The sequence below is a fragment of the Catellatospora sp. KI3 genome, from assembly GCF_029948125.1.
GTDB lineage: Bacteria > Actinomycetota > Actinomycetes > Mycobacteriales > Micromonosporaceae > Catellatospora.
In genome coordinates this window covers 509,186-565,497 of sequence record NZ_JASAMB010000002.1, presented here as the reverse complement: position 1 = coordinate 565,497, position 56,312 = coordinate 509,186, and the positions used below count along the sequence as shown (strand labels likewise).

Genomic DNA, 56,312 nt, shown 5'->3' with positions numbered 1-56,312 from the left:
CGGCGACCGGCGGCGCGCCCCGGTGCGGCAGGCCCGCCCAGGGCAGCTCGTCCGGCGCCACCGGCTGCAGCGGCAGCCGCGCGGTCCGCCCCGCCGACCCGGGCCACGCCTGCCCGGCCGCCCGCGGCTCGACGGCGCCGGGGCCGGGCATGGCCGCCGTCACCTCGGCGGCACGGTCCCGGGCCAGCCCCGGCACGATCGGCGCCGACCGCCTGTCGGCCGGTCCGCCGCCACCACCCCCGCTCGCGCCCCCGCTCCCGACCCGCACGAACTCCACCGTCGACACCCGGCTGGCGGGCAGCGCCCCGTTAAGAAGGGGCCCTTGTTCGTCGGAATGCGATGGGAAGGGGCCCTTCCTTTCGGAGCCGGGCCAGGCGAGGAGGACGAAGCCGAGGGTGAGGACGGCGATGGCGAAGATCAGCAGCCCCCACGAGGCGGTCCCCAGCCAGTCGGCGTGCAGGGCGGCCTCCAGCCGGGCGGTGTGGGGGCCGGCGGTGGCCGTACCGTCGCGCAGGACGATGACCAGCGCGACCCGGCGGCTGCGGTCCTCGCTCGGCCGCCACGACAGCGAGCCCAGCCCCTGCCGCTGCCAGATGCCCTGCGCCTGCGGGTCCCCCGGCTCGCCGCCCTGGGCGTCCACCCGGGCGGTGCGCACCGGCAGCACGCCCCGGCCCAGCTGCACCTGCGCGAGCTCGGTGTAGCGCACCCCGGCGAGGTAGGCCGCGACCTGGCCCGGCTCGGCCACGCCCAGGAACGCGGGGGTACCGCCGGAGCTGGCGCTCAGCCGCAGCGTGGTCTGCCCCACCCGGACGTACGGCGCGTCGCGGCGCAGCAGCGCGTCCAGGTCCGGCACGACCAGCACCCGGTCGGCGCGCTCGATCGGCGCGAGGTCGGCGTGGAAGGCCCCGTCCGGGCTCGGGTGGCGCATCACCCACCAGGCGGCCACCCCGGCGGCCGCGGCCGGGATCGCCACCAGCAGGGCGAGCAGGCCGACCATCCACCGCAGCGAGCGCATCCGCGTGTCCCTCCCGACCGGGCGGCCGCCGACGGACCTCCCGCGGGTAGGCGGGGGCGGCGCCGTTCCACCGGGGACAACGCGGGCCGGGCACCCGCAGATGCGGGGCCCGGCCCTGGTCACTCAGAAGGTCACACCGCAGGTGGTGTGGTCACACCACCTGCGGTGTGGGTCCGCTACCGGTCATGCCGTGCCGGCGGGCTTGCGGGTACGGGCCAGCGCCAGACCGGCCACGATGAGCGCGAGCACGCCCGCGACCAGCCCGGCGACGCCGGTCCAGCCGCTGCCGCCGTCGGCCTTGTCCTCCTGGGCCAGCGGGACGGTGGCCGCCGTGGTCGGCGCGGCCTCGCCCGGGGCCGCGGCAGTCAGCTTCAGCACCGGGGCCGGGCTCTCCGCCTCGGTGCCGTCGTTGGCCGGCTCGTCGATCCACCGCACCACGGTGCCGTCGGAGTACGTCTGCAGCGTCTTGAAGACCATCTGGTCGACCTTCGGCAGCGGGCCCAGCGAGATCGGGAACTCCTGGAACTGGCCCGGCTTGATCCCGGCGCCGGCCGAGGCGGTCCAGGTCACCACGGAGACGACCTCGCTGACGGGGCTGCCGTGCACCTCGATGGGCTGGTCCAGCTTGCGCTTGGTCACGGTGGCGGTCCAGCCGGGCACCGGTGAGGTCATCACCGAGGCGACCGGGGCGTCGTCGGGCAGGTGCACCTCCAGCTTGGTGGTGCTGTCGGTGTCCGACTCGGTCGGCACCCGGAACGCCAGCCGGGCGTAGCCGCCCTGCACCGCCGTGCCCGGGTTGACCGTCACGTGGGCCGAGGCGGGCACCGCGACGGCCACCAGGCCGAGCACGGCCGCGGCCACCACGCCGAGGCGACGCATCGTCTTCATGTCTGGACCTTTCCTACGGCTCGCGGCGCGAGCGCTACGAGATCGGCACCGTGGCGGTGACCGAGGCTTGATCGATTTCGGAGGTACGGAGCGTGAACTTCAGCTGCCAGTCGCCCTTGGTCGGCAGGGACACCTGCCCGCTGGCGTGGTTGTCGGTCAGCTTCAGCAGGGTGAACGAGATCGGCTCGATGCCCGCCGCGGGCAGCGCCGCCGACGCCTTCCACTCGACGACCGGCAGCGGGTCGCCCGCCGGGGTGTAGGCGTACAGGTGGACCAGGTTGTCGCCGAGCTTGCCCGGGTCGATCTCGACCTGGAGCCGGTACAGCGAGGTGGTGAGGGTGGTCGAGTAGAGCTGCTGCTGGGCGACGCCCTGGGTGGTCTCGGCGGCGGTGCGGGCCGGGGTGGTCTGGGTCAGCGCCCCGGTCAGCGCCAGGACCACCGCCGCGATCGACAGCTCCACCGCGACCACCTTGCGCAGCGGCTTCGGGTTGTCGGCGGCGCCGTTGAGCACGTGGCGGCGGGCCAGCCAGGCGGCGGCCAGGGCGAGCGCGACCAGGCCGACCTTGACCAGCAGCACCCGGCCGTACGTGGTCTGCACCAGCGCCGCCGGTGTGCCGACCTGGATCAGCCCGGACACGACGCCCGCCAGCAGCACCGTGGACATGGCCAGCGCCGCCCACCGGGACCAGATCGGCAGGATCGCGCCGAGCTCGCGGGCGTCGGCCTGGCGCAGCAGGTACGCCACGAGCATGAGCAGGCCGCCGAACCAGACCGCGGCCCCGGCCAGGTGCAGCGCGTCGACGGCGACCGAGACCGGCGGCACCGGCGAGGCGGCCGGGTGCCCGGCCAGCGGCCAGGTCAGCGCGCCGATCCCGGCGACGATCAGCAGCAGCACCCGGTCGACCGGGCCGTCGCGCCCGGCCAGCAGCGGGCGCACCAGGATCGCGGCGACCGCCAGGCACGCCAGCCGGACCAGCAGCGCGATGCCGTACTGGCTGCCGAGCACGTCGCCGAGGTCGCTCGCGGTGGCCCCGAACAGGGAGGCTCCGGTGGTGTAGGGCGCCTGCAGGTAGAGCCCGGCCAGGGTGGACAGGGCGACCAGGCCGAACCCGGCCCAGACCAGCTTGCGCGGGCCGCGCCGGTCCAGGCGGCCGGGCCACAGCAGCGCCAGCACCAGTGCCGGGCCGACGATCAGGATCAGGCCGACGTACCCGACGACCTTGGCGACGGCGATCAGCGTCTGGATGGTCTGGTCGACCTCGTCGGCCACCTCGGCGGTCGGGGTGGCCGAGGGGGCGCCGACGGAGAACGTGAAGCCGCCGGGCACCGGGTGGCTGTCGGCCGAGATCACCCGGTAGCTGACCAGGTACGTCCCGGGCAGGGCCTTGTCGCGCATGCCGATGCGCAGCACGTTGCCGTTGACGGTGGGGGTGCCCTGGTCGGCCCGCTTGCCGTCCGGGCCGATGATGCGGATCTTGTCGGTGACCGGGGTGATCGGCTCGCTGAAGGTGAGCTGCACCTCCGCCGGTCCCTGCGGCACGACCGAACCGGCCGGGGGGTTGGTGCGCAGCAGTGCGGCGTGGGCGTACGCCGGGCTGGCGGGCAGCACCAGCAGCAGCGCGAACGCCGCCAGCGCCAGCAGCGCGCGCACGGGGCGCGCGAGAAATCGAGGGGACGTCACATCGGTCACCCGGCGACCGTAGCCGGGCGGTGCCCCGAACGGGAGATGTCGGGCGTACGGCTCAGTGCCCACAGCAGCCCCGCCTGCGCCAGCGCCGCCAGGTGGCCGATCTCGTGCGCGATCGCGGTCATGCCGTCGGCCACGTCGAAGGCGCTGGTCAGGATCAGGCAGACCGCCAGCACGAAGGCGACCGGCAGGAACGCCCGCGCCCGCTCGGGGCGCCAGGCGGCCAGCGCGAACCCGACCGCCAGCGCGATGTCGAACGAGGCCGCCTCCCGGCCGGTGTGCAGCTCGCCCACCCCGGCCAGCAGCGCGGGCAGCGCCAGCAGCAGCTGCACCCCGGCGGTGGCGGCCAGCGCGACGCGCAGGATCTGGCGGCGGCCGTGCGCCTGCTCGCGGCGGGTCCGCTGCGCGGCGTGCTGCTCGGCGGCGACCGCGGCCAGGATCGGGGCGGTGAGGTCGGGCACGTCGACGGCCTGCAGCCGTACCGTGCGGGTCAGCTGCTCCGCGGCGCGCAGCCAGGTGCGGCAGCCGGCGCAGCCGGCCAGGTGCCCGTCCAGGGACGCCGCCGACGTCGCCGCCCAGCCTTCTTCCTCACCGTCCAGCCGGGCCGAGAGCCCTTCGCGTACCTCGTCGCAGATGTTCATGGGCGGGTAGTCGCCGCTCGGGGCCGTCCGGTTCCCGGCGGCGTGAAGGAATCAGCGTGGCGTGGGACACGCACTGCGTGACCGTTCCGTGACAGCCGGATCGGCCGTTAGGCTTGCTCCCCGTGTCCCCCCAGCCATCCGATGCCGCCGCCCCGGTCGCCGATCCGGCCACCGCGTGGGCGCTCGCGGCGCGCGGCGGGGACCCGCTGGCGCAGGCCGCGCTGGTGCGGGCCACCCAGGCCGAGGTGTGGCGGTTCGTGGCGGCCCTGGTCGATCCGGGCAGCGCGGACGATCTGACCCAGGAGACCTACCTGCGGGCGTTCCGGGCGCTGCCCGGCTTCGAGGGCAGGTCCACGGTGCGCACGTGGCTGCTGGGAATCGCCCGCCGCGCCTGCGCCGACCATGTGCGTACGGTGGTAAGGCAGCGCCGGCTGGACACCCGTCTGGCGGGCGAGGCGGCGACGGGCGGGCCGCACCCCGACCCGGCCGGCCAGATCAGCGCGGCGCAGCTGCTGGAGCGGCTGTCACCGGAGCGCCGGGAGGCGTTCGTGCTGACCCAGCTGCTGGGGCTGCCGTACGAGCAGGCGGCGGCGGTGCTGGAGGTGCCGGTCGGCACGATCCGGTCCCGGGTCGCGCGCGCCCGCGCCGACTTGGTGGCCGACGTCGTTACCGCACTAGCCGCCTAATGGCGCGAGGAGGAGACATGAGCAGTTGGCACCGGGCGCAGCCCTGGGTGAGCCTGGTGGTACGGCTCGCCCTCGCGGGCGTCTTCCTCACCGCCGGGCTGCTCAAGGTCGGGGACCTGGCGGCGTCGGGGCGTGCGGTCAACGCGTACCAGATCCTGCCGTACGACGCTGCGATGATCTTCGGGGCGGCGCAGCCGTTCGTGGAGATCGCCCTCGGCCTGCTCCTGCTCGTCGGCCTGGCCACCCGCCTGGCCGGCTGGATCAGCGCCGTGATGATGGTCGCGTTCATCGCGGGCATCTCCTCGGCCTGGGCCCGCGGTCTCAACATCGACTGCGGCTGCTTCAGCAAGGGCGGCGTGCTGCCGCCCGGAGTCACCCCCAACTACGTTCCGGAGCTGCTCCGGGATGCGGCCTTCCTGGCGATGGCCGTCTTTTTGATCATCTACCCGCTCAGCCGTTTCTCCCTCGACGCACGGCTGGATCAACTGTCCACCACGGACGAAGCGTTTGAGGAGTATGACGATGACAACGGGGAAGACGAGCCTGCCGCTCCCGCGGCACGCCAGAGGCGGCCGTGACGTCCCGGCGGTGACGGCATGAGCAGCCGGAAGGACCAGAACGCGGCGGCGCGGCTGGTACGCGAGCAGATCGCGGCCGAGAAGCGCCGCAAGCGCACCCTGTACATCTCCATCGCCGCCGTATCGGCGCTGGTCATCGCCGGTCTGATCGGCTGGGGCGTCTACGCGTCCAGCAAGAGCGGCGAGTTCACCGCCCCGCGCAACACCAACAGCGCGGGCAGCGGCGTGGTCACCGGCTCCGGCCCGGTCACCGTCGACGAGTACGTCGACTTCCTGTGCCCGCACTGCAAGGCCTTCCACGACGACTACGCGGCCCAGATCAAGCAGCTCGCCGACACCGGCAAGATCACCCTGGTCACCCACCCGGTGGCGTACCTCGACGGCGCCTCCACCAACCAGTACTCCACCCGCTCGTCGGCCGCCGCCGGCTGCGCCGCCGACGAGGGCAGGTTCACCGAGTACGCCGACGCGCTGTTCGCCGCGCAGCCCGCCGAGGGCACCGCCGGACCCAGCGACGACGACCTGATCGCGCTCGGCAAGACCGTCGGACTCGGCGACCCGTTCGCCCAGTGCGTCAAGGACAAGAAGTTCGTGAACTGGACCGACCACGTCACCACCGAGGCAGGCAAAGCCGGCGTCAGCGGTACGCCTACCGTGCTGGTGAACGGCAAACCGGTCCAGGCCACCGGCCCGGCCATCGCGGCGGCAGTCGCCGCGGCGTCCGGGACGGGACCCACCCCCACCGCAAGTTAGAGCAGGTCAGATGACACCCCTCCTGGTACGACGCGCGGGCGCGGTCCTCGGGACCGCGCTCGCCGCGCTCCTGGCCACCGCCACCCCCGCCTTCGCGCACGGCGCCGACGCGCCCGACGCCACCAACTTCCGCACCACCATCACGGTCAGCCCGGACCTGCCGGGCCTCGAGGTGATCAGCATCGAGGCGGGGGCGCGGCTGCAGCTGACCAACCACAGCGGCGAGCCGGTCGAGGTGCTGGGCTACCAGAACGAGCCCTACCTGGAGGTACGCCCCGACGGGGTGTACGAGAACATCCACTCCCCCGCCACGTACCTCAACATCACCATCGCGCACGTGGACCCGCCCGCGACCGCCGACCCGACGCTGCCGCCGGAGTGGCGCAAGGTCAGCGACGATCCGGTGTACCGCTGGCACGACCAGCGCGTCATCTGGACCGAGCCGGTCGACCCGCCCGAGGTGCTGGCCGCGCCCGGCCAGCCGCGCCGGATCAAGGAGTGGACGGTGCCGATGCGCACCGAGGTCACCCCGCTGAGGCTGTCCGGCACCCTCGACTACGTACCGCCGCCCGCGCCGGTGACCTGGTGGATCGTGGCCGCCGCCGGGGCCGCGCTCGTGGCGCTGCTCGGCTTCATCCCGCGCCGCCCGCGCTGGGTCACCGTCACGCTGGCGCTGGCCGCGATCACCGCGGGCGCCCTCGCCCTGGCGTACGCGGTCGGCCGCGAGATCGACGCCGGGAACACCACCGTGCTGTCCATCCTCGGCGAGCTGTTCACGGTGCAGCTGTGGCCCGCCGTCAGCGCGATCGCCGCGATCGCCGCCGGGGTCTACTCGCTGACCCGCAAGGCCGCGGGCGACTTCGCGCTGGCCCTGGGCGGTGCGGCAACGGGCCTGTTCGCCGGTATGGTCAACGCCGCGGTCTTCCACCGCTCCGTCGCCCCGCAGCCGCCCCTGTCCGGCAAGCCCTCCGACGACCTGGCCCGCATCGCCATCACGGTCGTCATCTCACTGGGCGTCGGGGTCGCCGCCGCCGGCATGCTCCGCCTCCGCGGCCTCACCCCCACCCCGCCCACCCCGACACCCGCCCCCACCACTGCCGAACGAGCACCCACTCCCGCCACCACCGACCCCCTTAAATAGACACTGGCCTATTACGTCGACTGACGATTGATCGTCTTGCACGTAATAGGCCAACGTCTATGAAAAGCCGGGCGCCACGCCCCGCCGCCAGCCGGGCGCCACGCCCCGCCGCCAGCCGGGCGCCGCACCCCGCCGCCAGCCGGGCGCCGGGCAGGGCCGCAGCACGCCGCGCCTTTCGTCCGCAGGCAGTGATCTCCTCGCGAAGATCACTGCCTGCGGTCACAACCGGCCCCTCAGCCCCACAGTTCGACCGCAGCCAGCGATCTAGCCCTGAAGATCGCGACCCGCGGTCCGAACACGGGCCGCAGCCGCCAGCCCCGAACCCTGACTGAGCGGACATCCGCAGGGACCGGGCTGGGTGGAGGGGTCAGGGGGCCGTCGGGATGGCGAAGCCGTAGGGGAGTTCGAGGCGGTGCTTGGTGAGCAGGGCGTCGTCGGCGAGCAGGTCGCGGGTGGGGGCGTCGGCGACGATGCGGCCGCTGTCGAGGATCACCGACCGTTCGCACAGCTGGAGCGCGTACGGCAGGTCGTGGGTGACCATCAGCACCGTCACGTCCAGCCCGAGGATGATCTCGGCCAGTTCCCGGCGCGCCTGCGGATCGAGGTTCGACGACGGTTCGTCGAGCACCAGCAGGTCGGGGCGCATCGCCAGCACCGTGGCGACGGCGACGCGGCGGCGCTGCCCCAGCGACAGGTGGTGCGGGGCGCGCGACTTCATGTCGGCCATGCCCACGGCGGCCAGGGCCTCGTCCACCCGTGCGGCCAGCTCGGCCCCGCGCAGGCCGAGGTTGGCCGGGCCGAACGCCACGTCCTCGCCGACCGTGGGCAGGAACAGCTGGTCGTCGGGGTCCTGGAAGACGATGCCGACCCGGCGCCGGATCTCGGCGAGCCCGGCCCGGTCGCGCGGGTCGACGGTACGGTCCCCGACCCGCACCGCGCCCTGCGCCCCGATCGCGCCCGTGCCGGGCAGGATGCCGTTGAGGTGCAGGACCAGGGTGGTCTTGCCGGCGCCGTTCGGGCCGAGCAGGGCGACCCGCTCGCCGGGTTCGACGCGCAGGTCGACGCCGTGCAGGGCCTGGTGGCCGTCGGGGTAGGCGTACTGGACGCCGTCGAGGTGCAGTGCGGCGGTGGTCATACCCCGAACCTTCCGAGCAGGAGCACCGCGGCGGCCGCCGCGGGCACGATCGCGCCGGCCACCCACTGGCCCGCGGTGGCGGCGCTGCCCTCGTGCAGGGCGGCGGGCAGCCGCCCGGTGTAGCCGCGCGAGCGCATGGCCAGGTAGACCCGCTCGCCGCGCTCGAACGCGCGCAGGAACAGCGTGCCGAGGCCGGAGGCGAAGCCGCGCAGCTGCCACAGGAAGCGGGGGTCGTCCAGGCGCGAGATGCGGGCCAGCCGCATCCGCCGCGCCTCGTCGGCGAGCACGTCGAGGTAGCGCAGCATGAACAGCGCGATCTGCGTGATCGCCTGGGGCGTGCGCAGCCGGTCGAGCCCGATCAGGATGTCGCGGGCGGGCGTGGTGCCCGCCAGCAGCAGCGCGATGAGCACGCCGAGCGTGCCTTTGACCAGGATGTTCCAGCCGCCCCACAGTCCTTCGACGGCCACGCTCAGCCCGAGCACGTCGGTGCGCGGGCCGGAGGCGAAGAACGGCAGCAGCAGCGCGGTGGCCACGAACGGCAGCTCGATGAGGCTGCGCTTGGTCAGCCAGCCGGCCGGGATCCGGGCCAGCACGGCGAGGGCCAGGATCAGCACCGCGTACGCCGCGAACGCGCCCAGCAGCTCGCGGGGCGTCGCGACGACCACGACGGTGAACAGCACCGCCGCGGCGATCTTCACCTCGGGGGCGAGGTGGTGCACGGCCGAGTGGCTGTGCACGTACATCGGGTGGGTGTGTCCGGCGCCCATCGGCTCAGTTCCCCGCGCCGACCCGCTCGGCCGGCGCCTGCGCCCCGGCCGCCGCCCGACGGCGCCGGACCAGCCAGAACACGCCCAGTCCGATGGCGAACGTGAGCACCACGCCGATCAGGCCCGCCAGGCCGGTGGAGCCGTCGAGTCCCTTGACGCCGTAGTCGGCCAGGACGGAGCCGCCGAGCTCGTGGTCGGCGGCCCGCTGCGCGATGCAGCTGCCACCGGTGATCTCCCCGGCCGCGTCGACGGTGCAGCCTTCGCGGGTGGTCGCGTCGAGGCCGTCCGGCGAGCCGGAAGCCAGGTAGCTGACGCCGCCGGCCAGGACCGCGGCCACGCCGAGGCCCGCGAGCACGAACTTGCGGGTCGAGCCGCCGCCCACGGCCGGGTCGAGGCGCCGGCCGCGCAGGGCGTACACCAGGTCGGGTCGGACCTTGGCGACGGTGGTGACGGTGACCGCCGCGATCAGGCCCTCGCCGATGCCGATGAGCACGTGCACCCCGGCCATGGTGAGCGAGATCTGGCCGTAGCCGATGGTCAGCGGCACGTCGCCGCCGAGGAGGTACTGCAGCACGAAGCCCTGCGAGGCCAGCGTGACGCTGAGGATCGAGGCGAGGAACACGGCCAGGCCAAGCCCCGCGGCGGTACGCGGCAGCAGCTTCATCAGGGCGATCAGCACGCCGAAGCCGACGGCGGTGCCCAGCAGCGCCATGTTGGCGATGTTGAGGCCCAGGGCGCTGATGCCGCCGTCGGCGAAGACCAGCGCCTGCACGATGAGCACCACGGACACGCACAGGGCGCCGACCCACGGGCCGACCAGTGCCGCGGCCAGGGCGCCGCCGAGCAGGTGGCCGCTGACGCCGGGCAGCACCGGGAAGTTCAGCATCTGCACCGCGAAGATGAACGCCGCGACCAGCCCCGCCATCGGGGCGAGGCGGTCGCTGAGGTCGTGGCGCGCCTTGCCCAGGCAGAACGCGAGAAGTGCGACGGCCACCACGCCGTACGCCAGGGACACAGGGCCGTCGATGATGCCGTTGCTGATGTGCATGGCGTGATTCACCGGGCCAGCCTATGCCTTGTTGCAAACTAGTTGCAATAAGAATGGCACTACCGAAGGTGCTTCGGAACACGAGCCGCGATGGATGGGTCAACGGCCGGGCGGAACTCGGCAGCGGGCTAGGGTGGCGAGGTGACGGAGAACGCTCGGCTCGCGCCCGGGGACACCGCCCCCGACTTCACCCTGCCCACCGCCGACGGCGGCACGCTCGCCCTGTCCAGCCTGCGCGGCAAGAAGGTCATCCTGTACGCGTACCCCGCGGCGATGACCCCCGGCTGCACCACCCAGGCCTGCGACTTCCGCGACTCGGTCGCCTCGCTGACCGCGCAGGGCTACGCGGTCGTCGGCATCTCCCCCGACGCCCCCGCCAAGCTCGCCAAGTTCACCGAGCGCGACGCGCTGACGTTCCCGCTGGTCGGCGACGAGGACAAGGCCGTGCTCAAGGCGTATGGCGCGTACGGCGAGAAGAAGAACTACGGCAAGACCGTGCAGGGCGTGATCCGCTCCACCTTCGTGATCGACGAGCAGGGGCAGATCGAGCACGCCTTCTACAACGTGAAGGCCACCGGGCACGTCGCCAAGCTGCGCCGGGACCTCAAGCTGAGCTGATCGCCGCGTGTCGCGGCCGACGCGCCGGACCTGGGTCAGCGCCGGGTCCGGCGATGGGCGACAATGTTCGCACTGGGGCCGTAGCCCAATTGGCAGAGGCACGCGGTTTAGGTCCGCGCCAGTGCGGGTTCGAGTCCCGCCGGCCCTACCATCGAAGACCTTCAATGGAAAGTACTTCCCGTGCTGCGACACGGCATCTTTGCGTACGCTGAGTGGGGCCCTAGTCGCTTACAGTCGCCCGATGGGAAGCGATAAGGCACACTATCTACTTAATAATGATCCGATCGCGAAAGACCTGCTCAACGCCGCGATCCCGGTACGGATGGCCTACATCGGCCCCGACGGCGACCCTCGCGTCATCCCCATCAGCTTCATCTTCAACGGCGACACGTTCGAGATCTTCACCCTGCCCGCCTCACCCAAGGTCGCGGCGCTGCGGGCCAACCCGAAGGTGGCGCTCACCGTCGACACCGAGAGCCAGCCGCCCCGGCTGCTGATGGTGCGCGGCACCGCCACGCTGACCCTGGTCGACGGCATCCCGGACGACTACCTCGACACCGGGCGCCGGCTGCTGCGCGACAGCGTGCAGTACGCCAACTGGGAGGCGCACGTCACGAGTCTATGGGACCAGCTGGTCCGGATCTCCATCACGCCGACCTGGGCCAAGGTGTTCGACTTCGGCCACCAGGCACCCGCCGCCGTGCTCGACGTACGCAAGGAGAAGGGCTACGTCCACTGAGCGGCGCCGGCCGCGCCCGCCTCAGCGCCGCTCGCCCAGCCGGGCGGCGGCGACCTTCTTCGGGACCGTCATCCGCCACGCCTCGGTGACCAGCTCGTAGAGCTCCTGCTCGTCGAGGGCGGCCAGCCGCGCCTGCACCCAGTGGAACCGCAGGTCCGACTCGCGGGGCAGCAGGAACTTCGCCGGCTCGGCGGCGACCAGGTCGGCCCGCTCCTCCTTCGGGAAGCCGAACCCCATGATCGTCTCGTCGGGCGAGACCGAGGCGTAGACGATGCCCCGGACGCGGAACTTCACGTAGTCGCGGACCAGCGCCTCCTCGGTGCGCGGCAGCGTCCGCGTGATCTCCCGTACGTCCTCCAGCGTCACCATGCCCCGAACGCTAGCCCCGCCCTCCGACACCCTCACGCGATCGGCGTGAAGAAGGGCCCCTTCTACATCGCATTGCGATAAGAAGGGGCCCTTCCTTACCTCACCTCACACGCGAGGAGTGGGAGTGCTGGTCAGCACGGGTTCACGGGGTCGAGGGTGAAGTTCACGGTGCGGACGATGCCCGCCTCGATCTTCAACCTGAAGGCCTCCGGAATCCAGCCGTCCTTGGCGACGATGACCTCGTAGTTGCCCTTCGGCACCCAGTACGCGAAGGAGCCGTCGGCCCCGGCGCGCAGGGTCCAGCCGGTGTCCGGGAGGTCGAGCAGGTTCACCCGGACGATCGCGGGCACGCCCACCGGGCCGCCCGAGCAGGGCTGGCCGAGCACGGTGCCCTGGATCTTGCCCCAGCTCGGCGGCGGCGAGACGTTCATCTCGACGTCCACCCCGGACACCGGGTACGGCGTGTCCGAGCGCAGCGCCAGCTGCGCGGTGTAGGTGCCGGGCTGCTGCACGCCCGCCGCGGCCGTCGCGGTCAGGGTGACCGTGATGGTGCGCGACTTGCCCGCGGCCAGGGTGAACGACGCCGGGGTCTCGGTCAGCCAGCTGATCTCGGTGGCCTCGTCGCACTGCCCTAGGTCGCCGAGGAACTCCGACTTCTTCGACCCGACGAACGAGGTCGGCGAACCGCCGATCTTGTACGCGCCGCAGGCGGCCCCGGCCCGGTACACCGCGTTGGCGGCGTTGGGCAGGGTGAGCCAGGCGTTGGCGGCCGGGTCGTAGGCGATGGTCTTGTTCGTCACCGTGGTGGAGCCGTCGGTGACGCCACCGGCCAGCACCAGCAGGCCCCCGCCGGCGGTGCCGGCCGAGCCCCACAGGTCGAACGGCATGTCGGCGATCGGCGACCAGCTGCTGCCGTCGTAGGCGAAGCCGTTGTCGAAGTCGGCCGCGCCGCTACCGCCGGCGCAGTAGACCTTGCCGGAGACGCCGCCGCAGGACATCCAGGCGACACCCTGCGGGTAGGGCGCACCGAGGGTGAACACGTTGGTCGACGGGTCGAAGATCACCGTGTCGGTGGACTCGGTGCAGCTGCTGTCGGTGCAGCCGCCCACCGTGATGATCTTTCCGTTGGCGACCGCGATGCCCGCCGCCGAGCGCGGCTTCGGGTTGATCACGCCGGACAGGGTGCTCCAGGTGCCGGCGATCGGGTCGAACACGTCGACACTGGAGATCGGCGTACCGCTGCCGTTCCAGCCGCCCAGCACGTAGAGCTTGCCGGCGACGGCCGCGACCTGCGGCTTGGCCCGGCCGGTGGGCAGGTTCGGCAGAGCCGACCAGGCACCGGTCACCGGGTCGTACCGGAAGGCCTTGTTCTCGTTGCCGGTGCCGCTACCGCCGCCGACCGAGTAGACCTTGCCCTCCAGCGAGGCCGCCGCGTTGTCGAAGACGTCCACCGGGTAGTCGGCGATCGGAGCCCAGGCTCCGGCCGCCGCCGGGGCCGTGTCCGCCGGTCGGGTGCCGGCCACGCCGGTCATCCCGCGCGGTGCCTTGCCGCCGGGCAGCTTCGACTCCACCAGCGGGGCACCGGCCCGGCCGAGGATCTCGAAGTCGCCGCCGCGCTCCAGCACGTCCACCGTCGCGGTGGCGGAGCCGGTGTTGGTGACGGTCAGCGTGGTCTTGCGGGTGCTGCCGTACGGCTGGAACGACTGCACGTCGGTCGGGGAGATCGTCAACCGGCCGGACTTCAGCGCGAAGTCGGTCCGCTTGACCCCGTCGGCGACCACGGTCACGCTCTTGCTGAGCGTGGCGTACGGCGCCTTCGCCGCGGCGAACGGGTGCGCCCCGGTCACCGTCGAGAACAGCCAGTAGAAGCCGTCGCCCAGCGCCGGGTCGTCCGGCGTGGCCGCCGAGACGGCCTTGTCACCGGGGACGTCGGTGCTGGTCACGGTCACGCCGTTGAGCCCGGCGCCGGTGTTGGCGTCGGTGGTGATCCCGGCGACCAGGCCGCCGGGGACCGGCGAGCAGGTCCGGTTGACGACCTCGACGTTGTCGACCTGCCACCACCAGGCCCAGGTGCCCTTGTAGTGGAACCGGATCTGGGCGGTGGCCGAGCCCGCGAGCGAGGTCAGCGCGATCTGCTCGACCCGGGGGCCGCGCAGGTTGGCGGTGGTCTGGTGCCAGACGTTCGTCCACGTGGTGCCGTCGGTGCTGACGTCCACGTCGGCGATGCTGTTGGAGAACGCGCGGTAGTCGCTGTTGAACCGCAGGTACGGCGCGGCCGAGCCGGACAGGTCGAGCACCGGCGTGATCAGGTCGGCGTCCTGCGTCTTGCCCGTACCGAGCTTGTCGCTGTCCAGGATGGCGAAGCCGCCGGTGCCGCCGGTCAGGTTGCCGCGCGCACCGAGGTCGGTGAACGCCCAGTCGCCGCCCGTGGTGCGGGTGGCGGTGGTCCAGCCGGCCGGCAGGCTGCCGGTGCCGAAGTCCTCCGACAGCAGCGGGGTGCTGAACGCCGAGGCGTAGCCCGCCACGGTGCAGCCGGGGTCGACGGTGACCGCCACGTTCACGGTCTTGGCGGCCGCGGCCAGGACCACCGAGGTGGTCGCGGTGCGGTAGCCGGGGTACAGCGGGGCGGTGCTGAACTGGTAGGTGGCGTTGCCGGGCAGGTCGACGCTGTAGCGGCCGGTGAACGGGTCGGTGAAGACCGCGCCGGGCGCGCCCGCGACGTCGATGCGGGCGTACAGCGGGTAGCCGTGGCCGGAGCCGTCGGTCACCTTGCCGCTGACGGTCACCATCGGCGCCGGGGTCAGCGCGAAGTTCTGCGTGACGGTGGCGTCCTCGGCGACGGTGACGGTCTGCGTGACGGCGTGGTAGCCGTACTTGCTCGCGGTCACCTCGTTCGCCCCCGCCGGGACGGACAGCTCGAAGGAGCCGTTCGCGGCGGTGGTGACGGTGCGGCCGGTCACCGAGACGGTGGCGCCGGCCAGCGCGGTGCCGGTCGCGGCGTCGGTCACGGTGCCGGTGACGGTGCCGTGCGGGCCGCGCGGTGCGGCCGTGACCGCCGCGTACGCGTCGAGCCGGCCCTCGCCGAAGTTGTTGTTGTCGTCGACGGTGCCACCGCAGCCGAGCGAGTCGACGTCGACGGCCGTGTCGTCGAGCAGCGCCTTCGTGGCGTCGATGTCGCCCTTGAGCGCCGGGGCCGCCGACCACAGCAGCGCGACGGTGCCCGCCACGTGCGGCGAGGCCATCGAGGTGCCGCTGAAGGAGTCGTACCCGCCGCCGGGGACGCTGGAGCGCACGTTCACGCCCGGGGCGGCGATGTTCGGCTTGATGCCGGCATCCACCGCCGAGGCGCCGCGGCTGCTGAAGCCCGCGATGACGTTGCTGCTGTTGTAGGCACCGGCCGAGTACGACTGCGGGTAGTCGCCGGGCGAGCCCGCCGTGCCGCAGTTCGGGCCCTCGTTGCCGTTGGAGAACATCGGGAAGATGCCCGCGGCGATCCAGGCGTCGACGGAGTCCTCGTACCACAGGTCGCCGCCGCCACCGCCCCACGAGTTGTTGACGATGTCCGGGTGCAGGTCCGGGCGCGGGTTGTTGCCGGCCCGGTCGGTCGGGGCGAGCACCCACTGCGCGGCGGCCAGCAGCGACGCGTCGGAGCAGTTGACGACCTCGCAGCCCTTGGCCGCGATCCACTTCGCCCCGGGCGCCACGCCGATCACGTTGCCGGCGCCGTCGTCGCCGACCATGGTGCCCATGGTGTGGGTGCCGTGGTCGTTGTTGTCGCAGGGCGTCCCTCCGGTGCACAGCCCGGTCGGGTCGAACCAGTTGTAGTCGTGGGCGAACGTGCCGCCGGTGTTGCCGCGGTACTTGCCGACCAGCGCCGGGTGGTCGTACTGCACGCCGCTGTCGATGTTGGCCACGACGACGCCCTCACCGCGTACGCCGTACTCCGACCACACCTGCGGCGCCTTGATGTTGTCCAGGCCCCACTCGACCGCGTTGACGGTCGCCTGGTCGGTGCCGTGGATCGGCTGGACCAGCGGGTACGTCTTGGACGGGGCGATGCTGGCCACGGTCGGCTCGGCCGCCAGCGCGTCGAGGACCGACTGGTCGCCCTGCACCAGCAGCGCGTTGGCGATCCAGAACGACTTGTAGCTCACCTTGCGGTCGTCCAGCAGCGTCCGCACATCGCGCTGGCTGCTGGCCGCCGTCGCGGTCAGCGCGCTGTAGACGCGGGTGGCGCGCTCGGTCGAGCTCGCCGCGGTCGCCGCCGGGCTCAGGTCGGCCTTCTCGCGCAGGTACACCAGGAATCCGGTGGTCCCTCCGCCGGCCACCGCGGCGCGCACCGCCGCGCTGACCTCTGCCCTGCTCGCGGGCGCGGCCTGCGCCGACACCGCGGGCGTGCCGGCCGCGGCCAGCAGCAGTACCGAAACGGCGGCCAGGCGTTGCGGCCACCGCGACCGGCTGTTACGCCGGCTGGCTTGTGACATCTCTCGTCCTCCCCTGGATGAGCGGCCCGCGACGGGGATGTCCCGCGCAGGCCATTGCATGCCATGCTTCGGTCAGCCAATGGCGGCGATCAATGGCCATGGGCGGGCAAGTCCCTGTCAGTACTCCGTCGATTCGGGCAGAATGCCGTCGGCGTCACGAATCTGACCGACAAATAGTTGACTTGATCTATGTAAGCGGGTTGTCTGTAGGCGTTTGAGCAACCTATGCGTTTGAGCAACCACTGGGGAGGTTGCGGTGATCGCTGCCGATGTGCCGCTGGTTGTCTGCGTATCGTCCGATCTGGCGGTACGCGAACGCCTGGTGCGCCGCCTGGACTCGTGCGGTGCCGTGCTCATCTGCGCCGACCTGGACGAGCTGCGCGGCATCCTGTTCCCCGAACCGGCCGCCGCCGAGCAGGCGTCGCCGGTGGCGGCGGTCACCGCCGTGCACGCCGAGCGGGTGCAGCTGGGCGGCCTGGTCATCGAGGCGGGCGGGCACCGGGTGAGCTGGCACGGCGCGCCGCTGTCGCTGACCAGGCTGGAGCGGCGCCTGCTGGGCTGCCTGGCCGGGCCGCCGCCGACGGTGTGGACGTACCAGCGGCTGTTCCAGGCGGTGTGGGGCGGCGCCTACCTGGGCGACACGTCGATCCTGCACTCAGCCGTGAAGCGGCTGCGCGTCAAGCTGGCCGTGGCCGACGGCGAGCTGGCCCTGGAGACCGTGCGCGGCGTCGGTTACCGGCTGGTCGCCACCGACGCCACGCGCGCGCGCTGAGCCACCGCGCGACCTGCGCGCTTTAGCCTGTTGCGGACACGTGAACGGCGCCCCCTCCGCCCACTCGATCGTGGCCTCAAGTATTGACATATGTGACGGTGACCCGAAGGCTTTCTTTCGAAGTCCTTCGACACCCAGGGGGAGCACAGATGACAAGATCACGGATCGTGGCCGCTGGCCTCGGCGTGGTCGGCGCGATCGCGCTGATCCTGCCGGGCAGCGCGCAGGCGGTCGGCTCGGCGGCACCGCCGACCACCGCCAAGGCCGCCGACCAGGCCAACCCGCTCGAGGTCTACGTCGGCGAGATAGCGGCCAACCAGATCGGCCGCTTCAGCGCGCTGGGCCTGGACCGCGAGGACGTGGCGGTCAAGCCAGCGTCCGGCGACAGGATCGCCGTCGAGGTCGTGCTCACCCGGCGCGACGCGGCCCGGCTCGCGAGCCAGGGCGTGAAGCTGGCGGTCAAGACGATCGACGGCAGGCCCGCCTCGCAGTCGCTGCGCCGCCTGGCCGGCCCGGCCGTGTTCCGGCCCTACAGCGGCCCGGGGGGACTGCGCGAGGAGCTGGTGCAGACCGCCGCCGCCCACCCGGACCTGGCCAAGCTGGAGACGATCGGCTACACCGTGCAGGGCAAGCCGATCACCGCCGTCAAGGTGACCCGCCACGCCCGCTCGGTCCGCGACGGCAGCCGCCCGTCGGTGGTCTACATGGGCGGGCAGCACGCCCGCGAGTGGATCACCCCCGAGATGACGCGCCGCCTGCTGCACCACTTCCTCGACGGGTACGGCACCGACCCCGAGCTGACCAGCCTGGTCAACACCCGCGAGCTGTGGTTCATCCCGGTGGCCAACCCGGACGGCTACGACTTCACCTTCACCGACGGCAACCGGCTGTGGCGCAAGAACCTGCGCGACAACAACGGCGACGGCGTGATCGGCGCCGGTGACGGCGTCGACCCGAACCGCAACTACGGCACCAAGTGGGGCTACGACAACGAGGGCTCCTCCGACGACCCGGCCAGCGAGACCTTCCGCGGCGCCGGACCCAACTCCGAGCCGGAGTCCAAGGCGCTGAACGCGCTGTTCAAGCGGGTGAAGTTCGACTTCTTCGTCAACTACCACTCCGCCGCCGAGCTGCTGCTGTACGGCGCCGGCTGGCAGGTCAGCACGCCCACGCCCGACGACGTCATCTACGAGGCGCTGGCCGGCGACGACGCGCACTCGGCCATCCCCGGCTACGACCCGGACATCTCCGCCGAGCTGTACACCACCAACGGCGACACCGACATGCACATGGCGGTCGAGTACGGCACGCTCGGCTTCACGCCCGAGATGAGCACCTGCGAGACGGCGTCCAACCTCGACCCGGACGACCCGTGGCACGCCGAGGACTGCGCCAGCGTCTTCAACTTCCCGGACGACGAGAAGCTGGTCCAGGACGAGTTCCTGAAGAACATCCCGTTCGCGCTGTCACTGGCCACGTCGGCCGCCGACCCGGCCAACCCGGTCTCCGCCGTCGGGCGCACCACCCCCGACTTCGTCGTCGACGCCTTCGACGTGTCGTACGGCCGCACCCAGCCGGTGGCCGCGACCGTCCGGCGCACCCTCAAGGACGTCAAGCTGCACTGGCGCGTCAACGGCGGCTACACGAAGACCGCCGGGGTCAAGGAGTGGCAGGGCGGCGAGCGCTACGGCGACACCAACGACGACTACTACGGCGAATTCCGCGGCAAGGTCACCGGCACCAGGGCGGGCGACCAGGTCGAGGTGTGGTTCACCGGCCGCGGCAAGAGCGGGCCGACCGCCAGCGAGCACTTCACCTACAAGGTGCACGACGACATCGGCGGCAAGGTGCTCATCCTGGCCGCCGAGGACGTCACCGGCGCCAGCCCGGCCCAGACCGGCACCGCCGCCAAGTACGCCGGCTCCTACGCCGAGGCGCTGACCGCCGCGGGCTACACCAGCGACGTGTACGACTTCGACGCCATGGGCCGGCAGGCGCCGCACCCGCTGGGCGTGCTGTCGCACTACGACGCGATCGTCTGGGAGACCGGCGACGACATCATCCTGCGCCAGCTCGGCCAGCCCGGCGGCACCACCGCCAAGGCCTCGCTCGACATCGAGCTGGCCGTGCGCGACTACCTCAACGAGGGCGGCAAGCTGCTGCTCTCCGGCCAGTACGCCGAGTACGCCCAGTCCGCCGACGGCTCCTACTTCTACAACCCGAACGTGCCCACCGAGCCCGAGTGCACCGTCCGCGAGTACCCGTGCCTGCCGGTCCTCAACGACTTCCTGCAGTACTGGCTCGGCGCGTACAGCTACATCGACGGCGGCGGCACCGCACCCGACGACAACCCGTACCCGCTGGGCGGCAGCACGGGCGCGTTCAGCGGCTTCACCGGCACCCTCAACGGGGCCGGATCGGCCGGCAACCAGGCGCACACCGCCTCGTTCCTGAGCACGTCCAGCTTCCTGCCCCCGGCCTCGTTCCCGCAGTTCCGCAGCTCCGCCCCGGCCGACTGGCTGCGCCCCGGCGCCGCCCCGTACGACCCGCACACCGGCGGCTGGTACCTCTACAGCGGCCGGGCCGACTCCAGCTACAAGCGGCTGACCCGTACCGTCGACCTCACCGGCAAGACCAGCGGTGAGCTGCGGTTCTGGTCCTCGTTCGACACCGAGCCGGAGTGGGACTACCTGTTCGTCGAGGCGCACGAGGTCGGCACGGACAGCTGGACCACGCTGCCCGACACCACCGGGCACAGCACCCAGGGCACCGGCGAGAGCTGCGCCGCGGGCTGGGTCGACGGCGTGCACCCGTTCCTGGCCCACTACCAGGGCTGGGACTGCTCGGCGACGGGCACCACCGGCTCCTGGAACGCGCTGACCGGCGCCTCCGGCGGCTGGACGGAACTGGCGTTCGACCTCACCCCGTACGCGGGCAAGCAGGTCGAGCTGTCCATCTCGTACGCCTCCGACTGGGGCACCCAGGGGCTGGGCGTCTTCCTCGACGACGTGACGGTCAAGGCCGACGGCGCGGCCGTCGCCGACACCTCGTTCGAGAGCGACCTGGGCGGCTGGGCGATCGCGGGCCCGCCCGCGGGGTCGCCCGGCAACAGCGGCGACTTCACCCGCAGCCAGCTGGCCTTCGAGGAGGGCAGCATCGTGACGACCCGCGACACGGTCCTCACCGGCTTCGGCATCGAGGGCCTGTCCCCCACCGACCGCAACGACCTGGTCAAACGCTCCCTCCGCCACCTCCTGGGCCACTGACCGCACCGCACCGAACGAGGGGCTCCGCCGGTTCCGGCGGGGCCCCTCGCCCGTGGTGATCGCTGTCCGCGGTCAAAAGCTCGGCTGTAAACGCAGTTTTCGACCGCAGCCGCTGATCACCTGACGGCGATCACGAACCGGCGGCAGTGGCCAGCCGGGCCGCGCCGGTCAGCGCCAGGCGGCGCCGATGCCGTCGCCCGGGTACCAGTGGTGGGAGGGCTGCTCGCGGAAGGCGAGGAAGCGGCGGCCGGTCTTCTCGGCGACCTGGGACAGCACCCGCGTCACGGTCACGTTGTCGGTGAGCAGCAGGGCTCGCTCGGACAGCTTCGACTCGACCGCGGTGAACTCGCGCAGCTCGTGCGCGGCGCTGTGGTCGCTGTCGTGCAGGAACAGGTCCACCGGCCGGTCCAGCGCGTTGATCGAGGCGATCGAGTCGCCGATGACCAGGTCGACCACCGACGCCCACGGCTGCGCCCGGGCCAGGTAGCCGGCCTCGGGGTTGATGTCCAGCGAGGTGACCCGCCCGGGGTGCCCCTCGGCGGCGTTGCGCAGCAGCGCCGAGGCGATCACGCAGGTGCCCAGGCCCTTGTCGACCCCGGTCTCGACCACGTGCGCGGGCCGGACCGCCCGGATCAGGGCGTACCAGCCCAGGCGCCGGGCGTAGCGGACCTTCTTGTCGGCCAGGCCGCGGCGGGCGGCGTTCGCGGTGGTGGTCTCGATGTGGGTGCGCAGGTCCGTGTCGGCCTCGATCTCGGCCATCCACGCGCGCACCTGCCCGACGGGCGCGTCGCCGACGACGCTGACGAACCAGGCCAGGTGTTCGCGGTTGAGCGCGGTCAGGTCGTAGGTGTAGTTGTGGTGTTCGCGGGACTTCACCAGCCAGCGGGCGGACTCGCGGAGGACCCCGGCGTCGTGCTTGGCGACCCGGGCGAGCCGTTTGGGCAGCGCGGCCAGCGGTGCGAGCGGGGTGCGCGACACGGCGCGCCTGATTCTCGTCTTGCGGTCGGGCATGGCGCACCTTCCACGAACATGAATCCTCTGCCGCTTTCTACCACCTCGGCGCGCCCCTTACCAGATGTCCGGGCGGACCCGGTCGACCGGTGCGGGGTAGCTTCTGAATGAAAACTTGCATACAGTGGCTGAGTGAATGTTGGGGTTACTTCCGGGGCGGCGGCCGGGGTGCGGGAGCTCGTGCAGGGGGCGCGGCTGACCCCGACCCAGCGGCGCATCGCCCGCGAGCTGGTGCACCACGCGGACACGGCCGCGTACCTGTCAGCGGCCGAGGTGGCCGAGATGGCGCAGGTCAGCCAGCCGTCGGTGACCCGGTTCGCGATGGCGCTCGGGTTCGACGGCTATCCCGCGCTGCGGCGGCGGCTGCGCGAGCTGAGCGCGGGCGCCCCGGTGGTCGAGGACGAGGCCAACGACCTGCAGCGGGCCGTACGCGATGAGATCTCGAACTTGACCCGCCTGGCCGACACCCTGGCCGACCCGGCCGCCGTGCACGCCGCGGCGGGACTGCTGGCGGCCAGCCGCCCGCTGCCGGTGCTCGGCCTGCGCGCCGCCGCGCCGCTGGCGGGCTACTTCGGCTACTTCGCCGCCAAGATCCACCCCGAGGTGCGGGTCTTCGACAGCGGCGGCAGCCTGCTCATCGAGCGGCTGGAGCAGGCCGCCGACTCCGGCGCGCGCGCCGTCCTGGCGTACGCGCTGCCGCGCTACCCCCGCGAGCTGCGCGACGCGCTCGCCGAGGCCCGGTCCCTGGGCCTCGCGCTGGTCGTGGTGACCGACTCGCCGGTCAGCCCGGCCGCCGACTTCGCCGACGTCGCGCTCACCGCCGCGGTCGGCTCGCAACTCGTGTTCGACCTGCACACCGCACCGATGGTGCTGACCATGGTGCTGCTGCAGGCGATGAGCGACATCGATCCGGCCGCCACCCAGCGCCGGCTCGAACACTTCGAGAGCTCGGCCACCCGCCGTGCCGTCTTCATGGAGTAGGCAGATGGACCAGATCATTCGCGCCGCCCGCGGCACCACCCTGTCCGCCCGGGGCTGGCAGCAGGAAGCCGCCATCCGGATGCTGAGCAACAACCTCGACCCGGAGGTGGCCGAGCGCCCCCAGGACCTGGTGGTGTACGGCGGCACCGGCAAGGCCGCCCGCGACTGGCCCAGCTTCCACGCGCTGATCCGCACCCTGACCACGCTGAAGGACGACGAGACCATGCTGGTCCAGTCGGGCCGCCCGGTCGGCGTGTTCCGCACCCACGAGTGGGCGCCCCGGGTGCTGCTGGCCAACTCCAACCTGGTCGGCGACTGGGCCACCTGGCCGGAGTTCCGCCGCCTGGAGGCCCTCGGCCTGACCATGTACGGCCAGATGACCGCCGGCTCGTGGATCTACATCGGCACCCAGGGCATCCTGCAGGGCACCTACGAGACGTTCGCGGCCGTGGCCGAGAAGAAGTTCGGCGGCACGCTGACGGGGACGCTCACGCTGACCGGCGGCTGCGGGGGTATGGGCGGAGCCCAGCCCCTGGCCGTCACCATGAACGACGGCGTCTGCCTGATCGTCGACGTCGACAAGACCCGCCTGGACCGCCGGGTGCAGCAGCGCTACCTCGACGTGGTGGCCGACTCGCTCGACCACGGCATCGAACTGGCCCTGGCCGCCAAGGCGCAGCGCCGCCCGCTGTCGGTGGGCGTGGTCGGCAACGCGGCGACGATCTTCCCGGAGTTGCTGCTGCGCGGCGTCGCCATCGACATCGTCACCGACCAGACCAGCGCGCACGACCCGCTGTCGTACCTGCCGGAGGGCGTCGAGGTCGAGCAGTGGCAGAGCTTCGCCGACGACAAGCCGGAGGAGTTCACCGCGCGGGCCCGCGCCAGCATGGCCAAGCACGTCGAGGCCATGGTCGGGTTCATGGACGCCGGTGCCGAGGTGTTCGACTACGGCAACTCGATCCGCGGCGAGGCCATGCTCGGCGGGTACGAGCGGGCGTTCGCCTTCCCGGGGTTCGTGCCCGCGTACATCCGGCCGCTGTTCTGCGAGGGCAAGGGGCCCTTCCGCTGGGCGGCGCTCTCCGGCGACCCGGCCGACATCGCGGCCACCGACAAGGCCGTGCTCGACCTGTTCCCGGAGAACGAGTCGCTGGCCCGGTGGATCAAGATGGCCGGGGAGCGGGTCGCGTTCCAGGGCCTGCCCGCCCGGATCTGCTGGCTCGGCTACGGCGAGCGGGACAAGGCGGGTGTCCGGTTCAACGAGATGGTCGCCGACGGCACGCTGAAGGCCCCGATCGTCATCGGCCGCGACCACCTCGACTGCGGCAGCGTCGCCTCGCCGTACCGGGAGACCGAGTCGATGCTCGACGGCTCCGACGCCATCGCCGACTGGCCGCTGCTCAACGCGATGGTCAACACCGCCTCCGGCGCCTCGTGGGTGTCGATCCACCACGGCGGCGGCGTCGGCATCGGCCGCTCCATCCACGCCGGCCAGGTCACCGTCGCCGACGGCACGGCGCTGGCCGGGCAGAAGATCGAGCGGGTGCTCACCAACGACCCGGGCATGGGCGTCATCCGCCACGTCGACGCGGGCTACGACCAGGCCGTCGACGTCGCCGCCGAGCGCGGGGTACGCGTGCCGATGCGTGAGTCATGAGCACGTTCGCGCAGCTGTGGGCGCAGCTGGCGCCGGTGGGGCGCGACCCCGGCACCGGCGGCTACCTGCGGTACGCGTACACGCCGGCCGAGGCGCGGCTGCGGGCCTGGTTCCTGGACCAGGCCGCCGCCCGCGACCTGGCGGTCGAGGAGGACGGCAACGGCAACCTGTTCGCCTGGTGGGGCGACCCGGCCGCCGGTGACGCCGTACTGACCGGCTCGCACCTGGACTCGGTGCCGCACGGCGGCGCGTACGACGGCCCGCTGGGCGTGGTCAGCGCCCTGCTGGCCGTCGACGAGCTGCGCGTACGCGGCGTCACCCCGGCCCGCCCGATCGGCGTCGCCGTCTTCGCCGAGGAGGAGGGCTCCCGGTTCGGGCTGGCCTGCCTCGGCTCGCGGCTGCTCACCGGCGCGATCGCCCCGGCCGCGGCCGCCGCGCTGACCGACCGCGACGGCGTCACCCTGGCCCAGGCCATGGGCGCCGTCCCGACCGGCGCCCGGCCGGACCTCGTCGCGCGCCTGGGCTGCTATGTCGAGCTGCACGTCGAGCAGGGCCGGGCCCTGGTCGACCTGGACCGGGCCGTGGGCGTGGCCAGCGCGATCTGGCCGCACGGCCGGTGGCGGCTGGACTTCCACGGCCAGGCCAACCACGCCGGCACCACGCTGATGGCCGACCGGCGCGACCCGATGCTGACCTTCGCCGCGACGGTGCTGGCCGCCAACGCCGAGGCGCGGCGGCTGGGCGCGCACGCGACCATCGGCCGGGTGCAGGTCGCCCCCAACGCCACCAACGCGATCCCGTCGCTGGTCAGCGCGTGGCTGGACGCCCGCGCGGACGCCCCGGACACGATGGAGGCGGTGGTCGCGGCCGTGTACGACGCGGCACGCGCGCGGGCCCGTGAGGACGGTACGAAGGTGGAGCTGACCGCCGAGTCGGTGTCACCGGAGACGGAGTTCCACGTGGGGCTGCGCGACCGGCTGGCGAAGGTGCTCGACGACGCGCCGGTGCTGCCGACCGGCGCCGGGCACGACGCGGGGGTGCTGAGCACGGTGCTGCCGACGGCGATGCTGTTCGTGCGCAACCCGACCGGGGTGTCGCACTCCCCCGCCGAGCACGCCGTCGACGCCGACTGCGAGTCCGGCGTTCGGGCGCTGGCCGACGTGCTGCAGGAGCTGGCGTGCTGATCCGCTGCGAGTACGCCTGGCTGCCCGACGGGGTGGCCGCCGACGTCCTGCTCGACATCCGCGACGGCCGCTTCGCCCGCGTGGCCCCCGGCGGCGGTTCCGCCGTCCCGCCTAGCATCGACGCTGGCCTATCCAGAGGACGGCTGGACGAAAACGGTCCTCTGGATAGGCCAGCGTCAATTGAAGAGCGGGGCGGCGAGGCCGCCGAGTGGCGCCCGGGCATCACCATCCCCGGCTTCGCCGACGCGCACTCGCACGCGTTCCACCGCGCGCTGCGCGGCCGCACCCACGCCGACCGCGGCGACTTCTGGACCTGGCGCACCCAGATGTACACCGTCGCCCGCGCCCTCGACCCCGACTCCTACTACCGCCTGGCCAGAGCCGTATACGGCGAGATGGCCCTTTCCGGCATCACCACCGTCGGCGAGTTCCACTACCTCCACCACGGCACCGGCGGCACCCCGTACGCCGACCCGAACGCGATGGGCCACGCCCTCATCGCCGCCGCCCAGGACGCGGGCCTGCGCATCACCCTCCTGGACACCCTCTATCTCACCGCCTCGGTCGACGGAAAACCCCTCGAAGGCCCGCAGCTGCGCTTCGGCGACGGCGACGCCCTGCGCTGGGCCGAACGCGTGGACGCGATCGGCGACCAGCCGCACCTGCTCGTCGGCGCCGCGATCCACTCCGTGCGCGCCGTGCCGACCGCGCAGCTGCCGACGATCGCCGCATGGGCGGGCGGCCGCCCGCTACACGCGCACGTGTCGGAGCAGGTCGCCGAGAACGAGGCCTGCCTGGCCGAGCACGGCCGTACGCCGACGCAGGTGCTGGCCGACTTCGGGGCGGTGCACGAGACGTTCTCAGCGGTGCACGCCACGCACCTCACGCACGCCGACATCGCGCTGCTGTCGGGGTCGTACGCCTGCTTCTGCCCGACCACCGAGCGCGACCTGGGCGACGGCATCGGCCCGGCCCGGACCCTGGCCGACGCGGGCGCCCGGCTGACCTTGGGCAGCGACAGCCACGCGGTCATAGACTTCTTCGAGGAAGCGCGGGCGCTGGAGCTGAACGAACGCCTGGCCACGCGGCGGCGCGGGCACTTCACCCCGGCCGAACTGCGCGCGGCGGCCACCGGCCACACCAGTCTGGGCTGGCCCGACGCGGGCTCGATCGCGGTCGGCATGCGCGCCGACCTGGTCACCGTCTCGTTGGACAGCGTGCGCACCGCCGGGATCGAGCCCGAGGGCGTGCTGTTCGCGGCGGGCGCCGCCGACGTCACCCACGTGGTCGCGGGTGGCCGCGAGATCGTCCGCGACGGGCGGCACCGCGAGATCGACGTGCCGCGCGAACTGCGGGAGGCGATCACGTGCCTGTTCTGAGCAGCCCTGTTCCGGGCAGCGCGGGCCATCTCTGGGAGGCGAACCCGTGAGCGTCCTGATCACCAACATCGGCGAGCTGGTCACCAACGATCCGGCGCTGGGCGAGGGCCCGCTGGGCATCGTGCGCGACGCGGCGATCGTGGTCGGCGACCGGGTCGAGTGGGTCGGCCCGGCGAAGTCGGCACCCGCCGCCGACGAGCGGCTCGATGCCGCTGGCGCGGCAGCGCTGCCTGGGTTCGTGGACAGCCACAGCCACCTGGTGTTCGCCGGGGACCGGGCGGCGGAGTTCGCGGCGCGGATGAGCGGTGAGCCGTACACCGGCGGGGGTATCCGCACGACCGTGGCCGCCACCCGGGCCGCCACCGACGACCAGCTGCGCGCCAACGTCGCCCGCCTGGTCGGCGAGGGGCTGCGGCAGGGCACCACCACCATCGAGATCAAGAGTGGGTACGGCCTGAGCACCGCCGACGAGGCCCGCAGCCTGCGCATCGCCGCCGAGTTCAGCGACGAGGTCACCTACCTCGGGGCGCACGTGAAGCCCGCCGACGGCCCCGAGGACTACGTGTCCCTGGTCAACGGCGAGATGCTGACCGCCTGCGCGCCGTACGCGCGGTGGGTGGACGTGTTCTGCGAGCGGGGCGCCTTCGACGTCGAGGAGTCGCGCTCGGTGCTGAAGGCGGGCATCGCCGCCGGGCTGCGCCCGCGCATCCACGCCAACCAGCTCACCATGGGCGGCGGCGTGCGGCTCGCGGTCGAGCTGGACTGCGCCTCGGCCGACCACTGCACCCACCTGTCCGACGCGGACGTGGACGCGCTGGCGAACTCCGACACGGTGGCGACGCTGCTGCCCGGGGCCGAGTTCTCCACCCGCGCGCCGTATCCGGACGCCCGCCGCCTGCTCGACGCCGGGGCGACCGTCGCGCTGGCCACCGACTGCAACCCGGGCTCGTCGTACACCTCCTCGATGCCGTTCTGCGTCGCGGTGGCCGTACGCGAGATGGGCATGTCCCCCGGCGAAGCCGTCTGGGCCGCCACCGCCGGCGGCGCCCGCGCCCTGCGCCGCCCGGACCTGGGCCGGCTGTCGGTCGGCGCCGCCGCCGACCTCCAGCTCCTGGACGCCCCCTCGCACCTGCACCTCGCCTACCGACCCGCCGTCCCCCTCACCCGCCTGGTGGTACGCCGGGGCGCCTTCCACTGGCCCTGGGGCACCCACCGGTCCTCGCCCACCGTCTCATCGCACCTGGAACAGCCGCACAAGGGAGTGCTGTCATGACCGTCATCGTCGAGCCGAACGGGATCGCGCCCGCCGACATCGCCGCCGTCGCCCGCCAGGACGCGCGCGTGGAACTGAGCCCAGCCGCCGTCGAGGCGATGCAGGTCAGCCGTGCCATCGTCGACGACATCGAACGCGACGGCCGCCCCGTGTACGGCGTCTCCACCGGCTTCGGCGCCCTGGCCAACACGTTCATCGCCCCGGCCCGCCGCGCCGAGCTGCAGCACGCCCTGATCCGCTCGCACGCCTCGGGCGTCGGCGCTCCGATGCCGCGCGAGGTGGTCCGGGCGATGATGCTGCTGCGGGTGCGGTCGCTGGCGCTGGGCCACTCCGGCGTACGCCCGCTCGTCGCCCAGGCCCTGGTCGACCTGCTCAACCATGACATCACCCCGTGGGTGCCCGAGCACGGCTCGCTCGGCGCCTCCGGCGACCTGGCGCCGCTGGCCCACTGCGCCCTGGTGCTGATGGGCGAGGGCTGGGTGCTGGGCAAGGACGGCGCCCGCCTCGACGGCGCCGACGCGCTGCACGCGGCCGGGCTGACCCCGATCACACTCAGCTCCAAGGAGGGCCTGGCGCTGATCAACGGCACCGACGGCATGCTCGGCATGCTCCAGCTGGCCTGCGACGACTTCGCGCACCTGTGCACCATGGCCGACGTCACCGCCGCGCTGTCGATCGAGGCGATGCTCGGCACCGACAAGCCGTTCCACCACTCGATCCACGACATCCGGCCGCACCCCGGCCAGAGCGTCAGCGCCGCCAACATCTACAAGCTGCTGCAGGGTTCGGCCATCATGGACAGCCACCGCGACGACCTCGAGCACGCGGTGCAGGACGCGTACTCGATGCGCTGCGCTCCGCAGGTCGCCGGAGCGGCCCGCGACACCCTGGAGTTCGCCCGTACGATCGCCGCCCGCGAGCTGGTCAGCCTGGCCGACAACCCGGTCGTGCTGCCCGACGGGCGGGTCGAGTCGACCGGCAACTTCCACGGCGCCCCGCTCGGCTTCGCCGCCGACTTCCTGGCCATCGCCGCCGCCGAGATCGGCTCCATCAGCGAGCGCCGGGTCGACCGGCTGCTCGACGTGACCCGCTCCCGCCAGCTCCCGCCGTTCCTGAGCCCCGACGCCGGGGTGAACTCGGGGCTGATGATCGCCCAGTACACCGCCGCCGGCATCGTCGCCGAGAACCGGCGGCTGGCCTCGCCCGCCAGCGTGGACACCATCCCGACCAGCGGCATGCAGGAGGACCACGTCTCGATGGGCTGGGCCGCCGCCAAGAAGCTGCGCACGGTCCTGGACAACCTGACCAGCCTGCTGGCCGTGGAGCTGCTCGCCGCCGTACGCGGCCTCCAGCTCCGCGCCCCGCTGGCCCCGTCCCCGGCCGGCCGCCTCGCGATCGCCGCCCTCACCCCGGCCGCCGGCACCCCCGGCCCCGACATCTTCCTGGCCCCCGTCCTGGAGCAGGTCCGCGCGGTCATCGCCGACCGCACCCTCCGCGCGGCCATCGAGGCGGACCTCGGCCCCCTCGCCTGACCCTCGGGGGTCAGAGGGATTCGGGGCGGGCGCCTATGCCGACCAGGCGGGCGGTGAGGGCCTGGAGGAACGGGAGGCGCTGGAGGAGGCGGACGGGGGCGGGGGCGTTGACCGGGCCGCTGGCGCGCAGGGCGGTGCCGATGACCCGGGACTGGGCGACGCGCTGGATCCGCTGGGTGACGACCGTCGGGAAGCGGCGACGGCGGCGTACCAGGTCGAGGTCGGCGGTGGTGAGGGTGCCCGCCCTCAGCTTCGGGCCGAGCAGGCGGGCGGTGGCCACGGCGTCCTGCACCGCCAGGTTGACGCCGACCCCGCCGACGGGGCTCATGGCGTGGGCGGCGTCGCCGATGCACAGGACGCCGGGCGCGTGCCAGCGGTCGAGGCGGTTGACCCGTACCGTCAGCAGCTTCACCCGGTCCCAGTCGGCCAGTTCGGCGACCCGGTCGGCGAACTGCGGCACCAGCGTCGTGACCCGTGCCCGCAGCCGGTCCAGCCCCTCGGCGCGCACCTGGTCGTAGCCGCCCTTGGGGATGACGCACGCGCACTGGAAGTAGTCGTGCCGGTCGATGGTGAGCAGCAGCGACCCCGCGCCGACCCGGAGGTCGAGCCCGGTGTGGTCGGCCTCGGTGCGCGGCAGCCGGAACCACAGCACGTCCATCGGCGCGCCGAACTCGCGCGGCACCAGCCCGAGCCGGTCGCGGACCACCGAGAACCGCCCGTCGCAGGCGACGGTCAGCCCGGCCCGGATCTCGACCGGCCCGTCCGGACCGGACGCGGCGACGCCGACGACGGTCCCGGCCGCGTCGCGCAGCACGTCGACGGCCTCGGTCGAGCGCAGCAGGGTGAAGCCCGGCAGGGTGGCCGCCTCGGCGGCGAGCAGGTCGAGGAAGTCCCACTGCGGCAGGAACATGAGGTAGTTGTGCGGCTCGGGCAGCCGGGTGAAGTCGGCCATCGGGAAGGTGCCGTCGTCGAAGGTGGCGGTCAGGGTGCGCTCGTGGCGTCCGGGCAGCGCCTGGATGCGCTCCTCCAGGCCGAGCTGGGCGAGCAGGTCGAGGGTGGACGGGTGGATGGTGTCGCCGCGGAAGTCGCGCAGGAAGTCGGCGTGCTTCTCCAGCAGTACGACGCCGACGCCCTGCCGGGCGAGCAGCAGCGACAGCATGAGCCCGGCGGGGCCCCCGCCGACGACGCAGACCTGGGTGTCCATCAGACCCTCACTCCCTATCACAACTGTAGTTGCTTTAAGCTGAGTCTGAACCGGCACATCCACAAAAGCAACTGAAGATGCGATAAGGAGGCAGGTGATGGCCGTCACGCGCCCCGGAGGCCGCAGCGCCCGCGTACGCGCCGAGGTCATGGCCGCCACCCTGCGCGCCCTGGCCGAGGACGGCTACGGCGGCCTCACCGTCGACCGCATCGCCGACCTGGCCGGCGTCAACAAGACCACCATCTACCGCCGCTGGACCGACCTCGACGGCCTGCTCACCGAGCTGCTGGCCGACCTGGCCGCGCGCGCGGTGCCCATCCCCGACACCGGCGACCTCGACCTCGACCTGCACCGCCTGGCAGGCCTGATCGGCGGCGTGCTCACCGACCCCTCGATAGCCGCCCTGGTCACCGGCCTGGTCGCCGCCGCCACCCGCAGCCCCGAGGCGGCCGCGACCCTGCGCGGGTTCATCCTCGGCCGCGCCGGCGCCGGTTCGGTGGTCTTCACCCGCGCGGCGGCACGCGGCGACATCCCCGCCGACACCGACCCGATCCACGCCATCGAAGCGCTGGTCGGGCCGTACTACCTGCGCCTGCTGCTCACCGGCGAGCCCCTGGACGCGGCGCTGGCGGCCCGCACCGCGACCGCCGTGGCGACCGCCGCCCGCGCGGGTGCGTTCCGGCCCGCCCCGTCGCACTGACAGGGCGGGCTGGAGGTCAGAGCCGGGTCAGAGCGTCTTGGCGATCACCGCGGCCAGGGCGCGGAACGCCTTGCCCCGGTGGCTGATCGCGTCCTTCTCGGCCGCCGACAGCTCCGCGTTGGTACGCGTCTGCCCCTCGGCCACGAAGATCGGGTCGTACCCGAACCCGCCCTCGCCGCGCGCCGCGCGCAGCACGCGCCCGCCCATCTTGCCGCTGACCAGGTGCTCTCGCCCGTTGGCCGGGCCGGCGCCGCCGGGCAGCACCAGGGCCGCCGCGCAGACGAAGGCCGCGCCGCGGTGCTCGTCCGGCACGTCGCCGATCTGCGCCAGGACCAGCTCCAGGTTGGCCCGATCGTCGCCGTGCCGGCCGGACCAGCGGGCGCTGAAGACGCCCGGCATGCCGTTGAGCGCGTCCACGGCCAGGCCCGAGTCGTCGGCGACGGTCGGCAGCCCGGTGTGCTTGGCCCCCTCGCGCGCCTTGAGCAGCGCGTTCTCCGCGAAGGTCAGCCCGGTCTCGGGAACCTCGGCGTACTCGGGGACGTCGTCGAGGCCGACCAGCTCCACCTTGAGCAGTTCGGGCGAGGACGCCAGGATGCGGCGCAGCTCGTCGAGCTTCTTGACGTTGCGCGTGGCGAGCAGGACCTTCACTTGCGGAACACCTCCAGCAGCCCGGCCGCGTCCAGGGTGGGCAGTCCCAGCACCTGGCGCTGCATCGTGGTCAGCTCCTCGCAGCCCTTGACGCCGAGGTCGAGCAGCGCGTTCAGCTGCGCACGGTCGAACACCCCGTCCTCGCCGGTGCCCTGCACCTCGACGAAGTCACCGGTGCCGGTGCACACCACGTTCATGTCCACCTCCGCTGACACGTCCTCTTCGTAGCACAGATCCAGCCGCGGCTCGCCCGCGACGATGCCGACGCTCACCGCGGCGACCGACCGGTGCAGCGTGGTCTCGACGGTCTGCTTGCGGGTCAGCATGTTCTTGGCGGCCAGCCAGCTCACCGCGTCGTGCAGGGCCACGTACGACCCGGTGATGGCGGCGGTGCGGGTGCCGCCGTCGGCCTGCAGCACGTCGCAGTCGATGACGATGGAGTTCTCGCCCAGCGCCTTGAGGTTGATGCAGGCGCGCAGGGCGCGTCCGATCAGGCGGGAGATCTCGTGGGTACGGCCGCCGATCTTGCCTTTCACACTCTCCCGGTCGGACCGGGTGGTGGTGGCGCGCGGGAGCATCGAGTACTCGGCGGTGACCCAGCCCTGGCCGGTGCCCTTGCGCCAGCGCGGCACGCCCTCGGTCACGCTCGCGGTGCACAGCACCCTGGTGTTGCCGAACTCCACCAGCACAGAGCCTTCGGGATGCATGCTCCAGCCGCGGGTCAGCTTGACCGGTCGGAGATGGTCGGCGGCGCGGCCGTCAGGTCGGGTCATGCGCCCACCCTATGGCGCCGTCTCTTTTCGCCCGCGAGCGGGTCAAACGTCGTAGCGGGCCCCAGGTCGGACGATCTCCACCGGACCGGCGAAGGTGGCCATGGCGTTGTTCAGCGTCTCGGCCTCCGAACCCCAGGCCGTGACCAGGTGGGTCAGCAGCAGCCGCCGCGCCCCGGCCTTGGTGGCGATCTCGCCCGCCTCGGCCCCGGTCAGGTGCAGGTCCGGCGGGTTGTCCACGCCGTCGAGGTAGCTGGCCTCGCACAGGAACAGGTCCGCCCCGCCGGCCAGCCGCAGCAGCGCGTCGCAGGGCGCGGTGTCGCCGGAGTACGCCAGCGACCTGCCCTCGTGCTCCAGGCGCACGCCGTACGTCTCCACCGGGTGGTTCACCCGGTCGACGCTGACCTGGAACGGGCCGATGGGGAAGCTGCCCGGCTGCAGCGCGTAGAACGTGTACACGTCGTCGAGCGGCCCCTCGTCGAGGCTGTACGCCGTGGCGATGCGCTCGGGCGCCCCGGCCGGGGCGTAGACCGGGATCGGCGGGTACGGCCCGTCGGGGGCGTAGCGGCGGACCACCACGTACGAGCAGGCGTCGAGCATGTGGTCGCAGTGCAGATGGCTGAGCAGGATCGCGTCCACCGACTTGATCCCGGCGTAGCGCTGCAGCGCCGACAGCGAGCCGGTGCCGAAGTCCATCAGCAGCCGGAACCCGTCCGCCTCCACCAGGTACGCCGAGCAGGCCGCCTCCGGCCCGGGGAAGCTGCCCGCGCAGCCCAGCACCGTCAGTCTCATGCGTGTGCTCCCGCCTGCTCGAGCGCGGAGCCGAGGAAGCGGCGCGCGAGCCGGTCGAAGATCTCCTGATCGCCCGTTGTCAGCAGCTCGTGGGCGGGTGGCGGCGCGTCGTCCGGCCGCACCATGTCGCCCTCGACGAGCACGCGGTAGACGTCCCGCGCCGTCTCGTCCGCGCTCGACACCAGAGTCACCTGATCCCCCATCACGAGACTGATCACGCCGGTCAGCAGCGGATAGTGCGTGCAGCCGAGCACGAGCGTGTCGACCTGGGCCTGCTGTAGCGGCTCCAGGTAGGCACTGGCCAGGCCGAGCAGCGCCCGGCCCGAGGTGACGCCCCGCTCGATCAGCGGGACGAACTGCGGGCACGCCGTCGCGGTCACCTCAAGGTGCGGTGCCGCCGCGAACGAGTCCTGGTAGGCCCCTGAGTTGATGGTAGTGGCCGTACCGATCACACCGACCCGCCCGTTGCGCGTCGCCGCCACGGCGCGCCGGACCGCGGGTCGGATCACCTCGACCACCGGCACCGAGTAGCGCTCGCGCGCGTCGTGCAGGCAGGCGGCCGAGGCGGTGTTGCAGGCGATGACCAGCATCTTCGCCCCCCGCTCGACCAGCTGGTCGAGGCAGGCCAGCGCGTACGACCGCACGTCGGCGATCGGCTTGGGCCCGTAGGGCATGTGCGCGGTGTCGGCCAGGTAGACCACGCGCTCATGTGGCAGCTGGTCGAGGATGGCGCGGGCAACCGTCAGCCCGCCGACCCCCGAGTCGAAGATGCCGATCGGCGCGTCCGTCACGCTGCGCAGCCTACTTGGCCAAACCCCCCTCAGGGGAACAGTCCCTTCCTAGATGTCGCCAACGTGACACCGTTGCGAGCGTGCCGTTACGGACGGTCGTCGGAAACCGTTGCACTCAGTGCAGGGCCCGGTGGACGGGCAGGTCAGGCAGAGAATAGCGAGCACAGTGCGTACTGAGTCAGACTCCGAGCGCGACGGCGAGGGCACTCTCACCACCGTCGACCCCGCTGACGCGTCGAGCGACGCGGCGACCACGGCCGGTAACGATCACAGCGCCATGCCCGCGGCCCGGACCGCGCCCGACGAGGCCGCGCGTACGCCGGGGCGTCTGCGCTCGGCCGTGTCCGCCCGGTTCCGGCTGCCCGCCGAGGACGACCCCGCCCCGCGCGCCAAGCGCCTGGTCGGCCTGTCCCTGTGGGCGGCGGTCCTGGCCTTCCTGGGCCTGATCCCCGGCGGCCGCCTCGGCGTCACCCTGGCCCTGGGCATGCCCGCCCCCGGCTGGTACGCCCCCGTGACGCTGGCGCTGGGCGTGCTCGGCATCCTCGCGATGGTGGGCGGCTTCGCCGCCATCCACCGCGACCGCCTCCCGACCTACCTCTTCACCGCCGCCACGGTCCTGCTCCTGGCCAACATCACCCTCGCCTACTCCGCCCTGTAGGCGCGCACCACGCCGAAAGCCCCCCGACCGGCCGGTCGGGGGGCTTTCGGCGGTGCCGGGTCAGGCCCAGAGCTGGCCCTCGAGGGCGGTCTCGGCGTCGGTGAGGGTGCCGGTGTAGGCGCCGGTGGAGAGGTACTTCCAGCCGGCGTCGGCGACCAGGAAGGCCACGTCGGCGGCGCGGCCGGCCTTGGCGGCCTCGTGGGCGACGGCGAGGGCGGCGTGGGCGACCGCGCCGGTGGAGAAGCCGACGAACAGGCCCTCGACCTCGACCAGCTGCCGGGTGCGCAGGACCGCGTCGCGGGTGCCGACGGAGAAGCGGCGGGTCAGCACCGAGGCGTCGTACAGCTCCGGGACGTAGCCCTCGTCGATGTTGCGCAGGCCGTAGACCAGCTCGCCGTAGCGGGGCTCGGCGGCGATGATCGAGATGTCGGGCAGCTTCTCGCGCAGGTAGCGGCCGGTGCCCATGAGGGTGCCGGTGGTGCCCAGCCCGGCCACGAAGTGTGTGATCGTGGGCAGGTCGCGCAGCAGCTCGGGGCCGGTCGTCTCGTAGTGGGCGCGGGCGTTGGCCTCGTTGCCGTACTGGAACAGCATGATCCAGTCGGGGTGCTCGGCCGCGATCTGCTTGGCCGTGGCGACGGCCTGGTTCGAGCCGCCCGCCGCAGGGGAGAAGATGATCTCCGCGCCGTACATGCGCAGCAGCTGCACCCGCTCGGTGGAGACGTTCTCCGGCATCACGCACACCAGCCGGTAGCCGCGCAGCTTGGCCACCATCGCCAGCGAGATGCCGGTGTTGCCGCTGGTCGGCTCCAGGATCGTGTCACCGGGCCGCAGCCGCCCGGCCGCCTCGGCGGCGCGCACCATGTACATCGCCGCGCGGTCCTTGACGCTGCCGGTCGGGTTGCGGTCCTCCAGCTTGGCCCACAGCCGCACCGGCGGCGCGCCGTCGGGCACGACCGGGCTGAGCCGGGGCAGACCGATCAAGGGGGTATCGCCGCAGACGTCGAGCAGCGAGTCGAAACGTGCCATGTCAGCTCCCTATCACGAAGATCGGCCGCACAGGCGCGAACGGCGGCCGGGCACCCCGGAAGGTGCCTGACCGCCGTTGGCGCGCAGTGGGTCGGGCGGGCTCAGCGGCCCAGGACGGCGGCCGCGGCGGCCAGGCCGAAGGCGCCGCCGGCGACGGCGGGCAGGATCGTGACGGTGTCGCCGTCACTGACCTTGGCGTCGAGCGAGCCGAGGAAGCGGACGTCCTCGTCGTTGACGTAGATGTTGACGAAGCGGTGCAGCCCGCCCTCGGGCGTGATCAGCCGGCCGCGCAGGCCCGGGTAGCTGCCGTCGAGGTCGCTGAGCAGGGCCGCGAGGGTCTCGCCGGCACCGGAGACGGCCTTGGCGCCACCGGTGTACGAGCGCAGGATGGTCGGGATACGGACGTCGATCGCCATGATGGGTCACTCCTGAAGAAGAAAACGGGTCGGACGGGGAACGGTCAGGGTCGGGTCAGTTCTGGGGCTGACACTCGTACTCGACCGCCGTCGGGCTCTGCCCGAACATGTACGACTGCACGGCGTGCGGGTCGCCGCTCTTCTCCGTGGACCGCATGGACTGCATGCTCTCATCAACGAGCCGGACCGGTTCTTCGGTCACCTGCCCGTCCACGATGCGGAACGAGCGGATCTCCGCAGTCTGCGGGTCGCGCGTCGACACCAGCAGGTAGTGCGCGTCGGGCTCCCCCGCGTATGACACGTCGGTGCGCGACGGGAACGGCTCGGTGGCCGTGTGCGAGTGGTAGATGACCACCGGCTCCTCGTCGCGGTCGTCCATCTCCCGCCAGACGCGCAGCTGCTCGCCGGCGTCGAAGCGGTAGAACGTGGTCGAGCGCTCGGCGTTCTCCATGGGGATGTGCCGCACCGCGGTGTCCGACCCGATGGGTCCGGCGACCACCCCGCACGCCTCGTCCGGGTGGTCCCGGCGGGCATGGGCGACGATCGCCTCGATGATCTCCCGTTGGATGGTCAGCACGCCGACAAGCCTACCGACCGGCTCGGCGGCGCGACAGGTCGAGTGATCCGTGCCGCAGCGGGAACAATCAGCCGATGATGGCGTCGAGCAGGCTCTCCTGCAGGTAGCCGAGGTACGAGTAGACGCTGAGCTGGAACACCCGCGCCGACGACGCGTCCACGGCGAGCGCCTCCTCCAGCTCGTACTCGACGATGGTGTCGTCGGTGAGCTCTAGCCGGATGCCCAGCGCCAGCCGCGCGTCGTTGATGGCCCGCAGCCAGCACTCGGCCGCCTCGGGGTCCAGCCGGACCTCGCCGCGGCCGTCCTCGGGCAGCGCCGCGAGCACCGCGGCGGCCTGGTCGATCTTGGCGGTCTTGAGGTCGCCCTCGGTGAACCGGCGGAACTCGGCCGAGTCGCGGGGCTGGTCCGGGTACACGTCCGGGAAGAGCCGCTCGACCACCGGGTCGTCGCGCTCGAACCCCTCGGTGAGCAGTCCGACGACCTCCTCGGCGACCTTGCGCAGGACCCTGACCTCGTCCTCGCGGAAATCCGCCACGCACTCACCGCCGACGCGGCGGAACATCGTCATCCGGGCCTACTGCTTGTCGACGGTGGCCCACAGGCCGTACGAGTGCAGGCGGGTGGCGTCGTGCTCCATGCGCTCGCGGGCGCCGTGCGAGACGATCGCCTTGCCCTTCTGGTGCACGTCCAGCATCAGCAGCTCGGCCTTGTCCCGGCTGTAACCGAAGAGCTGCTGGAACACCCAGGTCACGTAGCTCATCAGGTTCACCGGGTCGTTGTGCACGATCGTCACCCAGGGACGGGCGAACTCCGATGCTTCGTCTACGTCCGGTTGATCTACCGGAGTGGTCTGCGGGGCGGCGGTCACGTTCCCCATCCTACGAGTTGATTCCGGCAACACACAGGCTCGCGCACCGCGGGGATGAGGCCGCCTCCTACCAGATACTGACTTATCCGGTATGACCTCGGCAGACGCGCCGAGCTCCGATGATCTCGGTGTGTCCCGCGTCGCGTCCGGTCCCCACGGCGCCGGGGGCGCGGCGGCCTTAGGGTGGCGCCATGGGTGATTTCGCCGGTGCGGGTGCGCCCGCCCTGCTGACCGACCACTACGAGCTGACCATGATCAGCGCGGCGCTGCGCGACGGCACCGCGCACCGGCGCAGCGTGTTCGAGGTGTTCGCGCGCCGGCTGCCGCTGGGCCGCCGCTACGGCGTGGTGGCCGGGACGGGACGGCTGCTGGAGCAGCTCGCGGCGTTCCGCTTCCACCCTGCGGAGGTCGACTTCCTGCGCCGTACCGGCGTGGTCGACGAGCAGACCGCGGCCTGGCTGGCCGACTACCGCTTCTCCGGCGACCTCGACGGGTACGCCGAGGGCGAGCTGTTCTTCCCCAACTCGCCGATCCTGACCGTGACCGGCACCTTCGCCGAGTGCGTGGTGCTGGAGACGCTGATCCTGTCGGTGTTCAACCATGACTGCGCGGTGGCCGCCGCCGCGGCCCGCATGGTCACCGCGGCCCGGGGCCGCCCGCTGATCGAGATGGGCGGGCGCCGGGCGCACGAGGAGGCCGCCGTCGCCTCGGCGCGCGCGGCGTACCTGGCGGGCTTCAGCTCCACCTCGAACCTGGCCGCCGGGCTGCGCTACGGCATCCCCACCCGCGGCACCGCCGCGCACGCGTTCACGCTGCTGCACGACGACGAGAAGGCGGCGTTCGCCTCGCAGGTCGCGGCGCTGGGCGAGGGCACCACCCTGCTGGTCGACACGTACGACATCAGCCAGGGCATCCGCAACGCCATCGCGGTGGCCGGCCCCGGGCTGAACGCGGTGCGCATCGACTCCGGCGACCTGTCGGTGCTGGCCGCCCACTCGCGCGCGCTGCTGGACGAGCTGGGCGCGCCCGACACGAAGATCGTGGTCAGCGGCGACCTGGACGAGTACGCCATCGCCGCCCTGGCCGCCGAGCCGGTCGACGTGTACGGCGCGGGCACCGCCGTGGTTACCGGCTCCGGCGCCCCGACCGCGGGCCTGGTCTACAAGCTGGTCGAGGTCGAGGGCCGCCCGGTGGTCAAGCGCTCGGAGAACAAGGCGACGGTCGGCGGCCGCAAGACGGCGTACCGGCGGCACAAGCCCACCGGCACCGCGATCGAGGAGATCGTGCTGTCGCAGGGCGAGCCCGACCCGCAGCCGGGCGACCGGCTGCTGCAGCGCCCGCTGGTGCGCGGCGGCGAGCTGGTGGCCGACCTGCCCACGCTGGAGGAGAGCCGCGCCCACCTGCGCGACTGTCTGATCACGATCCCGTGGGAGGGGCTGAAGCTCTCGGCCGGCGACCCGGCCATCCCGGTGACGGTCGCCCCGACCGCGTGACGGAGATCCCAGCGGGCACGCCTACGGCGTGACGGGGAGATCTTGCACCGCTTGCGGCGGTGGCGCAGCATGGGTGCTGACCGAGGACGTCAACGGGAGGCGGGCGAGCCATGACCCGGGCACTGATCATCGTCGACGTGCAGAACGACTTCTGCGAGGGCGGATCGCTGGCGGTGGCGGGCGGTGCGGCCGTGGCCGCGAACCTGTCCGCGAAGCTGTCGGCCGACGCCGCGGGCGGGCACCGCTGGCAGCACGTGGTGGCCACGCAGGACCACCACACCGACCCGGGCGGCCACTTCGGCGACCCGCCGGACTACTCGTCGAGCTGGCCGGTGCACTGCGTCGCCGACACCTTCGGGGCGCAGTTCCACCCCGACCTCGACACGGGGCGGGTGGAGGCGGTGTTCCGCAAGGGCGAGTACGCCGCGGCCTACTCCGGGTTCGAGGGGCACACCGCCGGGGTCGGGCTGGCGGCCTGGCTGCGGGACCGCGAGGTGACCGAAGTGGACATCGTGGGCATCGCGACCGACCACTGTGTACGGGCCACCGCGCTGGACGCCGTCCGGGAGGGCTTCGACACCACCGTGGTGCTCGGGTTCACCGCCGGGGTCGCTCCGGAGACGACGGAGCGGGCGGTCGCAGAGCTGCGAGCTGCGGGTGTGCACCTGGTGGAGACCATTTAGGTCCGGTTTCAGGTAAGCACTATTCCATTTTAAGGAAACTTAACTTATTGTTTGGCGCCATCGGGGGGACCGGCGTCAATCAATGAGGAGAGCCATGTTCAAGCTACGGGCCCGGCTGTTGGCCGGCGCGGTAGTCATGGTCGCCACCGCCACAGTCGGTGTCGTCACCATGGCCAACGCGGCCGGCACGGTCACCGCCGCGTACACCCAGACCAGCAACTGGGGCAGCGGAGCCGAGGGCAAGTACGTCATCACCAACGGCACGAGCAGCTCGACCACGTGGACGCTGACGTTCACGCTCCCGGCGGGCACCACGGTCAGCTCCTCCTGGGACGCCAGCCTGACCGGCACCGGCCAGACGCGGACCGCGACGGGCACCTGGAACGCCACCATCGCCCCCGGCGGCACCGCCTCCTTCGGCTTCAACACCGCCGGCTCCGGCACGCCGACCGCCTGCACCATCAACGGCGCGAACTGCACCACCGGCAGCCAGCCGTCGGCCTCGCCGAGCACCCCGACCTCGCCCTCGGCCTCGCCGTCGGTGTCGCCCTCGCCGAGCAAGTCGCCGAGCACCTCGCCGTCGGCCTCGCCGAGCCCGTCGACCAGCCCGACCAACCCGAACCCGGGCAAGAAGGTCGTCGGCTACTTCACGAACTGGGCGCAGTACGCGCGCAACTACCACGTGAAGAACATCGTGACCAGCGGCTCGGCCGCCAAGCTGACCCACATCCTGTACGCCTTCGGCAACATCTCCGGCGGCCAGTGCGTGCTCAGCGACACCTACAACGACTACGACCGCGCCTACGACGCCGCCGGCAGTGTCGACGGTGTCGCCGACACCTGGGACGCGGGCGCCCTGCGCGGCAACTTCGGCCAGCTGCGCAAGCTCAAGAAGCTGTACCCGAACATCAAGGTCATCTTCTCGATCGGCGGCTGGACCTACTCGAAGAACTTCCCGGCCGCCGCGGCCAACCCGACCGCGTTCGCCAACTCCTGCTACAACATGATCGAGGACCCGCGCTGGGCTGACGTCTTCGACGGCATCGACATCGACTGGGAGTACCCGAACGCCTGCGGCGAGACCTGCGACACCAGCGGCTTCGCCTCGTTCAAGAACCTGATGTCCGCGCTGCGCACCCGCTTCGGCGCGAACTACCTGATCACCGCCGCCATCACCGCCGACGGCAGCAACGGCGGCAAGATCGACGCCGCCGACTACGCCGGTGCGGCGCAGTACGTCGACTGGTACATGCCGATGTCGTACGACTTCTTCGGCGCCTTCAACGCGCAGGGCCCGACCGCCCCGCACTCCCCGCTCAACTGCTACGCCGGCATCCCGCAGGCGGGCTTCTGCACCGAGGCCGCGATCGCCAAGCTCAAGGGCAAGGGCATCCCGGCCGGCAAGCTGCTCATCGGCATCGGCTTCTACGGCCGCGGCTGGACCGGCGTCACCCAGGCCGCCCCCGGCGGCACGGCCACCGGCGCCGCCCCCGGCACCTTCGAGCCCGGCATCGACGACTACCACACCCTGAAGAACACCTGCCCGGCCAACGGCACCGTCGGCGGCACCGCGTACTGCTTCAGCGGCGGCAAGTGGTGGAGCTACGACACCCCCAGCACGATCGCGGGCAAGATGACCTGGGCCAAGAACCAGAGCCTGGGCGGCGCGTTCTTCTGGGAGCTGTTCGGCGACACCAGCAACGGCGAGCTGATCACTGCCATCAAGAACGGCCTTGCCTGATCCAGCAGGGCCACCTGAGCGGGGCCCCGGCCCGGACCGCGACGTCCGGACCGGGGCCCCGCCCCTTTACGGCAGTATGGGGTCATGCCCGAGGGCGACACCGTCTACAACACCGCGCAGGTGCTGCGCGAAGGGCTGGTCGGGCGCACCCTGACCGGCTCCCAGTTCCGGGTGCCCCAGCTGGCCACCGTCGACCTGACCGGCGCCGAGGTCGCCGAGTCCGTCAGCCGCGGCAAGCACCTGCTGCTGCGCCTGCGCACCGCGGGCGGCCGCGACCTCAGCCTGCACTCGCACCTGCGGATGGAGGGCGCCTGGCGGGTGTACTCTCCCGGCCAGCGCTGGAACGCCCGCCCCGGGCACACCATCCGGGTGGTGCTGCGCACCGCCGACCGCACCGCCGTCGGCTTCCACCTGCACGATCTCGCCCTGGTGCCCACCGCCCAGGAGGACCGCCTGGTCGGCCACCTCGGCCCCGACCTGCTCGGCCCCGACTGGGACCCCGCCGAGGCGGTACGCCGCCTGACCCGCGACCCGGCCGTACCCGTCGCCGCGGCCCTGCTGGACCAGCGCAACCTCGCCGGCATCGGCAACCTCTACAAGTGCGAGGTGCTGTTCCTGCGCGGCGTGTGGCCGTGGACTCCGGTCGGCGACGTACCCGACCTGCCCGGCCTGGTCGGCCTCGCCCAGCGCCTGCTCGCCCACAACGTCGGCCGCTGGACCCAGACCACCACCGGCTCCCTGCGCCGCGGCGAGACCAGCTACGTGTACGGCCGCCGCGCCCACCCCTGCCGCAACTGCGCCGCCCCCATCAGCAAGGACACCGAAGGCGACCGCATCACCTACTGGTGCCCCCACTGCCAGCCCGCCCCCACCCCCGCCCCCGCCCCGAGCTAAGGAAGGGCCCCTTCTTATCGCTTTCCGAGGTAGAAGGGCCCCCTCTTAACGCACAGCCCTCACCCCCTCAACCCGCGCGCCGGGGTTGGTGGTGCAGTTTCGGGGAAAGTGCACGAATCTTGGGGCAGATTCCGACAGTTTCCCCGAAACTGCAGCCGCGCCCCGCCTCCGCGGCGCGGCGCGGTCGCGGCGGAGGCGGCGCGGACTACCCGGCGAGGCTCGGTGCGGGCTCGGCCGGGGTGTCGGGCGTCAGCGGTCCGGCGGGAGCCGCGGCCGGGGCGGCCTCGGTGGCCGAGCGCCAGAAGGGCAGCGCTCCGGCCAGCAGTAGCAGCGCGACCACTCCGGCCGCGGCGAAGGCCCAGCCCGGACCGGCCGAGTCGATGATGGTCCCGGCGAACGGTGCGCCCGCGGCGACGCCGATGGTCAGCGCGGTGCCGTGCAGCCCCATCGCCTCACCCCGCGACCCGGCGGGAACCCAGGAGCTGAGCGTGTCGATCGTGGCCGACAGCGCCGGCGCGACCAGTACGCCCGACGGGATCAGGATCAGGCAGAGCCCCCACCACGGCGCCCCGGCCGCCAGCCCGACCGGCACGGTGAGCGCGGCCAGGCCGCCCGCGAGCAGAGCCGGGGACACGTTGCGGTGCAGCGCGCCGTACACGAAGCCGCCGATCAGCGAGTAGAGGCACCAGATCGCGATCACGACGCCGGCCCAGTTCGGCTGGCCGGACTCCTTCAGCACGGCGATCAGCGACAGGTCGGAGGCGGTGAGCACGAAGGTCAGCGACGCCGTCAGCGCGAAGAGCGCGATCACGCGCGGCCGCAGCCACTGGCGGCGCGGCACCGCGGCCTCGGGCTCGCCGTCCTCGGCCGGGGCCTGGGTCGGCGCGTTGAGCACGATGAGCGCGAGCCCGGCCAGCACCACGCCGAGCCCGACCGCGATCATGACCGGGCGGCTGCCGAACTGGCTGACCGCGGCCACGGCCGCCGCCGGGGCGACCATGTACGACAGCTCAACCGCCATCGAGTCCAGCGCGAACCCGGGGCGGCGCTGTTCGGCGGGGACCATCGCGGCCAGGCTCTGCCGCACGATGGTGAACACCGGCAGGCCGAGCACGCCCGCGACCGCCGCGGCACCGAGCAGGAAGCCGTAGCCGAGCTTCGGGGCGGCGAGCCAGAACACAGCCTGGGCGGCGGTGGTGGTGATCAGGACGGGGCGCAGGCCGTACCGGTCGATCATGCGGCCGGTGATCGGGGAGCCGATCGCGGAGCCGAGGGTGGAGGCCGTGCCGACCAGGCCAGCCTGGGCGAACCCGAGGCCGAGGGTGTTGACGACGTGCAGCGTAAGCACGATGCCGGTGGCGATGACCGGGATCCGAGCTACCAGCCCGACCAGCAGCAACGCGCGTACGCCGGGCAGGCCGAGAATCTTGCGGTAAGGCTCGATGGTCATTGCGGTTGTTACCTCCAGCCGACCATGGTGCCCGACACCCCCGACTATCCAGCAAGGTCTTTACCGACTGGCCCGGAGTAATTCCCGTCACCTTGATCGCGGTCTGCGGTCACGAAGTCGCCTCAGAACACAGGGTCCGACCGCAAACGCCGATCTTGGCGGCCGAGCGGCGGCTCGGCCGAGCGGCCGGGACGCCGGGATGCCGGGACGCCGGGATGCCGGGACGCCGGGACGCCGGGACGGCCGAGGCCCCGGCCCGCCGGGTTGCGGCGGGCCGGGGCCTCGGGTGAAGCGGTGGTGGGTCAGACCTCGTGGTCGCCGCCGTGGCGGCCGTGCGAGTAGCTCGGCGCCTCGATGACCGGGGCCTTGGTGCCGGTGCTGACCGCCAGGTGCGGGAACTTCGCGTCGAACGCGGGCCGCTCGGAGCGGATGCGCGGCATGCTGTCGAAGTTGCGCAGCGGCGGCGGGCAGCTGGTGGCCCACTCGAGCGAGTTGCCGTGGCCCCACGGGTCGTCCACGGTCACGATCGGGCCGGTCCGGTAGGACTTCCACACGTTGTAGATGAACGGCAGCGTGGAGGCGCCCAGGATGAACGCGCCGACGGTCGAGATCATGTTCAGCGTGGTGAAGTCGTCCGAGGGCAGGTAGTCGGCGTACCGGCGGGGCATGCCCTCGGCGCCGAGCCAGTGCTGCACCAGGAAGGTGGCGTTGAAGCCGATGAAGGTCAGCCAGAAGTGGACCTTGCCCAGCTTCTCGTCCATCATGCGGCCGAACATCTTCGGGAACCAGAAGTAGATGCCCGAGTACACGGCGAACACGATGGTGCCGAAGAGCACGTAGTGGAAGTGCGCCACGACGAAGTACGAGTCCGACACCTGGAAGTCGATCGGCGGGCTGGCCAGCAGCACGCCCGACAGGCCGCCGAAGAGGAAGGTGATCAGGAAGCCGATGGCGAACAGCATCGGCGTCTCGAAGGTGATCTGGCCGCGCCACATGGTGCCGATCCAGTTGAAGAACTTCATACCGGTGGGCACTGCGATGAGGAAGCTCAGGAACGAGAAGAACGGCAGCAGCACCTGGCCGGTGGCGAACATGTGGTGCGCCCACACGCTCATCGACAGGGCGGCGATGCCGAGGGTCGCGGCGACCAGACCGGTGTAGCCGAAGATCGGCTTGCGGCTGAAGACCGGGATGACCTCGGAGATGATGCCGAAGAACGGCAGCGCGACGATGTACACCTCAGGGTGGCCGAAGAACCAGAAGAGGTGCTGCCACAGCATCGGGCCGCCGGTGGCGGGGTCGAAGACGTGGGCGCCGAGGCGGCGGTCGGCCAGCAGGGCCAGCAGCGCGGCGGCCAGCAGCGGGAAGACCATGATCACCAGGAGGCTGGTGACGAGGATGTTCCACGTCATGATCGACATACGGAACATGGTCATGCCGGGCGCGCGCAGGGTCAGGATCGTGGTGATCATGTTGACCGCGCCGAGGATGGTGCCCAGACCCGACAGCACCAGGCCCGCGATCCACATGTCCGCGCCGATGCCGGGCGAGTTGATCGCGTCGTTGAGCGGCGCGTACGCGAACCAGCCGAAGTCCGCGGCACCGCCCGGCGTGATGAACCCGGCGGTGGCCAGGCTCGCGCCGAACAGGTAGAGCCAGTACGCGAAGGAGTTCAGGCGCGGGAAGGACACGTCCGGCGCGCCGATCTGGATCGGCACCACGTAGTTCGCGAAGGCGAACACGATCGGGGTGGCGAAGAACAGCAGCATGATCGTGCCGTGCATGGTGAACAGCTGGTTGTACTGCTCCGGGCTCAGGAACTGCATCCCCGGCTGCGCCAGCTCGGCGCGCATCAGCAGCGCCAGCAACCCGCCGATCAGGAAGAACACGAAGGCGGTGACCATGTACATGATCCCGATCTGCTTCGCGTCCGTGGTGCGCAGCAGTCGCGCGATCGCCGAACCCTTGATCTGCTTTCGCACGGGGTAGGGCCGCGTCGCGATCGGCTGCGGTGCGACGGTGGTCACGTGTGGCCTCCTGTGGCTGGCCCGGCCGCCACGACGCCTGCGCGCCGCCGCCCGGATTGATCAGTTGAGGCGTACCTCGGAGGCAGAATAATCCTTCGCAGGTGGCCAGGGAGCGCGGGGTGTACCAAGCCGCGCCGAACGGTGTAGTTTGGCGGCCCGGTCACGCGGGCCGGGCCGCCGTTCACATTCGGTGCGGCGCTGGTCAGCGGGTTCCCGCGGCGGCGCTCAGATTGAGCGAGATGGCACCCGCCGCCACCGCGGCCAGCACGAGCAGCACCACACCCCACGCGATGAGCCGGTCGGCCGCGCTGACCCGGTGCAGCCAGCGGGTGAACCGGCTGCCCGCGGCCACGGCGGTGCCGCCCAGCGGGTCGGTGGTGACCGCGGCCGTGCCCGGGTCGGGGGTGAGCGTCTTCACGACGGTGACCGTCGCACCGCCCAGGATCAGCAGCGTCCCGAGCACGGCCAGCAGACCGGCGATCCAGTCTTTCATCGAGAGTCCTCCCCAGAGGATGGAATCGCACCGGCCGGGGTGCCGGTGTGACCGCCACAGGCTAAGCGCCGACCGGCGGCTACGCACCACGGGAAACGTGAGATGGTCGTAGGTATGGCGAAGAAGCCTCCCCGCGACGATGTCGGTGACCAGGACCTGACCGTGCGCGCGCCCAAGGACAGCGCGGCCGGTCTGCCCGGGGTGATGCACGGCCTGCGGGCCGCCGGGGCGCAGATGGGCGTACGCCGCTCCGCGCTCACCCTGCTCAAGATGAACCAGGCCGACGGCTTCGACTGCCCCGGCTGCGCCTGGCCCGAGCCGCTGCCCGCGCACCGGACCCACTTCGAGTTCTGCGAGAACGGCGCCAAGGCGGTGGCCGAGGAGGCCACGCTGCGCCGGGTGACCCCGGCCTTCTTCGCCGAGCACGCCGTGGCCGACCTGGCCGCGCGCAGCGACTACTGGCTGGGCCAGCAGGGGCGGATCACCGAGCCGATGGTGAAGCAGCCGGGCGCGACGCATTTCACACCGATCGGCTGGGACGAGGCGTTCGCGCTGGCCGCAGGGCACCTGCGCGCGATCGAGCCGGACCGGGCCCTGTTCTACACCTCCGGCCGCACCTCGAACGAGGCCGCCTTCCTGTACCAGCTGCTGGCGCGGGCGTACGGCACCAACAACCTGCCGGACTGCTCCAACATGTGCCACGAGTCGTCCGGGGTGGCGCTGAACAGCACCATCGGCATGGGCAAGGGCTCGGTGACGCTGGAGGACATCCACCGGGCCAAGCTGATCGCGGTGGTGGGCCAGAACCCGGGCACCAACCACCCCCGCATGCTCAGCGCGCTGGAGACCGCCAAGCGCAACGGCGCGAAGATCATCTCGGTGAACCCGCTGCCCGAGGCCGGGCTGATGCGCTTCAAGAACCCGCAGCAGGTCGGCGGCCTGGTCGGCGGCGGCACCTCGCTGTCCGACCTGCACCTGCCCATCCGGGTCGGCGGCGACCTCGCCCTGTTCCAGGCGATCGGTTCGCTGCTGCTGTCGTGGGGCAGGGTCGACGAGAGCTTCGTCTCCTCGTACACGGTGGATTTCGAGGCCTATGCCGAGTCCGTGCGCGAGCTGGACTGGGACCTGGTCGCGACCGCGACCGGCCTGACCCGCGACCAGATCGAGGCCGCGGCCCGGCTGTTCGCCGGCTCGCCCGCCACCATCGTCTGCTGGGCGATGGGCCTCACCCAGGGCCGCGACTCGGTCGCGACCATTCGCGAGGTCGTCAACGTGCAGCTGCTGCGCGGCATGATCGGCCTGCCCGGCGCGGGCCTGTGCCCGGTGCGCGGCCACTCCAACGTCCAGGGCGACCGCACCATGGGCATCTGGCACGAGCCGCCGTCGTGGCTGGCCCGACTGGGCGACTCGCTCTCCCTGGCCATGCCGTCCCGGCGGGGGTACGACACCGTCGAGGCGATCCGCGCCATGCGCGACGGCGAAGCCACCGTGTTCATGGCCCTGGGCGGCAACTTCGCCGCCGCCTCGCCCGACACCGAGGTCACCGAGGCCGCGCTGCGCTCCTGCGCGCTCACCGTGCACGTGTCCACCAAGCTCAACCGCTCACACGTGGTCACCGCCGACCCGCAGACCGTGCTGATCCTGCCCTGCCTGGGCCGCACCGAACGCGACACCCAGCTCGCGGGCGACCAGTTCGTCACCGTCGAGGACTCGATGTCGAGCGTGCACGCCTCCCGCGGCCGCCTCGACCCCGCCGCGCCGTCGCTGCGCTCCGAGGTCGCGATCGTGTCCGGCCTGGCCCGGCACCTGCTGCCCGACTCCACCATCCCGTGGGAGACGTACGCCCAGGACTACCGCTCCGTACGCGCCCTGATCGCCGACACGATCCCCGGCTTCGACGACTTCGAGGCCAAGGTCCGCGAGCCCGGCGGATTCACCCTGCCGCACCCGCCCCGCGACAGCCGCCGCTTCCCCACCCCCGACGGCAGGGCCCGGTTCACCGCCAACACCCTCGCGGTGCTGACGATCCCGCCCGGCCGCCTGCTGCTGCAGACCCTGCGCAGCCACGACCAGTACAACACCACCATCTACGGCCTGGACGACCGCTACCGCGGCGTCAGGGCGGGCCGCCGCGTCGTCTTCGTCAACCCCGACGACCTGAGCGAACTCGGCCTCGCCGACGGCACCATGGTGGACCTCATCTCCGAGTGGGCCGACGGCGAGCGCGTCGCCGAGTCGTTCCGCGTGATCGCCTACCCGACCGCCCGGGGCTGCGCCGCGACCTACTTCCCCGAGGCGAACGTGCTCGTCCCGCTGGACTCCACCGCCGCCGAGTCGAACACGCCCACCTCCAAGCAGGTCGTCGTACGGCTGCGGCCGCGCTGATGGGCCGGGCCAGCGACCGCCGCACCGTCACCCGGATCGACCTCTCCGGCACCTCCGTACGCCGCCAGGACGCCCTGGCCGCCGAGGAGCCGCTGGAGATCCGGGTCGGCCACCGCGGCCGCCCCCGCCGCCCGCTCGCCGTCACCATGCGCACCCCCGGCGACGAACTCGACCTGGCCCTGGGCTTCCTGTTCACCGAAGGCGTCATCACGTCGCCCAGCGACGTGCTCACCGCCCAACTCTGCGCCGGCCCCGAGGTAAGGAAGGGACCCTTCTTATCGCTTTCCGTAGGTGAAGGGCCCCTTCTTAACGCCACGGAGGAGTTGGCGGAGGAGGAGGCGGGCGGCGGGTACAACGTGGTGGACGTGGTGCTGGGCGATCAGGTGGCGGCGCCGGACGCGGGGGTGGAGCGGAACTTCTACACCACCAGCTCGTGCGGGGTGTGCGGGAAGGCCAGCATCGACGCGATCCGGGTCCGCTCGCGGCACGACGTGGCCGCCGATCCGCTGCGCGTCGCGGCGACGCTGCTCGGCGAGCTGCCCGACCGGCTGCGCAGGGCGCAGCGGACGTTCGAGCGCACCGGCGGGCTGCACGCGGCCGGGCTGTTCACGGCCGCCGGCGAGCTGGTCAGCGTGCGCGAGGACGTCGGGCGGCACAACGCCGTGGACAAGGTGATCGGCGCCGCGTTGCAGGCCGGGCGGCTGCCGCTGGCCGGGCACGTGCTGCTGGTCTCCGGTCGGGCCAGCTTCGAGCTGACCCAGAAGGCGTGGCTGGCCGGGATACCGGTGCTGGCGGCGGTGTCGGCGCCGAGCACACTCGCCGTCGACCTGGCCGAGGAGGCCGGGATGACGCTGGTCGGCTTCCTGCGCGGCCAGACCATGAACGTGTACACCCGCCCCGACCGCATCACGCCCTGACGCGCCGCCGCGCCCCGCCCACGCGGGCCGCGGGGGCTGCGCGCTCGGGCCGCGCGGGGCGCGCGGGGCAGCGCGCTCGGCGCGCGGAGTCAGGCGGGGGCGTAGGAGCCGTCGGGGGCGACCGACCAGTGGTGGTCGGGGGCCTCGGTGACCAGGGCGGACGTGGCCGCGCGGCGGCACAGGCGGGTGGCCAGTTCCAGTTCGCTCGCGCCGGTCAGCGCGGCCAGCGCGGGCCCGGCCGTCAGCACGCACCCGGCGCCCTGGCCGCCTACGCCCCCGCCAGGGGTGAGCCGCACCGTGGCCTGCGGTTGCGCGGCCGCGTCGCCGACCGACACATCCGTCACGCCGTACTCCTCGGCGAGGGCCGCGACCAGGCGGTGCGGTGCGGCGTCGGCGGCGAACGACACCTCGTACGACATCTGCCCGTCGCGCGCCGCCCGCCGCACCCGGTCCGCCGCTCCGGACAGGTAGATGCGCAGCGACTCGGGCTGCAGGTTCAGCGCCGCCAGCGCGGGCAGCGTGAACGGCACCCGCACCACGTCGTACGTGCCCTTGGCCGGGTCGGCGAACTCGGGGCCGTACCGGTTGGCGGGGTCCATCGAGACCAGCCGGCAGGCGTAGAGGTGGTGCCGGATCAGGCGGCCGTCCAGGCTGCGGCTGTCCCGGATCGTCAGCGGCACCGGCGGCGCCACCACCGCGCACAGCTCCTCGTCCAGCTCGCGCAGCAGGGCCGCCAGCAGCGAGGCGTCGTGCCTGTCGCGGCCCCCGCCGGGCGTCACCCAGTACGGCTGGTCCAGGCCCGGACGGGTGCGGCGGATCAGGATCAGCTCCGCTCCGTCGAGCAGGAGCGCGCTGACCCGATCCCGATCCGGTACCACCACCATGGCATACAGCCTGACCGGTCCCCGAGCGGCTTGTCGACCCGCCCTCGACATGGTTGAGTCTGCGCCAGTACAGATAGCGCCCCGGTAACCGTCACCGTCACTGGAGTGATCACCATGACCGCCGCGACCGACCCCACGAACGAGGAAGCGCATCTCGAGACGGTCGACATGCTGCTGCACCTGTCGCGGCGCTCGCAGGCCATGGTCGACCGGCTCATCGGCTGCCTGGACCGGATGGGCCAGCAGGAGCAGGATCCGGAGCGCCTGAAGAACTTCTTCGAGCTGGACTTCCTCGCCCTGCGCATGCGCCGCAACGACGAGAGCCTGCTGGTGCTGGCCGGGGGCGAGTCGGCGCGCATCCGGCGCGAGCCGGTGTCGCTGGAGGACGTGCTGCAGGGCGCCTGCTCGGAGGTCGAGGACTTCCGCCGGATCGAGTTCGGCGTGGTCGAGCCAGGCCTGGTGGTGGCCGCCCCGGTCGTCAACGACCTGGTGCACCTGCTGGCGGAGCTGTACGACAACGCGGCCGCGTTCTCCGCCCCGGACACGAAGGTGCTGGTTGAGGTGCGGCGGGTGACCGACCGGGCGGTGATCCTGATCGAGGATCGCGGCATCGGCATCCCCCCGGCGCGGCTGCGCGAGCTGAACCAGCGGCTGGCCCAGCCGTCGGCCCAGGTCGGCGCGGTCACCGTCCGGCAGATGGGCATCGGCGTGGTGGGGCGGCTGGCGCAGCGGCACGACATCCGGGTCGAGCTGGAGCCGGCCGGCGAGCGCGGCATCGCCGCCTCGGTGGTGCTGCCGGCACACGCCCTGGTGGGCTGAGACCGGGGCGGGCGTAAAACCCGTTCACGGCATCCGGGAGAATGGCGGAAACACCTCTTTCCCGGAAAGGACGTGCTGGTCGTGGCTGTAAGCCCCGAGGCCGACTGGGTCTCCCGCTTCGCGGATGAAGTGATCGCCGAGGCGGAGCGTCGCGCGCCGGGCAAACCGATCGTCTGCGCGTCCGGCCTGAGTCCGTCGGGCCCGATCCACCTGGGCAACCTGCGCGAGGTGATGACCCCGCACCTGGTCGCCGACGAGATCCGCCGCCGCGGGTACGAGTGCGAGCACGTGCTCTCCTGGGACGACTACGACCGGTTCCGCAAGGTGCCGCTCAGCGTCCCCGGCGTCGACGAGTCCTGGGCCGAGCACATCGGCAAGCCGCTGACCTCGGTGCCCGCCCCGGCCGGCAGCACGTACGCGAACTGGGCCGAGCACTTCAAGGCGCCGATGATCGAGTCGCTGGCGCAGCTGGGCGTGGAGTACCGCCCGATCAGCCAGACGGAGCAGTACACCTCCGGCAAGTACCGCGAGCAGATCTTGCTGGCCATGCGCGAGCGTGCCCGGATCGACGCGGTGCTGGACCGCTACCGCACCAAGAACCGCGCCGGGGGCGCCCAGCAGGGCAGGCTCGACGAGGAGGAGGCGGCCGCCGCCGCGGAGGCCGCCGAGGGTTCGGGCGCCGCCGGTGAGGACGACGGCAACACGGCGGCGGGGTACTTCCCGTACAAGCCGTACTGCTCGGTGTGCGACCGCGACCTGACCACGGTGGTCGCCTACGACGACGAGACCACCGAGCTCGACTACACCTGCGTGTGCGGGCACACCGAGCAGATCCGGCTGTCCACGCACAACCGGGGCAAGCTGGTGTGGAAGGTCGACTGGCCGATGCGCTGGGCGTACGAGGGCGTGGTCTTCGAGCCCTCGGGCGTGGACCACTCCTCCCCCGGCTCGTCGTTCCAGGTCGGCGGGCAGCTCGTGGGCGAGGTCTTCGGCGGCGAGCAGCCGATCGGCCCGATGTACGCCTTCGTCGGCATCTCCGGCATGGCCAAGATGAGCAGCTCGCGGGGCGGCGTGCCGACCCCGGCCGACGCGCTGGACATCATGGAGCCGCCGCTGCTGCGCTGGCTGTACGCGCGCCGCCGCCCCAACCAGTCGTTCAAGATCGCCTTCGACCAGGAGATCCAGCGCCTGTACGACGAGTGGGACACCCTCGGCCGCAAGGTCGGCGACGACACCGCCACCCCGGCCGACGCCGCCGCGTACACCCGTGCCGTCGGCACCGCCGCCGGCCTGCTGCCGGTCACGCCGCACCCGCTGCCCTACCGCACCCTGGCCTCGATCGTCGACGTCACCACCGGCGACGAGGCGCAGACCCTGCGCATCCTGCGCGACCTCGACCCGGCCGACCCGGTCGCCTCCCTCGCGGAGACCCGGCCGCGCCTGGACAAGGCGCAGCGCTGGATCACCACGCACGTGCCCGCCGACCAGCGCACCCGGGTGCTGTCCGGGCCGGACCGGGAGCGCCTGGCCGCGCTCGGCGAGACCGAGCGGGAGTCGCTGCGGCTGCTGCTGGCCGGGCTGGACGAGCACTGGTCGCTGGAGGGGCTGACCACCCTGGTGTACGGCGTGCCGAAGGTGCAGCTGGGGCTGGCGCCGGACGTCAAGCCGACGCCGGAGCTGAAGGTGGCGCAGCGGGAGTTCTTCGCCCTGCTTTACCACCTGCTGGTGGGCCGCGACACCGGCCCGCGCCTGCCCACGCTGCTGCTGGCGGTGGGCCCGGACCGCGTCCGCGACCTGCTGACGGTGTGACCCGGCGCAGCCGTTGACGGCGCCCCCCGCCTCGCTTGATATTGACGCTGGCCTATCCAGAGGACGATTCTCGGAAATCCGTCTTCTGGATAGGCCAGCGTCAATACTAGGGGGCGCGCCAGGCGCCCGACTCCCGCTCCGCACACCGGCCGGCGGGTTCATCGCAGCCGGTCAGGGTTCGAGCAGGTGGTCGCGCAGGGAGCGCACCGTCGCCTCGTCCACGCCCAGCCGCTGCTCCGCGTACCCGCGCACCGACCCGTACTCCCTGGTCAGCTCGGCCAGGAACAGCCGCATGACCCCCTCCGGCGCCCGGCCGTACCCCGGCCAGACCGGCGGCCGCCCCATCCGGGCCGTGATGTCGGCCACCAGGTGCTCGGTGGCCAGTTCCGTCAGCGCGAAGTCCGCCACGATCACCTCCTCCGGCACGTCGAGCAGCGCCAGCACCAGCGCGGCGATGATCCCGGTCCGGTCCTTGCCGGAGGCGCAGTGGAACACCACGGGCGACCCGTCGCCCGCCGCGATCAGCTCCAGCGCGGCCCGCATCTCGGCCACCCCGTCCTCGGCCACCTCCGCGTACTTCGCGGCCAGGAACGGCACCGGGTCGACCTCCGGGCCCAGCTCCGCCTGCCGGTACGGCCGGTGCTCGATGCTGAGGTTGTGCCAGGTGAAGCTCTCGTGCCCGCGTACCCGGCCGTTGCGTTCGATCTCCCACGGGTAGCGCAGGTCGATCACGGTACGGATGCCGAGGGCCAGGAAGGCGGCCCAGTCGGCATCGTCGAGCTTGCTCAGGGAGTCCGACCGGTACAGCCGGCCCCAGGCCACGGTCCGGCCGTCGGCGGTACGGTAGCCGCCCAGGTCACGGAAGTTGTGCACCCGCTGGAACGGGACATGTCTGCTCACACCGCCCGACTGTACGGCGCATCCGCCCCTCCCACCTGCCCCGCGCGAGCGGTTGGCAGTGGCCCCGGCGGGGCATGCTGGAACCATGGCGAACGAGTGGAACGAGATCGGTGACCGCCTCCAGGGCCTGGGCCTGAAGCTCAAGCTGCACTTCGAGCAGTCCGGCCCGGACGCGTGGCCCGACGCGCTGAACAAGCTCGGCACGGCGGTGGAGGACCTGTTCAAGACGGCGGGCAACGCGGTGACCGACGAGGCCGTACGGTCCGATGTCCGCGACGTCGGGCACCTGCTCGCCGACGCGGTCTCCAACACCCTCAACAAGGCGGGCCACGACATCCGGGGCCGCTTCGGCAGCGACAGCTCCGCTGAGCAGGCGCCGCCCAAACCCGAGGAGCCGGGCAGCGGCACCCCGGCAGGCTGAGCCGCCCCCACGTCGCCCCTGGGCGCCGGGAAAGCGAAACGCCCAGGTCTCATGACCTGGGCGTTTCCAAGGTGGAGCCGAGGGGACTCGAACCCCTGACCCCCACACTGCCAGTGTGGTGCGCTACCAGCTGCGCCACGGCCCCTTGTTACTGGTAAGTCCCCGTTTGCCGTTTCCGTCGCCCGGGCACCTGCGAAATATTACACGGCCCAGGCCCCCCTGCAAAAACGGGTATCCCCTCGCGTGTTGATCACGGCACCAGGGGCACGACACACCGCCGAACCCGACCATAAGTTCATGATCAACGAGGCAGGTCGGGGGCGGGGTGGGGTGGGGTGGGGTGGGTGGGCCAGGGGTTAGTTGAGGGTGGGGTTGGGGGGGTAGTTGGCCAGGGCCGAGGTGAGGCCGCCCTGGCGGCGGAGGACCAGGGGCCAGAGGTCCTCGGGCTGGGTGCGGAAGGGGTCGCTGGGCAGGGCCTCGAACACGAACCAGGAGCCCTCGGCGATCTCCTGCTCCAGCTGGCCGGCGGACCAGCCCGCGTACCCGTGGTAGACGCGGACGCACTCCAGCCGCTGGCCGACCCGGGCCGGGTCGCGGCTCAGGTCCACCGTGCCGATCTGGCCCATCACCCGGCTGAAGCCGAGGAAGCCGGCCACCCCGGCCCGGGCGCGGGCCACGCAGATCGCCGAGTCGGTGCCGACCGGGCCGCCCTCGAAGAGCACGCCCGGCTCGCGCAGCAGCGGTTCCCAGCCCGGCAGGACGTCGCCCACCGGCGCCTCGGTGGGGCGGTTCAGCACCACCCCCAGCGCTCCGTCGGCCTCGTGGGCCAGCACGAAGACGACCGTACGCTCGAAGTTCGGGTCGTTCAGTGTGGGCAGGGCAACGAGCAGGTGCCCGGTCAGTGACTCCACCCCGTATCGCCCCGAACCCTTCCCCGCCTTGTCATGCCACGTGGTGTGTGGCTCTCCCGACGCCATGACTGGCACGATATCCGCCCGGACCCGACATGGTTAGGGTCTCGGCACGGCTTCTGCGCCGGATATCGCCACTGTCGGCGATTGGACACAGTCTGACCCGGCCGCACCGCGGCGGAACCGCCGCGCCTCTACACTTTGCGGATGCTCCTCACCGGCACCGTCCGCCCTGATCAGCCCCTGCTCGCCGTCGCCCTGCCGGAGGAGGCCGAGCACCTCGGCTCGCCGTTCCCGGTGCTGCTGACGGGCGTGGGCAAGGTGTGCGCGAGCGCCGCGGTGACGCGCGCGCTGGCGGCGGGCCCGCTGCCCCGAGAGATCATCAATCTGGGTACGGCCGGAGCCCTGCTCCCCGGGCTCTCCGGCATCCACCT

51 protein-coding genes, 2 tRNA genes and 2 pseudogenes (2 of these 55 running past the window's edge) are annotated in these 56,312 nt (G+C 72.3%); 27 read left to right on the top strand and 28 right to left on the bottom strand.

Going from position 1 to position 56,312, the window contains the following annotated elements:
• The 4 genes from QEZ54_RS06435 to QEZ54_RS06420 form a co-directional block, all read right to left on the bottom strand.
• Positions 1-1,015: the 5' portion of a hypothetical protein gene (locus QEZ54_RS06435; protein WP_281303514.1), read on the bottom strand. 206 nt of this gene lie to the left of the window's left edge; the window shows 1,015 of its 1,221 coding nt (coding positions 1-1,015); its start codon is at positions 1,013-1,015; its stop codon lies off the left edge, out of view.
• A 183-nt stretch (positions 1,016-1,198) separates the two neighbouring features.
• The gene (locus QEZ54_RS06430; RefSeq protein WP_281303564.1) at positions 1,199-1,894 is read right to left on the bottom strand and encodes a YcnI family protein; all 696 of its coding nucleotides are present in this window, start codon (positions 1,892-1,894) and stop codon (positions 1,199-1,201) included.
• Positions 1,895-1,937: 43 nt separating this feature from the next.
• The gene (locus QEZ54_RS06425; RefSeq protein WP_281303513.1) at positions 1,938-3,593 is read right to left on the bottom strand and encodes a copper resistance protein CopC; all 1,656 of its coding nucleotides are present in this window, start codon (positions 3,591-3,593) and stop codon (positions 1,938-1,940) included.
• Positions 3,590-4,231, bottom strand: a complete 642-nt coding sequence (locus tag QEZ54_RS06420; protein WP_281303512.1) for a hypothetical protein — start codon at positions 4,229-4,231, stop codon at positions 3,590-3,592. The genes QEZ54_RS06425 and QEZ54_RS06420 overlap by 4 nt, the downstream gene beginning before the upstream one ends.
• Positions 4,232-4,353: 122 nt before the next feature.
• Between QEZ54_RS06420 and QEZ54_RS06415 the strand changes: the two genes are divergently transcribed.
• Genes QEZ54_RS06415 through QEZ54_RS06400 form a run of 4 tightly spaced genes read left to right on the top strand, consistent with a single transcriptional unit; the run spans position 4,354 to position 7,389 of the window.
• On the top strand, positions 4,354-4,917 hold the full coding sequence (locus tag QEZ54_RS06415; protein WP_281303511.1) for a sigma-70 family RNA polymerase sigma factor: 564 nt from the start codon (positions 4,354-4,356) through the stop codon (positions 4,915-4,917).
• 17 nt (positions 4,918-4,934) lie between these two features.
• On the top strand, positions 4,935-5,495 hold the full coding sequence (locus tag QEZ54_RS06410) for a DoxX family protein (RefSeq protein WP_348650514.1): 561 nt from the start codon (positions 4,935-4,937) through the stop codon (positions 5,493-5,495).
• A gap of 18 nt (positions 5,496-5,513) precedes the next feature.
• A complete protein-coding gene (locus tag QEZ54_RS06405; RefSeq protein ID WP_281303509.1) occupies positions 5,514-6,248 on the top strand; it encodes a thioredoxin domain-containing protein in 735 nt (244 codons plus the stop codon).
• A 10-nt stretch (positions 6,249-6,258) separates the two neighbouring features.
• Positions 6,259-7,389, top strand: a complete 1,131-nt coding sequence (locus tag QEZ54_RS06400) for a hypothetical protein (protein WP_281303508.1) — start codon at positions 6,259-6,261, stop codon at positions 7,387-7,389.
• Between the two features lie 367 nt (positions 7,390-7,756).
• Here QEZ54_RS06400 and QEZ54_RS06395 read toward each other — a convergent pair whose 3' ends face one another.
• The 4 genes and pseudogenes from QEZ54_RS06395 to QEZ54_RS06380 form a co-directional block, all read right to left on the bottom strand.
• A complete protein-coding gene (locus QEZ54_RS06395; protein WP_281303507.1) occupies positions 7,757-8,524 on the bottom strand; it encodes an ATP-binding cassette domain-containing protein in 768 nt (255 codons plus the stop codon).
• Complete coding sequence (cbiQ, locus tag QEZ54_RS06390; protein WP_281303506.1) at positions 8,521-9,291, bottom strand: cobalt ECF transporter T component CbiQ; 771 nt, start codon at positions 9,289-9,291, stop codon at positions 8,521-8,523. Before cbiQ ends, QEZ54_RS06395 begins: the two co-directional genes overlap by 4 nt.
• 4 nt (positions 9,292-9,295) lie before the next feature.
• A complete protein-coding gene (locus QEZ54_RS06385; protein WP_281303563.1) occupies positions 9,296-9,673 on the bottom strand; it encodes a PDGLE domain-containing protein in 378 nt (125 codons plus the stop codon).
• A 15-nt stretch (positions 9,674-9,688) separates the two neighbouring features.
• Positions 9,689-10,339, bottom strand: a pseudogene (locus QEZ54_RS06380) (energy-coupling factor ABC transporter permease); the annotation flags it as partial.
• 141 nt (positions 10,340-10,480) lie between these two features.
• Between QEZ54_RS06380 and bcp the strand changes: the two are divergent.
• The 3 genes from bcp to QEZ54_RS06365 all read left to right on the top strand — a co-directional run bounded on the left by bcp (position 10,481) and on the right by QEZ54_RS06365 (position 11,696).
• The gene (gene bcp, locus QEZ54_RS06375; RefSeq protein ID WP_281303505.1) at positions 10,481-10,957 is read left to right on the top strand and encodes a thioredoxin-dependent thiol peroxidase; all 477 of its coding nucleotides are present in this window, start codon (positions 10,481-10,483) and stop codon (positions 10,955-10,957) included.
• A gap of 74 nt (positions 10,958-11,031) precedes the next feature.
• Positions 11,032-11,108, top strand: a tRNA-Leu gene (locus tag QEZ54_RS06370).
• A gap of 90 nt (positions 11,109-11,198) precedes the next feature.
• Positions 11,199-11,696, top strand: a complete 498-nt coding sequence (locus QEZ54_RS06365; RefSeq protein WP_281303504.1) for a pyridoxamine 5'-phosphate oxidase family protein — start codon at positions 11,199-11,201, stop codon at positions 11,694-11,696.
• Between the two features lie 21 nt (positions 11,697-11,717).
• Here the strand turns inward: QEZ54_RS06365 and QEZ54_RS06360 are convergent, their stop codons facing one another.
• Positions 11,718-12,065, bottom strand: a complete 348-nt coding sequence (locus tag QEZ54_RS06360; RefSeq protein ID WP_281303503.1) for an MmcQ/YjbR family DNA-binding protein — start codon at positions 12,063-12,065, stop codon at positions 11,718-11,720.
• Positions 12,066-12,196: 131 nt separating this feature from the next.
• Positions 12,197-16,549 (bottom strand): S8 family serine peptidase, encoded by a 4,353-nt coding sequence (locus tag QEZ54_RS06355; RefSeq protein ID WP_281303502.1) that lies wholly within the window; start codon positions 16,547-16,549, stop codon positions 12,197-12,199.
• A 301-nt stretch (positions 16,550-16,850) separates the two neighbouring features.
• Here QEZ54_RS06355 and QEZ54_RS06350 point away from each other — a divergent pair, with 301 nt between their 5' ends.
• On the top strand, positions 16,851-17,321 hold the full coding sequence (locus QEZ54_RS06350) for a winged helix-turn-helix domain-containing protein (RefSeq protein ID WP_281303562.1): 471 nt from the start codon (positions 16,851-16,853) through the stop codon (positions 17,319-17,321).
• Between the two features lie 149 nt (positions 17,322-17,470).
• On the top strand, positions 17,471-20,587 hold the full coding sequence (locus QEZ54_RS06345; protein WP_281303501.1) for a M14 family metallopeptidase: 3,117 nt from the start codon (positions 17,471-17,473) through the stop codon (positions 20,585-20,587).
• Positions 20,588-20,755: 168 nt separating this feature from the next.
• Here the strand turns inward: QEZ54_RS06345 and QEZ54_RS06340 are convergent, their stop codons facing one another.
• Positions 20,756-21,598: a class I SAM-dependent methyltransferase gene (locus QEZ54_RS06340; RefSeq protein ID WP_281303500.1), complete on the bottom strand. Its 843-nt coding sequence runs from the start codon at positions 21,596-21,598 to the stop codon at positions 20,756-20,758.
• A 132-nt stretch (positions 21,599-21,730) separates the two neighbouring features.
• Between QEZ54_RS06340 and QEZ54_RS06335 the strand changes: the two genes are divergently transcribed.
• From QEZ54_RS06335 to hutH, 6 genes and pseudogenes are all read left to right on the top strand, one after another.
• A complete protein-coding gene (locus QEZ54_RS06335) occupies positions 21,731-22,579 on the top strand; it encodes a MurR/RpiR family transcriptional regulator (RefSeq protein WP_281303499.1) in 849 nt (282 codons plus the stop codon).
• A gap of 4 nt (positions 22,580-22,583) precedes the next feature.
• On the top strand, positions 22,584-24,233 hold the full coding sequence (gene hutU, locus QEZ54_RS06330; RefSeq protein ID WP_281303498.1) for a urocanate hydratase: 1,650 nt from the start codon (positions 22,584-22,586) through the stop codon (positions 24,231-24,233).
• Positions 24,230-25,417 carry an allantoate amidohydrolase gene (locus QEZ54_RS06325; RefSeq protein WP_281303497.1) on the top strand — a complete coding sequence of 396 codons (1,188 nt, stop codon included), beginning with the start codon at positions 24,230-24,232 and terminating at the stop codon, positions 25,415-25,417. Before hutU ends, QEZ54_RS06325 begins: the two co-directional genes overlap by 4 nt.
• Positions 25,411-26,796: a formimidoylglutamate deiminase gene (locus QEZ54_RS06320; RefSeq protein ID WP_281303496.1), complete on the top strand. Its 1,386-nt coding sequence runs from the start codon at positions 25,411-25,413 to the stop codon at positions 26,794-26,796. Before QEZ54_RS06325 ends, QEZ54_RS06320 begins: the two co-directional genes overlap by 7 nt.
• A 46-nt stretch (positions 26,797-26,842) precedes the next feature.
• Positions 26,843-27,973, top strand: a pseudogene (hutI, locus tag QEZ54_RS06315) (imidazolonepropionase); the annotation flags it as partial.
• A 92-nt stretch (positions 27,974-28,065) separates the two neighbouring features.
• Entirely contained in the window at positions 28,066-29,601 is a 1,536-nt protein-coding gene (gene hutH / locus QEZ54_RS06310) for a histidine ammonia-lyase (protein ID WP_281303495.1), read from the top strand.
• 10 nt (positions 29,602-29,611) lie between these two features.
• Here hutH and QEZ54_RS06305 read toward each other — a convergent pair whose 3' ends face one another.
• Positions 29,612-30,805, bottom strand: coding sequence for an FAD-dependent oxidoreductase (locus QEZ54_RS06305; RefSeq protein ID WP_281303494.1), 1,194 nt, complete (start codon positions 30,803-30,805; stop codon positions 29,612-29,614).
• 94 nt (positions 30,806-30,899) lie between these two features.
• Here QEZ54_RS06305 and QEZ54_RS06300 point away from each other — a divergent pair, with 94 nt between their 5' ends.
• Complete coding sequence (locus tag QEZ54_RS06300; protein WP_281303493.1) at positions 30,900-31,505, top strand: TetR/AcrR family transcriptional regulator; 606 nt, start codon at positions 30,900-30,902, stop codon at positions 31,503-31,505.
• A gap of 27 nt (positions 31,506-31,532) precedes the next feature.
• Here QEZ54_RS06300 and rdgB read toward each other — a convergent pair whose 3' ends face one another.
• The 4 genes from rdgB to murI are packed head-to-tail and all read right to left on the bottom strand — an operon-like array spanning position 31,533 to position 34,506.
• Positions 31,533-32,153, bottom strand: a complete 621-nt coding sequence (rdgB, locus tag QEZ54_RS06295; protein ID WP_281303492.1) for an RdgB/HAM1 family non-canonical purine NTP pyrophosphatase — start codon at positions 32,151-32,153, stop codon at positions 31,533-31,535.
• Positions 32,150-32,926, bottom strand: coding sequence for a ribonuclease PH (gene rph, locus QEZ54_RS06290; RefSeq protein ID WP_281303491.1), 777 nt, complete (start codon positions 32,924-32,926; stop codon positions 32,150-32,152). The genes rdgB and rph overlap by 4 nt, the downstream gene beginning before the upstream one ends.
• A gap of 42 nt (positions 32,927-32,968) precedes the next feature.
• Complete coding sequence (locus tag QEZ54_RS06285) at positions 32,969-33,715, bottom strand: MBL fold metallo-hydrolase (protein WP_281303490.1); 747 nt, start codon at positions 33,713-33,715, stop codon at positions 32,969-32,971.
• Positions 33,712-34,506: a glutamate racemase gene (murI, locus tag QEZ54_RS06280; protein ID WP_281303489.1), complete on the bottom strand. Its 795-nt coding sequence runs from the start codon at positions 34,504-34,506 to the stop codon at positions 33,712-33,714. Before murI ends, QEZ54_RS06285 begins: the two co-directional genes overlap by 4 nt.
• 166 nt (positions 34,507-34,672) lie before the next feature.
• On the opposite strand from murI, the gene QEZ54_RS06275 reads away from it, so the two are divergent.
• A complete protein-coding gene (locus tag QEZ54_RS06275; protein WP_281303488.1) occupies positions 34,673-35,164 on the top strand; it encodes a hypothetical protein in 492 nt (163 codons plus the stop codon).
• Positions 35,165-35,224: 60 nt separating this feature from the next.
• Here the strand turns inward: QEZ54_RS06275 and QEZ54_RS06270 are convergent, their stop codons facing one another.
• The 5 genes from QEZ54_RS06270 to clpS all read right to left on the bottom strand — a co-directional run bounded on the left by QEZ54_RS06270 (position 35,225) and on the right by clpS (position 38,060).
• Positions 35,225-36,190: a cysteine synthase gene (locus tag QEZ54_RS06270; protein WP_281303487.1), complete on the bottom strand. Its 966-nt coding sequence runs from the start codon at positions 36,188-36,190 to the stop codon at positions 35,225-35,227.
• 101 nt (positions 36,191-36,291) lie between these two features.
• On the bottom strand, positions 36,292-36,606 hold the full coding sequence (locus QEZ54_RS06265) for a MoaD/ThiS family protein (RefSeq protein WP_281303486.1): 315 nt from the start codon (positions 36,604-36,606) through the stop codon (positions 36,292-36,294).
• Positions 36,607-36,661: 55 nt separating this feature from the next.
• A complete protein-coding gene (locus QEZ54_RS06260) occupies positions 36,662-37,183 on the bottom strand; it encodes a M67 family metallopeptidase (protein ID WP_281303485.1) in 522 nt (173 codons plus the stop codon).
• A 67-nt stretch (positions 37,184-37,250) separates the two neighbouring features.
• Positions 37,251-37,751, bottom strand: coding sequence for a DUF2017 domain-containing protein (locus QEZ54_RS06255; RefSeq protein WP_281303484.1), 501 nt, complete (start codon positions 37,749-37,751; stop codon positions 37,251-37,253).
• Between the two features lie 6 nt (positions 37,752-37,757).
• A complete protein-coding gene (clpS, locus tag QEZ54_RS06250; RefSeq protein ID WP_217400756.1) occupies positions 37,758-38,060 on the bottom strand; it encodes an ATP-dependent Clp protease adapter ClpS in 303 nt (100 codons plus the stop codon).
• A 182-nt stretch (positions 38,061-38,242) separates the two neighbouring features.
• Between clpS and QEZ54_RS06245 the strand changes: the two genes are divergently transcribed.
• From QEZ54_RS06245 to QEZ54_RS06230, 4 genes are all read left to right on the top strand, one after another.
• A complete protein-coding gene (locus QEZ54_RS06245; RefSeq protein WP_281303483.1) occupies positions 38,243-39,544 on the top strand; it encodes a nicotinate phosphoribosyltransferase in 1,302 nt (433 codons plus the stop codon).
• Between the two features lie 110 nt (positions 39,545-39,654).
• Positions 39,655-40,227, top strand: a complete 573-nt coding sequence (locus tag QEZ54_RS06240) for an isochorismatase family protein (RefSeq protein WP_281303482.1) — start codon at positions 39,655-39,657, stop codon at positions 40,225-40,227.
• Between the two features lie 82 nt (positions 40,228-40,309).
• Complete coding sequence (locus tag QEZ54_RS06235) at positions 40,310-41,968, top strand: glycosyl hydrolase family 18 protein (RefSeq protein ID WP_281303481.1); 1,659 nt, start codon at positions 40,310-40,312, stop codon at positions 41,966-41,968.
• 84 nt (positions 41,969-42,052) lie between these two features.
• Positions 42,053-42,862: a DNA-formamidopyrimidine glycosylase family protein gene (locus tag QEZ54_RS06230; RefSeq protein ID WP_281303480.1), complete on the top strand. Its 810-nt coding sequence runs from the start codon at positions 42,053-42,055 to the stop codon at positions 42,860-42,862.
• A 205-nt stretch (positions 42,863-43,067) separates the two neighbouring features.
• Here the strand turns inward: QEZ54_RS06230 and QEZ54_RS06225 are convergent, their stop codons facing one another.
• From QEZ54_RS06225 to QEZ54_RS06215, 3 genes are all read right to left on the bottom strand, one after another.
• Positions 43,068-44,312 carry an MFS transporter gene (locus QEZ54_RS06225; protein WP_281303479.1) on the bottom strand — a complete coding sequence of 415 codons (1,245 nt, stop codon included), beginning with the start codon at positions 44,310-44,312 and terminating at the stop codon, positions 43,068-43,070.
• A gap of 302 nt (positions 44,313-44,614) precedes the next feature.
• Positions 44,615-46,339, bottom strand: coding sequence for a cytochrome c oxidase subunit I (gene ctaD, locus QEZ54_RS06220; RefSeq protein WP_281303478.1), 1,725 nt, complete (start codon positions 46,337-46,339; stop codon positions 44,615-44,617).
• A gap of 202 nt (positions 46,340-46,541) precedes the next feature.
• Positions 46,542-46,832 (bottom strand): hypothetical protein, encoded by a 291-nt coding sequence (locus QEZ54_RS06215; protein ID WP_281303477.1) that lies wholly within the window; start codon positions 46,830-46,832, stop codon positions 46,542-46,544.
• A gap of 114 nt (positions 46,833-46,946) precedes the next feature.
• Here QEZ54_RS06215 and QEZ54_RS06210 point away from each other — a divergent pair, with 114 nt between their 5' ends.
• Positions 46,947-49,217 carry an FdhF/YdeP family oxidoreductase gene (locus tag QEZ54_RS06210; protein WP_281303476.1) on the top strand — a complete coding sequence of 757 codons (2,271 nt, stop codon included), beginning with the start codon at positions 46,947-46,949 and terminating at the stop codon, positions 49,215-49,217.
• On the top strand, positions 49,217-50,134 hold the full coding sequence (fdhD, locus tag QEZ54_RS06205) for a formate dehydrogenase accessory sulfurtransferase FdhD (protein ID WP_281303475.1): 918 nt from the start codon (positions 49,217-49,219) through the stop codon (positions 50,132-50,134). Before QEZ54_RS06210 ends, fdhD begins: the two co-directional genes overlap by 1 nt.
• 89 nt (positions 50,135-50,223) lie before the next feature.
• Here the strand turns inward: fdhD and QEZ54_RS06200 are convergent, their stop codons facing one another.
• On the bottom strand, positions 50,224-51,018 hold the full coding sequence (locus tag QEZ54_RS06200; protein ID WP_281303474.1) for an NUDIX hydrolase: 795 nt from the start codon (positions 51,016-51,018) through the stop codon (positions 50,224-50,226).
• A gap of 114 nt (positions 51,019-51,132) precedes the next feature.
• On the opposite strand from QEZ54_RS06200, the gene QEZ54_RS06195 reads away from it, so the two are divergent.
• A complete protein-coding gene (locus QEZ54_RS06195; RefSeq protein ID WP_281303473.1) occupies positions 51,133-51,837 on the top strand; it encodes an ATP-binding protein in 705 nt (234 codons plus the stop codon).
• 81 nt (positions 51,838-51,918) lie between these two features.
• Positions 51,919-53,646, top strand: a complete 1,728-nt coding sequence (gene lysS, locus QEZ54_RS06190; protein ID WP_281303472.1) for a lysine--tRNA ligase — start codon at positions 51,919-51,921, stop codon at positions 53,644-53,646.
• A gap of 171 nt (positions 53,647-53,817) precedes the next feature.
• On the opposite strand, the gene QEZ54_RS06185 is transcribed toward lysS, so the two are convergent.
• On the bottom strand, positions 53,818-54,546 hold the full coding sequence (locus QEZ54_RS06185; RefSeq protein WP_281303471.1) for a tyrosine-protein phosphatase: 729 nt from the start codon (positions 54,544-54,546) through the stop codon (positions 53,818-53,820).
• Between the two features lie 85 nt (positions 54,547-54,631).
• On the opposite strand from QEZ54_RS06185, the gene QEZ54_RS06180 reads away from it, so the two are divergent.
• Complete coding sequence (locus QEZ54_RS06180; RefSeq protein ID WP_281303470.1) at positions 54,632-54,967, top strand: hypothetical protein; 336 nt, start codon at positions 54,632-54,634, stop codon at positions 54,965-54,967.
• Positions 54,968-55,039: 72 nt separating this feature from the next.
• Here QEZ54_RS06180 and QEZ54_RS06175 read toward each other — a convergent pair.
• Positions 55,040-55,112: transfer RNA gene (locus QEZ54_RS06175), tRNA-Ala, on the bottom strand.
• Between the two features lie 211 nt (positions 55,113-55,323).
• Entirely contained in the window at positions 55,324-55,878 is a 555-nt protein-coding gene (locus tag QEZ54_RS06170; RefSeq protein ID WP_281303469.1) for a YqgE/AlgH family protein, read from the bottom strand.
• Positions 55,879-56,085: 207 nt separating this feature from the next.
• Here QEZ54_RS06170 and QEZ54_RS06165 point away from each other — a divergent pair, with 207 nt between their 5' ends.
• Positions 56,086-56,312, top strand: the 5' portion of a protein-coding gene (locus QEZ54_RS06165; protein ID WP_281303468.1) for a nucleosidase. The gene runs 358 nt beyond the window's last position; only the first 227 of its 585 coding nucleotides appear in the window; its start codon is at positions 56,086-56,088; its stop codon lies off the right edge, out of view.

What these genes read in the sequence shown, in the direction of transcription:
- QEZ54_RS06430 (WP_281303564.1), bottom strand. Translation starts at nt 1,894, where the DNA reads ATGCGTCGCCTCGGCGTGGTGGCCGCGGCCGTGCTCGGCCTGGTGGCC.
- QEZ54_RS06420 (WP_281303512.1), bottom strand. Translation starts at nt 4,231, where the DNA reads ATGAACATCTGCGACGAGGTACGCGAAGGGCTCTCGGCCCGGCTGGAC.
- QEZ54_RS06410 (WP_348650514.1), top strand. Translation starts at nt 4,935, where the DNA reads ATGAGCAGTTGGCACCGGGCGCAGCCCTGGGTGAGCCTGGTGGTACGG.
- QEZ54_RS06405 (WP_281303509.1), top strand. Translation starts at nt 5,514, where the DNA reads ATGAGCAGCCGGAAGGACCAGAACGCGGCGGCGCGGCTGGTACGCGAG.
- QEZ54_RS06400 (WP_281303508.1), top strand. Translation starts at nt 6,259, where the DNA reads ATGACACCCCTCCTGGTACGACGCGCGGGCGCGGTCCTCGGGACCGCG.
- QEZ54_RS06395 (WP_281303507.1), bottom strand. Translation starts at nt 8,524, where the DNA reads ATGACCACCGCCGCACTGCACCTCGACGGCGTCCAGTACGCCTACCCC.
- cbiQ (WP_281303506.1), bottom strand. Translation starts at nt 9,291, where the DNA reads ATGGGCGCCGGACACACCCACCCGATGTACGTGCACAGCCACTCGGCC.
- QEZ54_RS06365 (WP_281303504.1), top strand. Translation starts at nt 11,199, where the DNA reads ATGGGAAGCGATAAGGCACACTATCTACTTAATAATGATCCGATCGCG.
- QEZ54_RS06360 (WP_281303503.1), bottom strand. Translation starts at nt 12,065, where the DNA reads ATGGTGACGCTGGAGGACGTACGGGAGATCACGCGGACGCTGCCGCGC.
- QEZ54_RS06355 (WP_281303502.1), bottom strand. Translation starts at nt 16,549, where the DNA reads ATGTCACAAGCCAGCCGGCGTAACAGCCGGTCGCGGTGGCCGCAACGC.
- QEZ54_RS06345 (WP_281303501.1), top strand. Translation starts at nt 17,471, where the DNA reads ATGACAAGATCACGGATCGTGGCCGCTGGCCTCGGCGTGGTCGGCGCG.
- QEZ54_RS06340 (WP_281303500.1), bottom strand. Translation starts at nt 21,598, where the DNA reads ATGCCCGACCGCAAGACGAGAATCAGGCGCGCCGTGTCGCGCACCCCG.
- hutU (WP_281303498.1), top strand. Translation starts at nt 22,584, where the DNA reads ATGGACCAGATCATTCGCGCCGCCCGCGGCACCACCCTGTCCGCCCGG.
- QEZ54_RS06325 (WP_281303497.1), top strand. Translation starts at nt 24,230, where the DNA reads ATGAGCACGTTCGCGCAGCTGTGGGCGCAGCTGGCGCCGGTGGGGCGC.
- hutH (WP_281303495.1), top strand. Translation starts at nt 28,066, where the DNA reads ATGACCGTCATCGTCGAGCCGAACGGGATCGCGCCCGCCGACATCGCC.
- QEZ54_RS06305 (WP_281303494.1), bottom strand. Translation starts at nt 30,805, where the DNA reads ATGGACACCCAGGTCTGCGTCGTCGGCGGGGGCCCCGCCGGGCTCATG.
- rph (WP_281303491.1), bottom strand. Translation starts at nt 32,926, where the DNA reads ATGACCCGACCTGACGGCCGCGCCGCCGACCATCTCCGACCGGTCAAG.
- QEZ54_RS06285 (WP_281303490.1), bottom strand. Translation starts at nt 33,715, where the DNA reads ATGAGACTGACGGTGCTGGGCTGCGCGGGCAGCTTCCCCGGGCCGGAG.
- QEZ54_RS06270 (WP_281303487.1), bottom strand. Translation starts at nt 36,190, where the DNA reads ATGGCACGTTTCGACTCGCTGCTCGACGTCTGCGGCGATACCCCCTTG.
- QEZ54_RS06265 (WP_281303486.1), bottom strand. Translation starts at nt 36,606, where the DNA reads ATGGCGATCGACGTCCGTATCCCGACCATCCTGCGCTCGTACACCGGT.
- QEZ54_RS06255 (WP_281303484.1), bottom strand. Translation starts at nt 37,751, where the DNA reads ATGACGATGTTCCGCCGCGTCGGCGGTGAGTGCGTGGCGGATTTCCGC.
- clpS (WP_217400756.1), bottom strand. Translation starts at nt 38,060, where the DNA reads ATGGGGAACGTGACCGCCGCCCCGCAGACCACTCCGGTAGATCAACCG.
- QEZ54_RS06245 (WP_281303483.1), top strand. Translation starts at nt 38,243, where the DNA reads ATGGGTGATTTCGCCGGTGCGGGTGCGCCCGCCCTGCTGACCGACCAC.
- QEZ54_RS06240 (WP_281303482.1), top strand. Translation starts at nt 39,655, where the DNA reads ATGACCCGGGCACTGATCATCGTCGACGTGCAGAACGACTTCTGCGAG.
- QEZ54_RS06235 (WP_281303481.1), top strand. Translation starts at nt 40,310, where the DNA reads ATGAGGAGAGCCATGTTCAAGCTACGGGCCCGGCTGTTGGCCGGCGCG.
- QEZ54_RS06230 (WP_281303480.1), top strand. Translation starts at nt 42,053, where the DNA reads ATGCCCGAGGGCGACACCGTCTACAACACCGCGCAGGTGCTGCGCGAA.
- QEZ54_RS06225 (WP_281303479.1), bottom strand. Translation starts at nt 44,312, where the DNA reads ATGACCATCGAGCCTTACCGCAAGATTCTCGGCCTGCCCGGCGTACGC.
- QEZ54_RS06215 (WP_281303477.1), bottom strand. Translation starts at nt 46,832, where the DNA reads ATGAAAGACTGGATCGCCGGTCTGCTGGCCGTGCTCGGGACGCTGCTG.
- QEZ54_RS06210 (WP_281303476.1), top strand. Translation starts at nt 46,947, where the DNA reads ATGGCGAAGAAGCCTCCCCGCGACGATGTCGGTGACCAGGACCTGACC.
- fdhD (WP_281303475.1), top strand. Translation starts at nt 49,217, where the DNA reads ATGGGCCGGGCCAGCGACCGCCGCACCGTCACCCGGATCGACCTCTCC.
- QEZ54_RS06200 (WP_281303474.1), bottom strand. Translation starts at nt 51,018, where the DNA reads ATGGTGGTGGTACCGGATCGGGATCGGGTCAGCGCGCTCCTGCTCGAC.
- QEZ54_RS06195 (WP_281303473.1), top strand. Translation starts at nt 51,133, where the DNA reads ATGACCGCCGCGACCGACCCCACGAACGAGGAAGCGCATCTCGAGACG.
- QEZ54_RS06180 (WP_281303470.1), top strand. Translation starts at nt 54,632, where the DNA reads ATGGCGAACGAGTGGAACGAGATCGGTGACCGCCTCCAGGGCCTGGGC.